A 57671-nucleotide genomic window follows, 5' to 3' on the forward strand; every position below is an offset into this window, starting at 1 on the left:
ATTTAAATAAACAGAAAATTGTTTTCCTTATTAATTAAGCAAGGCTACAGTTTGTTACTGTTCAAAACCGGGTTTTGGCTGGCATTTACCTGGTAGGTGAAAATTTGGTAGTTGTTGTCAATCTCCACTATGCGATAGCCTTTATAATCGGTCCCCCAGTCGCCGCCGATATGCGAATCGAAAAAATGCGGGAACTTATTGCCGGTGTACCTAACGCCATCAAGTGCATGGTCGTGCCCGTGGAAGGCGGCTTTTACATTAGGGTAGCTGTGTAGCAGTTCTACGGTTTCGGGGCAATCTAAAAAGCCCTCGTCCTTAACCCATTTTACCGGCGGGATGTGCAGCACCACGAAAACAATCTTTTTCGCTGCGAATTTATCCAGCGAGGCTTTGATAAACGTATTGTCGGGGCAAACGTATCCGCCTTTGGTATCAGCCGTATTAGCCAGCACAAAGGCTATATCGCCATGCTCAACGGTGTATTTATCTTCGTAGTTGAATGCATTTTTCCAGATGGCGGTATCGGCAAAATCGTGGTTGCCGGGGATGGTGTGATAGGATACATCCAACCTATCCAGGTATTTGGCCTTTATCTCGCGGAGCAAATCGGGCCGGTTATGCACCAAATCGCCGTTCACAATAACCATATCCAGGTGGTTTTTGGCATGGTCGGCATTGAGCCATTTGATGAGGTTCGCGGTGTTTTCGGCGTAAGGCGTACCCTGCTGGCCGTAATGTATATCAGATGCCAGCGCGAAGCGTAACATTGGCTTTGCCGTCGCGCCACTTTTATACCGGTTGCCCGGGATGGCAAAGCTATCAACCGCGGGTAACAAGGTAAGGCCTGCCAAAGCGGTTAACCCGGTGCCGATGAATTGCCTGCGGTTGCTCATTGTTTTTGATGTAAAAATAACGGTTGGGTATTAAATCGGCGTTAAGTAATGGCATTATTTTTATTGCTCCGCACTAAAAAAACAAAGCCTTCAGAAAAAATCCGAAGGCTTTGCGGCTGGCTGGTAATTGTGATTTTACTTAATAATAGTAATGTTGCCCGTGCGTATGCCCTGGTTATGCTTCAGATCGATGATGTAGTAATAAACATCGGGCGGCAGGGTGCGGCCGTTGAAGGTGCCGTCCCATGGAGTGCCGTACCCTACCGAATTGAACACTTGCTGCCCGCCACGGTTGAAAATCTTCACCGTGCAATCGGGATACAGGTTTATGTTAGGCAGCACCCAGGTATCATTTACACCATCGCCATTAGGCGTAAACACATTCGGCAGCGTGGTAGCAAACGAGGCGCGGGTTACCACAATGTTGTAACGTTTCACGGTTATGCCGTCTTCTGCAGTCACCACCACAAATATCTGGTTGGGTCCATCGGCCAGCACTATATCGCCCGATGAAGAGCCGCTAGCCACCGATACACCATTTACCTTTATTTTGGCATGCGGCTCGCTTACAACGGCCACCACATTGGTTTTGGTAACGCTGCTTTGTACCGTAGCTGTGTAGTTATAATTACTGCTGTTGAATGCCGGGCTCAGCTCTCCCTGGGTAAGGAACATCGAGGTAAGGCTGGCATCGGTAGATGGCGGTTTAACTTCGCGCGTTACCACTATCGAATACATATTTGTTGTACCATCTGCGGCGGTAACCACAACGTTTATCGTATTCGGCCCAACGGTCAAGGGGATATTCTGCGTTGCCGAGCCATTAGCTACCGGCGTACCGTTTACGGTGATAGAGGCGGTTACGTCGCCGGGTGTAGGCGTAATCTTTATAGCGTCGTCCTTGTAAGGTACAGTAGCCGTATAGTTGCCGGTTGAGGCCGAAAAAGCAGGCGATAAGGTACCCGCGCTTAGCTGCAGGCCGCCCAGGTCTGCATCGTTGGATAAGGCCCTGTTGATGGTAACCGTGTAGGTTTTTACGGTACCATCCATAGCGGTTACGGCCACGGCGATATCGTTATTGCCAAGCCCCAGTGACGTAGCTGCCGACTCGGTGCCGCTGGGCAATTGCTGGCCCAAAACATCGATGGTAGCGTTAGCATCGTTTACGCTTGCGGTAATAGTAGCCGAGGTGGTTGCATTGCTTACGTTCACCAAATAACTGATTACCCCTGCTGAAAATGCCGGGCTCAACGGCCCCGCGTTGGTAGAGAGCGCCGAGAGGTTGTTGTCAGAAGATTTTAGCCTGGTAACCACAACGGTATAATCTTTCTTGGTGCCGTTTTGGGCGGTAACGCTTACGGTAACGGTGTTTTGCCCTAATGCCAATGGCAACGAAGCCGATTGCGCCCCGCTGACAACTGCGGTGCCGTTAACCGTTACGGTTGCGGTAGCATCGGCAGTAAACGGCGTAAACTTAATGCCCGTAACCTGGTATATCACTACTGCCTGGTAGCTCTGCGTAGCCGGGTTGAACGTTGGCGATAGCGTACCGGTAGATTCGGGTATAAGGTTGGCTAAATCGGCATTGGCCGATGCTTCGCGGGTAGCTACGATGGTATAGGTTTGCTGCGTACCGTTTTGGGCCGTTACCACTATGGTGATGGTATTGGTGCCCACGATAAGCGGAACGGTGTTGGAAGCCGTGCCCGAAGCAACCGTAGTGCCGTTTACTTTAACGGTAGCGGTAGCATCGCTGGTGTTGGGCGTTATGGTAATACCGGCATCGGCATTGCTTATGGTAGTGGTATAATTAGTAGTGCCTGCAGCAAAAGCCGGGCTCAATGTGCCTGCGCTCAGAGTTACGCCCGCCAGGTCGGCATTGGCTGATGGCAGTCTGGAAAGCGAAACGGTATAGGTTTTGGTATTGCCGTCCTGGGCTTTTACTACTACCGGGATGCTGTTGGTGCCAACGTTCAGCGGGATATCGGGCGAGGCCGTGCCGCTGGCTACGGTTATGCCGTTAACCGTTACGGTAGCATTAGCATCGCTGGTGGTTGGGGTTATTTTTATAGTGCTCACTGTATTGGCAACCGTCGCGACTGTATAGGCCGTAGTGCCAGGGGCAAAAACCGGGTTTATTGGGCCGGCATTGGTGGTTAACCCGGCAAGGTCGGCATTAACGGAAGCAGCACGGGTAACGGTTACCGTGTAGGTATTGGTGACCCCGTTTTGGGCTGTAACAATGACGGTAATGGTATTGGTGCCACTGGTAAGGTTGATTGGCGCCGATGCCGCACCGCTCGCTACGGTTACGTTATTCACCGTAACCGTAGCCGTTACATCGGCAACGGTTGGCGTTACAGTAACGCTGGTAATGGCATTGCCCACTGCGTCGGTATAATCGTTTATGCCCGATTGGAAAGCCGGCGTAAGCGTGCCGTTACTTATCGTCAGATTGCTCAAGTCGTTTTCAGACGATAGTGCACGGTTTACGATAACGGTATAAGTTTTTATAGTTGTGCCGTCCTGCGCGGTAACTACCGTATTGATGAAGTTGTTGCCAACGACCAGGAAAATCGGCGAGGATGATGCTCCATTGGCAACCGCCGCGCCGTTTATCGTTATGGTTGCCGTATTATCGGCTAAAACCGGCGTAAGTTTTATACTGGTAACATTGTTGGTAACCAGCATGGTGTAGCCATATATGTTCGAGCCGAACGATGGGCTGTAGTTGCCTGTGCTTACTCCCAGCGCGTTAAGGAACGCGTTGGATGATGGCGCACGGGTAACCGTTACCGTATAAGTTTGGGTTGATGTGCCATCCTGCGCAGTTACCGTGGTTGTGATTACGTTTGGCCCAACCACAAGATTAATTGCGCTTGACGTGCTGCCGCTGGCAAGGGTTGTGCCGTTCACTTTAACGGTGGCGTTTTGTTCGTTCACCGTAGGCGTAAGCGTAACAGAAGTTACAGCATTGCCTACCGATGCTGTATAGCCCGTGGTTGCCGGGGCAAAAGTTGGCGTTAAGGTGCCAGCGCTTATGGCGATGTTGCTCAAAGTAGCATCTGGCGAGGGCGCGCGCGTTATTGTTACCGTATAGTTTTTGATGGTGCCATCCTGCGCGGTTACCGCAACGGTGATGCTGTTAGGGCCAACGATAAGCGGGATGCCGGCCGAGGCAGAACCGCTAACAAGGTCAACGCCGTTAACCTGTACAGTAGCATTTGGTTCTGCAACAGTTGGCGTAAGGGCAACACTGGTGATGAGGTTGCCTACAGATGCGTTGTATGTAACCGTACCCGCCGCAAATACAGGACTAAGCGTGCCGCTGCTCACGGCCAGATCCGCAAGGTCGGCATTTGGCGATTTGGCGCGGGTTACGGTTACCGTATAAGATTTCTGTGTTCCATCTTCGGCGGTTACAGTGGCTGTAATAACATTTGGCCCAACGGCTAAAGCAATAGCGCCCGATGCCGAGCCGCTGCTCACTGCATTACCGTTCACCTGCACTGTGGCCGTTGCATCGGCCACAGTTGGCGTTAAGGTGAGTGAGCTGACAGCATTGCTAACCGAAGCAACATAACTTACCGTGCCTTGCGCAAATACCGGGCTCAGCGTGCCGCCGCTCAGGGTAATATTGGCCAGGTTAGCGTTTGATGATGGCGCACGGGTAACCGTTACGGTGTATGTTTTAGGCGTACCATCCTGCGCCGTTACTACGGTGGTGACAGTATTAGCCCCCACTACCAGTGCAATATTGCCCGAAGCTGAGCCACTGGCAACCGTGGTACCGTTCACTTTTATGGTGGCGGTTGCATCGGCCACAGTTGGCGTTAATTTAATGGTGGTAATGGCATTGCCAACAGAAGCCGTGTAGCTTGTTGTACCTGCACCGAATACGGGGTTTAACGCGCCTGCGCTCAGCGTAATATCCGCCAAATCGGCATTTGACGATTGCGCCCGGGTTACCGTTACTTTATAAGTTTTGGTTGTCGCGCCATCCTGGGCGGTTACTACGGTGGTAATTACGTTCGCCCCTACCGTCAATGGGATATTGGCCGATGCTGCCCCGCTGGCAACCGTTATGCCGTTTACCTTAATGTTGGCGCCGGCATCCGCAGTAGTCGGCATAAGGTTGATTGCCGTAACCGCGTTGCCTACATTAGCCGTGTAGTTTATCGTACCCGCTGCAAATGATGTATTCAAAGAGCCTGCACTCAGTGTGATATCCGCTAAATCGGCATTGGCCGATGGCGCGCGTGTTACGTTTATGGTGTAAGTTTTGGTGCTGATGCCATTCTCCGCAGTAATCACTGTGGTAATGGTATTGCCTCCAACATTCAGGCTGATGGCGCCCGAAGGCGTGCCGCTGGCAACCGTGGTACCGTTTACGGTGATACTAGCGTGCGATTCACTGCTGGCTGCAGTAACCTGTATGCTGTTGGTAGCGTTACCAACAGCTACCGTATAGGATGAAGTAGCCTGCGCGAAAGCCGGCGTTAATGTACCCGTACTTACGGCCAACGATAGCAGGTTAGCATCGGTAGATGCCACCGGAACGGCTCTGGTAATGGTTACCGAGTAGTTTTTAACAGTTCCATCCTGCGCGGTTACCTGTATGGTAACCACATTTGGCCCCACCGCCAAAGGCATGGCCGATGAAGCCGAGCCGCCCGCAACGGTGTTGCCGTTCACTTTTATAATAGCGTTGGCATCACTGTTGGTTGGCGTTACGGTGATGGTGGAGGTAGCATTGCTCACCAGATCGGTATAGCTGGTAACCGCCGGGTTGAAGGTTGGCGATAACGAGCCGGTGCTTAACACCAGATCAGATAGATCGGCATTAGATGATTGCTGCCTGGTAACCGTTACGGTGTATGTTTGGGTGGTGCTGCCATCCTGTGCGGTTACTGCTGTAGTAATCACATTGGCACCCACAGTAAGCGCTATCGACCCCGATGTCGAGCCGCTGGCAACGGTATTGCCATTAACTTTTACGGTGGCATTTGGTTCGGTTACGGTAGGCGTTATGGTTATAGAATTGGTGGTATTGGCAACTGTGGCGGTATAACCTATTGCAGCCGAAGAAAAGCCTGGGTTTAAAGTACCAGCGCTTAGGGCCAGGTTGCTCAGCGTAGCATCTGCCGATGGGGCGCGGGTAACCGTTACTTTATAAGTTTTAGTACTGCCGTTTTGTGCAGTAACAACGGTATTGATTACGTTGGCACCTACGTTAAGCGCAATATTGCCCGATGCCGAGCCGCTTGCCACCGCAGTACCGTTTACGGTAATCGTTGCGGTGGCATCGCTTACCGTTGGTGTGAGTGTAATGGTGGTAATAGCATTCCCAACCGAAGCTGTATAGGTTATGGTGCCGCCGGCAAACGAAGGGTTCAAACTGCCGGTACTCAGCGTAAGGTTAGCCAAATCGACATTGGCAGATGCCGGGCGGCTTACATTTATGGTGTAGGTTTTGGTGCTGCCATCCTGCGCGGTTACCACAATGGTTATGGTATTGCCACCAACAACCAAAGGTATTGCCGTAGATGCCGAGCCGCTTGCAACCGTAGTGCCGTCTACCGTAATGGAGGCATTTGCTTCGTTTTGCGTGGGCGTTATAGTGATGGTGTTATCGGTATTGGCAACCGTAAGCGTGTATGCCCCGTTTGCGCTGGTAAAGCCCGGCGATAGTGTGCCTGCGCTTACCGTTAAGCCCACCAGCGTGGCATCCGAAGAAGCATCCCTGGTAATACTAACCGTATAGGTTTTGGTTGTACTGCCATCCTGGGCGGTAACAACAACGGCAATGCTGTTTGCCCCCACATTAAGGGCAATAGCGCCCGACTGCGTGCCGCTGGCAACAGCGGTGCCGTTTACAGTTACCGTGGCCGTTGCGTCGCTAAGCGTTGGTGTTATGGTAGTAGAAGCAGTGGCATTGCTTACGCTCGAGCTGTAGAACAATGTCCCTGCGCTAAACGCTGGCGATAATGCGCCGCTGCTTGCGGTAAGATTAGCCAGATTATCGTTTGCCGATGCCGCCCGCGTTACGGTTACCGTATAAGTGGTGATGGTAGTGCCGTCCTGCGCAGTAACTACTACGGCGATAGGGTTAGCACCCACTGCCAAAGGCACGGGTGCCGATGCTGCGCCGCTGGTTGTTGCAACGCCGTTAACGGTTACTGTTGCGTTAACATCGCTAAGTGTAAGCGTTAGGGTGATGGTTGTTGTAGCGTTGCCAACAGATGCCGTATAGCCTGTTGTTGCCGAAACAAAAGTAGGGCTTAAGGTGCCCGCGCTGATGGCCAGGTTTGCAAGGCTGGCATTTGCCGAAGCCGCGCGGGTAACAGTTAGCGTATATGTATTAACCGTTACGCCATCCTCCGCAGTAACCTTTACGGTAATAACATTTGCGCCCACGGTTAAGGGCTGTATCGCCGATAATACTCCGCTGGGCGTAGTAACGCCGTTGACGGTTATGGTTGATACCCCGCTGTTTGAGGTTGCCGTTATGCTAATGCCTGTGGTGGCGTTGCTTACAGATGCGGTGTATCCTGTAGTCGCAGGTGCAAATACAGGCGACAAGCTACCCGCACTGATGGTAAACCCGGATAGCGTTGCATCTGAGGATTGTGCCCTTGATACATTGATGGTGTACGTTTTAGTGGTTACGCCATCCGAAGCCGTGACAGTTGTGGTAATAGTGTTTGAACCTATCGCAAGAGGGATTGCGCCCGACACCGCACCACTGCCAACTACTGCACCGTTTACAGTTATAGTGGCAGTTGCATCAGATGCTGTTGGCGTTACTGTAATACTGGTGATGCTATTGTTCACCGACGTGCTATAAACCAAAATACCGGATCCAAAGGCGGGCGATAAAGTTCCCTGGCTTAACGCCAGTGCCGAAAGATCGGCGTTTGTACTTGCAGCCCTGGTAACCGTGAAATTGTAGGTTTTAACCGTAGTGCCATCCTGCGCCGTTACAACAGTTGTAATAACGTTTGCACCAATATTTAGCGGGATGGTAGCCGATGCTGCACCACTGGCAACGGTGACCCCGTTTACTTTTATAGTAGCGGTAATATCGGCAACAGTTGGCGTTACGGTGATACCGGTTATCGTATTGGCTACGGCAGCGGTATAAGTTAGGGTGGCAGCGTTAAACACAGGTGTTAAAGTACCATTACTCAACCCCATCGAAGCAAGATCGGCATTTGCCGATGCAGCCCTTGTTACTTGTATAGTGTAGGTGTTGTTATTACCATTCTCATCTGTTACTACGGTGGTGATGGTATTAAGCCCTACTGTTAAAGGGACAGCGGTTGAGGGTGTTCCGTTGGCAACAGTAGTGCCGTTTACCGTTATGGTGGCCAGGCCGTTAGGGCTGGTTGGTGTCACGGTAAAGGTGGTTGTAGAATTGCTTACAGCTGTTGCATAATTAACTGTACCTGCGGCAAATGCCGGGTTTAAGGTACCCGCACTTACGGTTAACCCCGATAGATCGGCATTTGGTGGTACCGGCACCCTGGTTACATTAAGGGTATATGTTTTTTGGGTAACACCATCAGTAGCAGTCACCACAATTGAAATGGCATTTGCACCAAGCGCCAGCGGCACCGGGGTGGAAGCTGCGCCGCTAACAACAGTTACGCCATTTATTTTGATGTTGGCCGCCGGTTCCAAGGCTGTTGGCGTAATAATGATGCTCGTTTTTGTAACACTGGCGCTATAAGTTGTAGTTGCCGAAGCGAATGCCGGCGATAAAGTGCCGGAATTAAGCGTAATGTTACTTAAACGCGCTTCGTTGGTTATGTTGAATACTCGTATAGTTATGTTAGAAACACTGCTGCCTCCAAGGTTGTAAGCAGTAATTGTATAACTGCGGCTCGGTGTTACAGTTGTTGGGGTGCCGCTTATAATACCGGTTTTATTATCAAATACGAGCCCGTCGGGTAAATAATTGTGGGGGTATATGCCATAGCCAACCGTTTCAATTTTACGCACCGCGTTGTTGCCATAGTCTGCCACAAAAAGGTGCCCGTTTTGGTCTGCAGCCACACCCAGGGGATAAGAGAAGCTTGACGACATGCCGTTACCGTTCAACAACCTATACTGTCCATCCCCGGCAAAAATGATTACTTCGCCGGAAGGTGTGATTCTGCGTATCTTACTGTTTGCTGCATCGGCTACATATATAGTACCTATTGGGTCAACAGCCACCGCGGCTGGCGAGTCAAATGCCGCCGCAGTTCCTACACCGTCAACTTCCCCGGCGGTTCCCCGGCCGGCAAAAGTTGTAACCAGCCCTGCGGGTGTTATTTTTCGTATCACCTGGCCAAGCAGATCGGCTACAAAAACATTCCCGCTAAAATCGCTGGCAATGCCAATTGGCACCGTGAAGGTTGCTGATGTACCCGGGCCATTTACCGATCCGGTTGCACCCGTTCCGGCAAGCCTGTCTACCTGCCCGTCGAGCGTCCTTTTGCGGATCACCTTATTATCCTGGTCGGCTATATACACATTTGATAACCCATCTACGGCCACTCCAGCGGGGTTAGCAAACTCCGCATCAGCATCGGGGCCATTTACATAACCATAATTACCGGCATAACCCGCAAGCGTGCTAACCGTTCCTGCGGGCGATATTATCCTGATCTTGTTGTTCCCGGCATCGGCAACATAAATATTCCCCTGTGCATCCGAGCCCAACCCTGTTACATTGTTTAAACCGGCGCCTGTACCGGTGAATAACGATACAGCGCCCGCCGGCGTTATTTTGCGTATTTGCCGGGTTTTATCAGCCACATAAACATTACCCGCGGCATCCGCGGTTATACCCCATGGTGCAGAAATCCCCGTTGCAAACGTAGTTACCTGCCCATAACTAATGGCAGGTACCGCGCCCCCCGTATTGGTAGGCGCCAAATTTGGTATAGCTACATTTACAGGAAAGTTATTAGTAGTATTATATGATATAACGGGGCCGGCAATGGCCGTCTTTGCCCTAACTACCGATAGCAGGTAGTTACCTATCGTTACACCATCTTCCGCAGTCACCTTTATGGTGATATCGTTATTTCCCAAGTTTAAGGGGATGGTATTGGATGCGGCTCCGCTTGCCAGGGATGTGCCATTAACCGTTAGCGACGCCTGAAGGTTATTTAAAGCCGGCGTAACCGTAGTACTTGATGTACCATTGGCAACATTAATAACATACCTTTTGCCTGTTGCCACAAAAGCAGGATTTATACTGCCAACACTTGCTGTTAAACTGCTAAGTGTTGCATCTGTAGACGGTAGCCTTACTGCTATGCTTACAGTTTTGCTGCTGCTTCCAGCATCATTATAGGCAAAAATGGTATAATTAGCTGCTGCGGTTACCGCAGTAGGCGTACCGCTGATAATGCCTGTTGTTGGGTCAAAAACCAGGCCGGCAGGCAAATCTTTATCAATAAAATAGCCCTTGGTAATTATTTTGCGTATACAATTGGTACCGTTATCAGCGGTGTACATATTGCCGCTCGGGTCGAAGGTGATACCTATAGGGAAACCAAAGTTTGCAGTACCGCCTACCCCATCTATCCTGTCGAAATAGCCACCTGCACCGGCAAGAGTAACTACATCGCCATTGGGGCTTATTTTGCGAATAACACTGTTATATGAATCGGTTACAAACACGTTCCCGATGGCGTCTACTGCAACATCGCCTGGCTTGTTGAACCGTGCTGCTGTTCTGTTTGCGTTGATATAACCAGCCGCTCCGTTGCCCGCCAGGGTAGTAACCGTACCGGTTGGCGTTACTTTACGTACAGCACTGTTATTAAAATCGGCCACGTAAACGTTGCCTGCCGCATCTACCGCCACCCCAAACGGGTTTTTGAACGATGCTATAGCAAAGCCGCCGTTAGCGAAACCGCTGGCCCCGCTGCCCGCTAAAACGCTTACAACGCCTCCGGCTATTTTACGGATCTGGTTGTTACCAAAATCTGCTACATAAACATTGCCTGCTGCATCTACAGCTACGTCCTGCGGATTGTTGAATTCGGCCGATAAGGCGGGTCCGTTGGCAGAGCCCTGGTTGCCGCTTCCCGCAATAACTGTTACCACACCTGCGGGTGTAGCCCTTTTTATCAACTGGTTACCGGTGTCGGCTATGTAAATGTTACCATCTGCACCAACCGCCACCCCACCCGGAGATGCCAAGCCTGTAGATATAAATGTGGTAACATCCCCCGTGGGGGTCACCTTACGGATAACATTATTGTCGTAATCGGCCACATAAATATTGCCTGCTGCATCGCTTGCTATGGCATAAGGCGCCCTGAAGCGCGCGGCTAAACCGTTAGCATCAACCAAACCGGCGGCATTATCGCCCGCCAGGGTTGTAACCTGGCTGTATACCGTATTAGGAACTGCACCGCCCGAATTTGTGGGCGCAAGATTTGTAATAGCTTTGCCAAGCACAAAAACCTGTGGGCTTGGGTAAGAAATGTTGGGAGCCTGCGCAAAACCTTCCCCAGCAATTATCAGTAAAAAAACAGAAAGTAAAAGTTTCTTCATATTGTCAAATCCATCGGTGCCGCCAAATTATTACTGCCATTTAAACTGGCGCATACATTTTAAATGTGTAAACGTCGGTTTTGCCTGCACTATTTAGAAAATAGCCCAATAAATATCACATTAAAATTTGTGCAGATCGCCCCGGGCAGAAAGCAGCCTGCCGGGTGATAATTTTACTGATATAGAAAGAGAGCAACCTCACGTATATCAGTAAAGAAATTTTAATAGTTATTAATTAGAGCTGTTAACTTAAAAATAATAATTTTCTTTTATTGGCTTAGCCCTTGCAATACAAGGCGGGGGTAATAAACTAATAATGAGAAATTTATAGGGGAAAAGTACGATTATTATTTTTATTATCAAAACTATAATATATTAGTGCTTTGTAAATGCTTCATTGTCAATATCATACTTTTAACTCATCGGGGTTATCATTTTGGCAATAAAAATCTATCTATCCAAAAGAATCTTTTTTTTTAATTTATTTTATGCCAATTGCCAAAAAATCGCATAAAAAACAATACGGCGCTTTTTTATAAACACCTAAAAATGCCATTTTATTAAAACATCATCATTTTTAAGATAAAAGCAACAATAAATTAACACATATATTGAATTATGTATAATTATTGTTACCTTACGTTTAAATTTCAAACTCTTTACCCCTATCCGAGCATTTATGAAGAAAAATCTACTCCTAATTTTGATGTTATTTTTAATAACAGGCACTGCCCTTGCCCAAAAGATAACAATTACCGGTACGGTTACCGGCTCTACCGACAATTTAAGCATGCCGGGCGTAACTGTAAGGGTTAGCGGGAGCACCATCGGTACCAGTACCAATAAAGACGGTTACTATTCTATTTCGGCCTCGCCAACTGCCGAACTGGTGTTCAGCTTCACAGGCTACAAAACGCAAACGGTTACCATAGCCGGCAAAACCACCATCAACATAACACTGGAAAGCGATATAGCGCAACTGAACGAGGTGGTGGCCATAGGTACACGCTCGGCAGGGCGCGTAAAGCTGGAAACCGCAGTACCTGTAGATGTGGTTAACGTGAGCAAAGCCGCAGCCTCTACCGGCCGGCTTGACCTGACCGACATACTAAACTACAGTGCGCCATCTTTCAACTACAACAAGCAATCCGGATCCGACGGTGCCGACCACGTAGAACTGGGTACGCTGCGGGGTTTGGGCCCCGACCAAACACTGGTGCTGATAAACGGCAAACGCCGCCATTCAACGGCCTTTGTTTCGGTATTCGGAACGCGCGGCCGCGGCAACTCGGGCGTTGACCTTAGCTCGATACCCACCGCCGCTATCGACAGGTTAGAAATCCTGCGCGATGGTGCTTCGGCGCAATACGGCTCTGATGCTATAGCAGGCGTTATTAACCTGGTGCTGAAGAAAAACACCAACGTATTTACCGCGAACGTAGGTTACTCTGGTTATTACGACCCTACTTTCAACAGCGGCAATAGTGTAGTTTCGGGCTATTATCCGCATGGTAAAACCATCGATGGGCAAGGCATCACTATTGATGCCAACTACGGTTTCGACCTGGGCAGCAATGGCGGTTTCTTTAATATCACCGGCGAGTATGCTAAAAACGGCAAAACGTACCGCCAAACGCAAGATACCACTACCAGCAACCCTGCTGCTTTGCCAATAAACCCCTATCGCCGCGCAAACGGCGATGGCAGCTCTACAAGCGGCACAGTATTCTTCAACAGCGAAATACCATTAGCAGGCACCCAAACCACTTTTTACAGCTTTGGCGGCTACAGCTACAAACCATCTGATGCTTACGCCTTTACCCGTAACTTATCGGGCAGGCCAGAGCGTTTCCCCGTAGATTACGGCAAATCTACCGATATCATCTTCACCACCCCTGATGGTGAAACTTACTACAACCCCATCATCCAAACTCATAATACCGACGTATCCTTCGCCGCAGGCTTTAAGGGTACCGTTGGTGATGGCTGGGACTGGGACCTGAGTAACAACACGGGCAACAACAAGTTCCATTTTTTTGGCGATAAAACTTTCAACGCTTCGCTAGGCGCGTACAAAACGCATTTCGACGATGGCGGCTCGGAGTTTTTGCAGAATACCAGCAATTTAAACATCAATAAACATTTCAGTAAAGTAGCATCGGGCCTAAACTTTGGTTTTGGCGGCGAGTTCCGCTACGAGCGTTATAAGATATTTGCCGGCGAAGATGCATCGTACCGCAACTACGACCCTACCGGCGCGCAGGCCGCAGGTTCGCAGGGTTTCCCGGGTTTCCAACCTGCCGATGAGGCCAATGCAAACCGCAAAGTGGTTGGTGTCTATGCCGATTTCGAGCTCGATGCAACCAAAAAATGGCTCATCGATTTCGCTAACCGTTACGAGCATTACAGCGATTTCGGTTCTACTTTCAACACTAAATTCGCTACCCGCTATAAAGTAACCGATAACTTCAACATCCGTGGTTCGGTAGGTACGGGTTTCCGCGCGCCATCGCTGCAGCAGATAAACTACAGCAATACCTTTACCAACGTACAAGGCGCCATCGTATCCGAAGTTAAGATTGCCCCCAACTACAGCCCTATTACCAAAGCGGCAGGCATCCCTAACTTAAAACAAGAAAAATCTAAGAACGCGGGCCTGGGCTTTACCTACAAACCTATCCCTGAGCTGAGTTTTACGGTTGATGGTTATATTATTAAAGTTACTGATCGCGTGGTGCTATCGGGCCAGTTCAGCGCGTCTGATGCCACGCTCGATCCATCGTTCACCAACGCCCTTAACAGCCTGAATGTAAGCGCAGCGCAGTTTTTTGCCAACGCTGTGAACACTACTAACCGTGGTTTGGATATCGTGATAGATTACAGCAAAACCGTTGGTGCTAACCGTTTCAAGGTGTTATTTGCAGGAAATTTCCAGAGCATGGATATAGACAAGGTAAACTACCCACCTATTTTGGGTACCACGCCTGCGCTTCAGGCTACCTTCCTTAGCGATCGCGAGAAGAAATTCATTCTGGCATCGGCACCGCCGCAAAAATTCACGCTGAACCCGGAGTATGGCCATAAGAGCTTTACCGTGGGCACCCGCTTTACCTACTTTGGCAAGATAGACCTGCTTGGCTACGGCGATGGCAGCACCCTTAGCCCAACCGTACCTACAGACGATGGCTCGGCACAACTACCCGATCAGTACATCTATAGCGGCAAGGTAACCAGCGACCTGTATTTTTCTTACAAGGCGAGCAAAACCACCCGTTTTTCTATCGGTGCTGATAACGTGTTCAACGTTCACCCCGACCTTGCTTACGTAAAAGGCGCAAAAGGCTGGGCTTACAACAACGAGCCATCAGGCCCCTTCGATGCGGTGCAAATGGGTAGCAACGGCCGCCGCTTCTTTGCACGCGTAGGCTTCACGTTCTAAACAAATATGACCCCTATATAACTAAGCCGCCCTGTAATGGGGCGGCTTTTTTGGTTACTATCAACTAAAAAAGCCGCATCCGGTTTCCCGGTGCGGCTTGCTTTTTAAGTTAATAGTTCTAAATCGATGGTGTTTTTAAACGCCCTTAATGGTGCTGTGGGTAGTGTATGCGTTCCAGTTTGCCGTTTGCGTTGATGGCGTACTCTGCATCGCTTGTGTCTGTATTTACTTTTAATTCAGTAACAGGTTTGGGTTTAGCTTTACGGGGTATCAAGGGTATTACTAATAAAGCCAATAGCAATGCCACCCCTAAAAATTCAATTAACATGTCGGTTTTTATTTAATATTCAAATCATTTGTACTTGCGCATCCAAAACAGTGCCGAAAATTTGCGCCCGGAAGTAAAACCATGTTTAAACAATTTAAACACCGATTTTTATTTTTCCGGCGAAATTCAACGCCAATGCCACCTTCCCGAATCGGGAAGATATTTTTCAAAATGAACTGTTTAACAAGCCATTAGGTTTAATAAGAGGGAATTGGTTAGCCTTGTTTTTGCTGTTCAAATTACTATGCATACATACGATTTATTTTATAATAAGTTGTATGTATTTTTTGAGATATTTTTTGCGGGGGCGGCACCAAGGATGGGATGGTATCTTTGCCCGCCGGGGTTAGCTAAATATTATTCTTTTACCACCCGGGCATTCCCTTAAATTTCTTTACAAATCGGAGGTATTTAGGGCTTTTCCTTTGGATACCTTAGTCGCCATAGCAACAAAGCAGCAAGCTTTTATTTACGTTGCACCCTTACCAACCCTTGCCTGGTGGTTAGATATAATACGCCCTTGTTATCGAAAGCCATATTGCTAACGTAAGATGTTGGTATAGCCGAGTTTTGGTTATGATAGTTTTCCCATCCGTTTTTAAGATCCCACCTCACAAGGCCTGCCTTGTCAGTCGCTATCCAAAGCACCTTTTCGGTCCTGTCGTATAACAGTGTAGAAGTACCGTTGAATGGCATCCCCGAGTTTGCGGTAGTGTACTGCTTAATACTGCCATCGGGGTGGTACACGGCTATGCCCTCGTCCCTGTTAACCTCTTTTTTATCCTTCGGGCCGTACTCATAAAGCCCGAGGTAAATATTGCCGTTCTCGTCCTCATCCATCGAGGTGATGCATTTGCCTTTTAACACGGTATTGGTTGTATTGAACGATGTTGCCTTTCCGTTTTCATCTATGATTACCGATCCACCAAAGGTGCCTACCCAAAGCCTTCCCTTAGCGTCTTTCTTTGCGAAGTACACCCTGTTAGACGGTAATTGGGCAACGTTTGCCTGGTTCAGCAAGCTCCAGTTGCCGGCCTTGAAAATGCCAAGGCCGCTGTCTGAACAGAAGTACACTTCGCCACTCGCTTTGTTATTGATGATTTTATAAGCGCCTTTGAACCCAATTTTTAACGTATCCATCAAAGCCCATCGCCCATTGCTATAACTGTATATGCCGCCTTTTGCATCAACCCATATCGTGTTATCATTATCGCATGCAACAGCACGGTAGCCAAAATATTTACCCTTAGGCGTAATGTCTTGCTCGTTAGGCATAAAGGTTGTGCCATTAAACTTTACCAGGCTTTGTTCAACGCTAATCCATATGGCGTTGTCTTTATCAACCGTTAAATAATCGATGAAGTTATTGGGCAGGTTCGAGTTTTTTGAGTTCCAAACCTGTATAGCGTAGTCTTTTAAGTGCTCGTTGCTATACTGGTAGTTTTTGTTGAATATATCGGGATCCATAGGGTGATCGAAAGATTGCCTAAAGGCTTTCATATCTACCCGTTGTACCTGTGCCGATAATATGCCGTCCTTAATTTCTACCAGCAGGCTAATTGATGTTCGGCCTTCGGTTTTATTTCCGGCTTTTGCGGGTATCCAGCTGGTAAAAGCGTTCAGCTGCGTTACGATCCCCTGCACCAGTTTACTGTTCGATTTGTCGGTATGGCTTAATACGCAGCCGTGCCCAACGGAATCTACCAATACCTGGAACAGTACCTTGCCGGCAACGCCGCTAAAGCCGCCGGCTTTGTTCAAATCGGCCACCAGCGTTTCGAACTCCGGTGATTTTACGCCGGCCTTCTGGTCGCCGCAATCGAGGCAAAAAGCACTGGTTTCGCAGTTACTAAGTTTATATGGATAGATATTTTGCGCTTTCGCGATATGCGATGCAGTAAGTACAAGCAGCATCAACATCAGCTTTTTCATGATAATCCGATTTAGTGAAGCAATGATAATTAAATCGGCAGAAGTATCCCGGAAAATATCAATTATTTACCGCGAAGCTGAGCTTATTTGCTGTACGACGATGCCGCAGTGCTGCTTGCCACTTTCATGTAAAAGCCTAATATGGCGTACATAGCCAATATAATACCACCTCTAAAAATTCAAATCATTTGTACTTGCGCATCCAAAACAGTGCCGAAAATTTGTGCCCGGAAGCAAAACCATATTTAAGCAATTTAAACACCGATTTTTATTTTCCGGCCAAATTCCTTAACGCTTTTTTATCTGAAGAAATAACTTACATGTACCAACGCCGCGAATTTTGTACCCGCCGTAAACGCTATACCGTTAACGGGCTGCTGGTTTTTCAAACGGGTGAGGGTTTCGAACTGGGTTTCTTTCCATTTTACGTTGAAGAGGTTATTGATGGTCAGCCCCACCTCGAATTTGGGTTTGGTATAGTTCAATACCAAATCGTTTACGAAGTAACCTTGCGCGGTGAGGCTATAATCTTCGTTAGCGGCGCGGTTGCCCAGGTAGCGGTAACGCAGGCTGCCGTTGAAACCATCTTTAAAAATATAGGTGACGCCACCCGTGCTGCTCCACACCGGGGCAAGGGGGATGTAATTCTGGCCGGCGGGGCCGTCTACAGAACGGCCATGGGCATAGTTTAAATCCGCATCGAAATAAAGGGATTTTATCGGCTGGTAACGGGCCGAGAGATCGAAGCCGATGCGGCGCGTACGACCGCTAAAATCTACCGTGCCGCCATCGCCGGCGTAAACGTATTCGTTTTGCAGGTAGCTATACCATACCGCAGCATTGAACAACAGGTTTTTGGCCGGCTTAAGCAGGGTGCCCAAATCGGTACCGTAAGCGGCAGGCAAGGTTTGCAGCCCGTTTTGCGCCACAACCATCCGCGCATCGTTAGAGTGGAAGCCCTTGCCCGTGAGCAGGTAAAGCTGCACCTTATTGGTAGCCTGGTAATAAAAACTAAGCTTGGGGCTGATGGTGTTATTGTTGGCTTTGTAAATGCCTGTGCCGTTGAGGGTACCATCGCCTGCCAGCTTGTTATCGTACCGGTAATAAAACTGATCGAAACGCAAGCCCGCATTAATGGTGAACCGTGGGCTAAGCTGCAGGGTTTCGTTGAGGTAAACGCCCGCGCTGGTTTCGGTAACATCGCCCAGTTTGATTGGATCAATCAGCGTAAAATTATTTACGGTGTGGCTTAGTTCGCTATTATCGGTTGCATCATGCCTGATATTGATACCCGCATCGGCAGTCAACTTCATATTGCCTATGTACCCTTCGTGCAGGTAGTTTCCGTTGTAGCCCAATAGGTTACGGGCCTCGCGCTGGCGTATTTCGTCGCCGTTTACGGTATCGGCCAAAAAGAAGGTAAAATTGGTATGCAGATCGAACTTATAGCGCGAATAATAAAGCTGGTTTTTGATGATATCGTGATTAATAAGCGTAGTCAATAATTGCGCATTAATGTTGCTGCGCGAGGTTACGCCTCCCTCGTTGGGGTCCAGCGCGCCGTAGAAGCCTACCAGGCCTTCCTCTACTGCGCTCTCGGGTATCTGGCCCGATGCCTTCCAACTGCTGTACATGGTAGATGCGGTAAGGCTGAGCCAGTTATTATCATTAAGCCTGCTGTGGTATTTGGTAAAAAAGTTGAAACGCTTAAAGTGCTGCGGATTTTCGAAATAGCTATCGCTGTAACGGTATTCTGATGCAGCATACCAGGATTGGCCATTGGCTTTGGCGTTCTCCCCCAATAAATTAACCATACCCAATACGCGATAAGTGTTGAACTGACCGGCATCTACTTTAATGATATTGCTGCTGATGGCGTCGGCGGTATGGAAATCTACAAAACCAGTAACGGCAAGGTCGCCTTTTTCGGCATCGTACATGCCCTTTTTATAGGTGGTGCTTTCGATGGTCTCGGGGATGATGAAGTGGCTATCGGCATAGCCTTGCCCGTGTGCGTGCGACAACATATTGATAGGCATACCGTCTACGCTCATGCTCAGGTCGGTGCCGTGGTCGTTATCGAAACCACGCAAAAATATCTGCTCGGCCTTACCCCCGCCCTGGTGCTGCCCTATAAACAAGCCCGGCACTATGCGAAGCACTTCCTGCGAGTTAGAAACGCCGCGCAGTTTGATATCCGTTTCGCTGATAGCTTTATAGGGGTTGGTGGTATTGGCCGTTATCACTACATCGGCCAGCTGGGTTTGCCGTGGCACCAAGCCGATGGCTTGCGCGTTCTCGAAATCGGCAAATAACAGCGTTTGCTTTTGATAGCCGATGGCCGAGACGATTATTTTTTTCGCCGATGCGGGCCCCTTATTAAAAAAGAAACGACCGTTTTCGTTTGTGATATCGGTTTGATTGCCTGGCGATAAAAGTACGGTAACACCGTTTATGGGCGCTTTGGTGGCGCTATCGATGACCGTACCTGTAATGTTTTTTTGCTGGGCGAAAACTGCCGGCATGCTTAGCAAAGCAATAGCAACCAATAACTGCCTTTTACCAGCCGGCCGCACCATGCCTTTGTTGGCGATAACCCTTTTTAAATATGAAAGTACTTGAATATACATAGGTTTTGTTTTGCCCGAGATAATAACAACCTCCGGATAAGACAAATTCGACCCACCCCGATTTTGATTAATGCAGGGCGAGGAATAAGCTGATAATAGGCGGGTGCATAAAATGCAGCGCCATGTTTGTATGAAAAAATAAGGGAATTTAAATTAAAACCGATACGGGAGTTACCGAGTGGAACTAACAAAACGGTGCAATAGCATACCGGTTTTAATTAAAACTTTAATTCGCGGAGGGTTATACTACCGGCGGCCGGTAATAAATATCAACATAAGAAAACGTGTAGTTGAACTTATAGGGATAATAGGGCCTTATGGTAAAATGGTAATCAACAAAGGTATAAGCCGTATTAAACAGCAGGTGTATAAATTCTTCAGAACCTGTTTTGCCGTTGGATGAGGACTTATCTTTTGACGATTGCTTCTCAGCATTTAAAATTTGGTAATGCACATGTGTTTTACCGTTCTCTTTGTGCACGGTAAGCAAATGCTCTTTTTCCCAAAAAGTATGCGCTACGGCATCCGTAAAAACGGGCGTTATCGAATTAAAAATAAACAACGAGTACGATAACAACAGCAGGTATCCTACATCTCTTGCCAGCTTCTTTTTCCACGGCCCCTCGCCTGCATATGGGGTATTACCCAACGGCTTATCAAGGTCGTAAATAAACAGGAACCAGTAGAGTTTTTTTAACAAGGTTATAAGCTATGAATTGTAAAACAAACTGCATTTACGTTTTTTTCAGGGTATTGGTTTTTTCATTTCATAGGGTTATTTCTAAAGCAAACGATATTATAGCTAAATGCCATTGGCCGTACAACCACAGGCTATAAATTACTTATTATCAAGCTATTCGTTAAAAAATAAATATCAAAATCTTAAAACCGCTATCAAATTTCCTGCGTAATTCCTCCAAACTTCTAATCTAATATTTAAAAACAAAACAATGAAAAAGAGCAAATTTTTAATCGCCGCAGCTGTAGCATTAACGCTTGGAGGCGGAATACTATGGGCATCTGACCATGCCGATGCACCTGGTGTGAAAACCAAAAAAACCGACATTACAGACCTCTACGTTTTCCAGGGAGCAAACACTGCTAACATGGTTTTTGTAGGCAATGTACAGGGGCTGTTAAGCCCAACGGCAACTTCGACAGCTTCGTTTGACGAGAACACCATGATTGAATTTAAAATAGACAACAATGGCGACAATGTTGAAGATTTGGTTATTCAATGCGTTTTTAAAGCTGGTGTAATGTATGTTTACGGCCCTGTTAAACCAGGCACAACCGGCTTATCAAGCACGGTAGTTGGCACGTACAACGTTTCTGTACCGGTTACCCCTTATGCTTCATCGGCGCCAGTTACTGCAACATCTGCAACGGGCATTACAGCTTTCGCCGGACCAAGAGATGATCCTTTCTTTTTTGACCTTGACCAATTCCACAAAATCACCGGCGGGACTGCAACTAGCTTCTTAGCCACTGGTGTTGATTCGTTTAAAGGCACCAATGTAATGAGCGTGGTAATTGAACTACCGAAAACATTGCTTAACAGCACAGGTAAACTTGGCGTTTGGTTACAAACAAAATCAAAATCGTAACTAATAAATATTATAAAATCAAAGAAAGTAAAATCATGAAAATTAAAATACATACCATTATAGCTGTTTGTGCATTAAGCGTTACGTTAAGTGCATGTAGCAAAAAAGAAACAGCTACACCAGCCGATCCGTTTACCGGCGTAACCTTTTCAGCCACCGGCGACCAGGTTGGCCGCCCGGGTATTGCAACCGTATTTGTATCAGCTGCCGATAAGGATAATTTTAACGCAACTATACCATCGTTAATGGGTGCAGCTTACCAGGCTAAATTCCAGGCACAGTTACAGGCTTATAACGGCGGCGCTTACTCAAGCAATATTTTAGGCTTAAATGCAGCTGCATTTACCGGTGTTTTAGCAACTGACGTTTTAGGCGTTTCAACAACAGGGAAAACCACATATTATGACGGGACAAATGTATTAACAGGTCGTGCCCTGGGTGATGACGTTATCGACGTAAGCCTGATACTAATATTTGGCGGAGCAACCGGCGCTTCAAACCCGGGCTTAACTTCTGACCACGTAAATGCGAACGATAAAGTATTCTTAACTGCTTTCCCTTACGAGGCAAGCCCCTGGTAGTAATCAGCAAAACTTATAAACAACAAAGCCGGGGAATTTTACCCGGCTTTGTTGTTTATTTAAAACGCCCGTTGTTTTATTGAATTTATTACTTACTTAGCCTTACCCAAATTATGGATAACCGGTTTGCACAATCGTTTCAGCATTATCGCCGTGTTACTGGTATAACATTGCTGTTACTGCTTTTTAGTGAACCATTGTGGGCACATGTTATAGTGGGCGAACTTGAAAAAATGTCGAAAACCGATGCGGCCATGGTTTATCTGGGCATTGGTTACACCCATATACTCCCTCTCGGGTTCGACCATATACTTTTTATACTCAGCCTTTTTTTATTAAGCCCCAAACTAAAGCCGGTTTTATGGCAGGCTACTGCTTTCACGGTAGCACATTCGGTAACGCTGGGCTTGGCCATGTATCATATAATTTCCCCGCCTGCAAAAATTGTAGAGCCGGTAATTGCCCTGTCTATAATGTACGTGGCTCTGGAAAATATCACATCGCCAAGGTTAAAAACATCGCGGATAGGTGTTGTATTTTTATTCGGTTTGGTGCATGGGATGGGGTTTGCAGGAGCGTTGGGCCATTTGGGCTTGCCTAAAAACGCCTATTTAACCTGTTTGGTAATGTTCAATATAGGGGTTGAATTAGGGCAGCTTACGGTTATATTATTAGCTTATTTTTTAGTAGCGCGCTGGTTTGGCGATAAACCTTACTATCGCAAATACATTGTTGTACCGCTATCTGCAATCATCGCGCTTATTGCCCTTTACTGGACCATTCAACGGCTATTCTTTTAATTACCGGCTTACCGGACCGATAGTTTGGCCGTCAAGAAAAAAATCAAGCCGCGTCATTTCCAATTTGAGTTCCTGATATCAGAATTCGACAGCTATCCTGTATTTCAGTATTTTAAAAACTAACAGCTGCTTGGATGCGGCATTTGGTAACGTTTGTATCGTTACTCGTCCAGGTTTTTTTTCAGGTCGTTTGCCATAGCGGGGCTAAGGTCGTACACGTTTTTGTTGGCGGCTTTAAAAAACTCCTGCGCATTATATCCCTTATCCAAGCCCTGCATCAATTTGCCCATATAATAAAGCTCCAGCCCTTCCAACGGCTTACCTGATACATGTTGCTGAAACACTTTATACGCCCGGTCTTTTTGGTTATCAACAAAAAGGGCGTAAGCATACCAGGCGTATGTTTGCGGTGTAGTACGGTTGTTCAGTTCGTCCGTAGCAAGGGCAAGTGCTTTGGCACGTTGGTTTAATACCCCAGTATAAATTTCAATTAAATATTTGTTATACATGCGGCCATAAATGGTATCGGTGGCTTTGGCTGCAAATTGCGCGGCATAACGTTTTTCAAGCGCGGCATCGCCCCTGCCCTGCGCCATTTGATATAATTTAAATAGCGGGTCGGGCAGTTTGTTTTTGCTTTCAACAAACTTAAATATCTTCTCGGCCAGGGTGTCATTTTTATCATTGATCAATGCAAGCCAGCCTAAGCCCATCATGCTGTGAAAATCAACCGGGTTTATCTTCATGCATTGCTTATAAAGTTCCCCGGCCTTTTGCAGGTCGCCGGCATGTATGTAGAGGTCCGCCGTGTTCGACAGCGCTACATCAAGCAAATAAGGCGATGTTTTGCCTTTGCCTGCAGCCTGTTGCATGGCGCTGATGGCACTATCAATAGTGCCGTTTAGGTGGTCGAATTTTGATCTTCTGAAGTAGTAGTTGTAATCGTTCGCGCCTTTCAACTGGCCTAAATACAGTTTTGCTGCCACATAATTGCCCAATTCAAAATTCACATCGAATGAAAGTGTTACAGCGGCAAACTTCTCTATCCCTGCTTTTTTTGCCTTTTGCAGCAGCGTATCTGCTCCCCTAAAATGATGCTGCAGCATTGCAGATGAGGCCAAAGCAGCAAACGGCGAACCCAATGAATTATTATACGTTCTATTTACCCCTTTTAAAATTGCCTCTGCCTGTTTTACATCGGCTATATCACCAAATTCATGGAAACGTGCTATTAAAGTAGCCGCATACCTCGATTCATCCACCTGCCCCGGATTCTTAGGATCTATCCTGTTTTTCCAGAATTGCATTTCTTTATCATTATCGGTAACCAACCTGGGCAACGTATAGTGGCTCATCAAGCTGTCTACATAGGCTTCCTCAACTATTTTTGTATTCTTTTTGCAGGACGAAAGAAGGAACGCGGCACAAATAGCAATCGTAAAATATCTCATGGGGTCTGTTTAAGATAAAATACGTAATCGTGGCGTTTTAAGTTTGATACCCGGCAACGTAGCGTGCATTAATACCGATGGGCGTTGCAAAAACGCCGGCTTTTACCTGTGTCGGTGCCAATCACTTACTGTACGACGATGCCGAAGTGCTGCTTGCCACTTTCATGTAAAAGCCTAATATGGCGTACATAGCCAATAACAACACCAGCCATGGGCCATAAACTGTTGCCGTCGCCATCGCAGAGGCTATGAAATTCGGTTGGTTACTTATCTGTTCTGCCATCCAGCCTGTCGCAGCTACAGCAGCCACCAAAGCACCTGCAACGCGCAAGCCTTTGTAATGATTAATACGGCTGAGGATAATAAGCCAGGGGCTGACTATGGCAATAATCAAGCCCAACATCAATTCGATGCCTAAGCTAAAGGCCACGATACCGAGAGCCAAATGCCCGGCATCAAAGTTGAGGTTTATCAGCGTTTCGGCAAAGGTCATGCCGTGTACAAGCCCAAAACCTGCCGCTATGTACGCCTCTTTACGGGCAAAAATAGGTTTATACGCATGAACTGCGACTAGCAAAATACCCAGGGCCATCAATATCCCGGTAATGCGGATGGGGAAGTGGATGATGCCCGTAGCAAAGATGAGCAGCGTGATGGTGTGACCTATGGCGAACGCCCCCGTTATCCTAACTATCCGCACCAGGCTGTACCCTACCCCACCAAAGCCGCTCCATTGCCCTTTGTTAGAAATAACCAGTACCGCAGGCAGTAGCAGCATAAACAAAAATAACAGCTGGTAGGTACCCTGCCTTATTTGCTGCAAACCCAGGGCCAGCATATTGCCGAAGCCCGCCCAGGTATTGCCTTGCGGGTTTGCCGCTATTAATAATAAGTTAGTGGTTTTTATTTGGAGCAAAGGCAGAAAAGCCGGCGCAATATGCGCATTTACCCTTAAGGTGCTAATAAGACCAACCAAAAGCGTGATTATAAACAGCCGACCGCGCTGCGCGGTACGGCTGCTTTTACTGGCCTGGATATGCATCTGGAACTTTAAAAGTTAAAGTCGTTGCCAAAATCGCGCGGGTGATTGCGGTTGATGCTATAATACTCAAAATTAACGGAATACGCAATAGCATCCCCGGAAACTTATCTCCAAACGCCCGCCAGGCCAATAAAGCCATAAACGCCGGCACCAGTGCCATCAGCAGCCTTTTTATTTGCACCATAGTCAAGATGTATCGGGTCAATGGAACCCATCTTCCGAAGATGCGCATTGCAATGGAGCGTATTGTGGTTGTATCGACAAACGGGGGCGATGTATCGGTAAACGGTTGTGCCTTAGCCTACATCCATCGCCTTTATCTGCGCCTTGTATGCCGGGGGGAGAATAGCTTCCTTCATCAAGCCATCGAGCTTAAAGCGGCGAGAGAGTTTATATAGCTGGATAACAGGCATTAAGTACGACAAACTATCTATCGGCAATAGCTTTTTGGCCTCCTGAGGCACGATGAGCAGCTGCACTTGCTTCAGCAACTGGTAGCGGATAGTGCCCAAATGCTTTTTATATTGCTTGAATAAATCGATGGTGAAATCGCTTTTAACCAAATGGGCATCAAGGTGTTCGCGACGGGCAATTACCCAACTTTTATAGTCAATCGGCATTTCTTTTAGCCCCATGCGCAGGGCCATTCGGTAAAACACTTCGAACACGGCTTCTTTTTCGTCGTCAGATAATTGCCTGTCTAACAGCTCATAAGAACGAATGGAGTAATCTATCAGCATGAAGATTACGTCGCGGTAGGCCCAATCGGGTATCTGTGCGCCACGGGCTTTTTCCACGCCGTGGTGTATAGCGTTTATTCTATCTATCGCCGCCAGCGCGCCATCATATTCGGAGAAGATGATCATGCGGCCGTATTCAACTGTAGAGAAAAGCCTGCCCAGCGGGTCGGCCGGGAGCTTGCCGGTAAAGTACAGCCAGTCTACCGCCTTGTTCAGGGCAAACTCCGCTGCCGAGCCAGCAAATATGAACAGGATGTTATCGGCCTTGCTCCAGATAGTGCGCACGATAGAGCCCTGCTCTACGAAATATTTCTTCGGATTATCCATTTTTCGTCGCTCCTCGTAAGGCATTATGCCTTGATAACCAATGCTCTATAATTACAACCAACAGCATCCCCAGCGTATAAGCCAGCATATCTTCCCAGCGGAATGTGGTGCCAAATATGTTGCGGGCCAGGCTCGAGTTTTCCCAGCCCAGGTGGTTAATAAGGTGGTAATACTGCGTAACTTCTACAACATACGAGAAAACAAGCACGCCAATGGCCGTTACCCATAAATCGCTTTTAATGAACGATTTAACCGTGCAATACACAAGTATCACCACCAAAAAATCGCCGCCGTAGGGGCGTATGAAAGCATCGTGCATAAAATCGGCTATCAATACCTCGACATTGAACAGCAGCACCGCCAGCGCGAAATAGTACTTATTGAATTTGAACATGTTACAATCCCCGGCGGTTAAAGTGCTCTATTTTTTTGATACTTACGTAAGCGATATACAAGGGGATGATACCCACGGCCCCGAAAGAGCAATCTACCAGCGTCCAGAACAACGGGATGCCCCTGATAGGCCCCATGATGAATGCCAGCGGGAATATCATTACGCAGGCAAACATACCGAATTTTATTACCCATATATTCCGTACCGGGTCCCGAAGCGGACCAACGAATAATACGGCCAGCATAATGTGCGCAAATGCCAGCCAATCAGTACCATAGCTTAAAAACGGGTAGGTCTGGTTGCTTGCTTTTACGGCTGCGTAAACGGTGTTCATCCAGCTGTGTATGTACTCCGGGGCAGCGCCGCTTAGGTTGGCCAGCAGGCGCAGTTCGGTTTCGATGGGGAAGGCAGTTATGCCGCTGAGGAACAGCCCGGCTATCATCACTTTCATGCAGGTTTTTATCCGCCGCATGGTGTGATTGTAGTTGATGGTGCGGGCCAGTTTGATCGGGTTTTTCACGTCGTCGATGTGGCGGTTGAGGTCGTTGCCGGCGTGATTGAAGTCGGCGGTTTGGAGTGTTTTCATGATTGTTTTGTTGCTAAAATTTCCGTGTTTTTATTAAAATAGATGAAAAAAGGGGTCGTTTTTCCCGTGTTTTTCTTTGATTTTCTGTGTTATTCTTTGCTTACCATGATTTTGTTATTGAAAATCTTTTGCCCCAGCATCTCCCCTATTTTTTGCCTCAGTTTTTGGGGCGAAGAAGCGTTAATGTTCACCAGGTAAAACTGCCCCTGATTTTTGGCGGCAGCCCAGCGCCAGGCAAACTGGTTAACGGTTTTCAGGCGGCCATCATCAAACCACCAGGCGGCGTAGATGCGGTCATGGTTTTTAACGAGGGTGGCGGTGTACATATCGTGCCCGTTCAGTGTCTCTACCCGGATGGTTTTGAAAACGTAGCCGCTGCCTGCCCAGCATATCATAGGGTCGTGCTCGGGCGCGTAGAAAGCGGTTGGCTTGAGGTAGATGAGCGCCTCCTTATTTTCGAATTTGAGGATGCCGCCATCCAGTTGCGTTTTGTGGTAACCGGGCAGGCTGATTGCGCTACTGCCTCTCACCAGGCTGTCGGATTTTACCAGCCGCACCGCCACCAACAACACAGCCGCCAGCAGGCAGGCATGCAAGAACGGGTACCTCATGGCCGGCCACGCCTTCGCGTTTCCGACTGTGGTTTTAACCCTGCCAAAACGGGCAAGCAAGGGTTTGATGCCCAGCAGCAAAGGCAGCAGCACGTACAGGCAAAGGCAGCCTATGCCCACCGCATCGTGGAAGAAAGTGCCGGGCATGATCTTGAACATCACCAGCAGCAATATCCGGAAGAAGTTGCACCCGATGTTGAGCGCAACCGTTATCACGCAAAGCAACGCCAGCCATTTAAAGCCCAGCACCTTGCCGCTTCGCTTTTGGTAAAACGCCAACACAAACAAGCACACCAGTACCGACATCACCAGCATATTCAACCCCGCGCAGGCCGGGTCTACCGAGAACTCGTAATTGCCCAGCATAATTTGGTTGCCCGCCGCGCTGGCCTGCTGCCCGCCCATGGCCAGCACGACGGCTACCTTATCGCTCAGCCAAAGCCGCACCGGGAACTCGCCCATGCGGGTGATATGTCCGAACACCGGCGAAATAAGCAAGAGCAGGAACAGCAATATATCGCTCAACTTGCCGAGGGTACACTCTATAAGCAACAGCACCGCAAACACCAGGGCCACAAAAAAAAGCGTATTTACAGGCAGCAGCAGGGCCAATACTGCGAATAACAACGCGGGCCACAAATAGCGCAGGCTGCGACGGCATTTATCCACCGTGCAGATGTAAGGTATCAGCAATGCCCCCATCGCCACATTGGCATCCCCCATAAAATAACCGGGGATGAACCATAGGGCCAGCACCAGGTACGCCAGCCCGAAGAACATTGCCGGCTGTGGTTTGATGAGGGTTTTTAGTTGGATGGTTAGCATGGTCTTGTTTTTAATTCTATTATGTCATTGCGAGCGATAGCGCGGCAACCTCATAGGACATGTTGCCAGTTTGCTAAACAACGTTGCCTTGCCTATGAGGTTGCCACGTCGCCCCTACGCTTGTTCCCCGAGCCGCTCCTCGCAATGACATAGTGGTTACAGAGCTGATGTGCGAAGCGGTTAGTTTGGCCCTACAGCTGCGGTACGGCCCTTCTCCCCCTATAAATAAATGTCCCAACGATACCTGCAGCCAGTATGATCAGTACCCACTCCTGTGGCTCGGGTACGGCGCCGGATGATTTCATGGAGGCGTTGTTTAAACTGTTCTTGTTTTCATCGATGCCGAAGCGTTCGTAATCCTGCTGGGTTTCCAGTACGATCATGCTCGATACCGGCGATACGATGTACGCCTGCTCTGCCTCGGCGATGGTTAGCGGTTGCACGTAATCGTGGCGGAAGTAATCGGCACCTACCTTTTTCATGATATCGTTATAGGCAAACAGGCGCAGCAGGTGGTCGGGCGCATCGGCGGTTTTAAGACCCTGCGCTTTTTGTATCACCAGCCCGGCATTATCTATCACCACAGTATTCTGGTTTTCCTGGTCGACGGTGAATTGGTGCTTATCCAGCAGGGTATCCAAGCCCTCCACTGTGCCATTTGCATAGCGAAAAACACGCAGCTCTTTCAGGGCCTTCAGGTACGGACTCAACTGGCTGCCCATATTATACAGGCGGATATGCCTTGGCACTTTAAGGTAGGCGGTAAGGTCATCGGCAAAACCGCTGCCCTCCAAATCGCTTAAATTGGGCGATGCATCGCTGCCTTTTGTAACAAGCAAGGCACCGTCGGGCGACTGTATCTCGTTCACCGGGAACAGGCTGAAACGCTGCCTGCTCAGCAAATCGAACAAGCCATCTTTGTTGTTATCGCTCAGTTTTACCAGCTTATCGTAGTAAATGTAAACCGGCAGGCCTTTGGCTTTATCGTATATATCGTCGAACTCGGCTTTGGTCCAGCTGTTGTTCACATCCAGGTAAAGGGCCGTTGGAACGAAATTCTCGTACTGCGCTTGATAATCGCTTACACGGTAAGCGGTATCGGCAAAGGCGAAAGCGGTTGTGGCCAGCTGGGGGGCATCGCAGCTGATATCCCAATCGGGGTCATAAGTCCTGTCGGCAGTGTACACATCTGCGCCGGTTTGCTTAAAAATACCGGGCAATTGCAGGTTGGCGGGTTTGTTGCTAAAGCTCAACTTCAGCGTTTCGAGCGCAGTGGTTGCAGTCGGCCCTTCAAAGGAGGCGTTCTCGTACACCAAACGTTTGCCATCTAAGTGCAGCGGACTGGTGATCCCTATCCTGAACTTGCGGTTTTCATCCGTAGTGCAGGGGAACACCCGCACGCTGATGGTGTTGCCCTCCTGCCAGTGCACAACGGATGGATCGTGTCGTTCTACCCCTACGATGGTTTTGTAGGTCGAATCGGCTTTGGCCTTGGTGGTCAGCCTCGATTTTGCTTCCTTACCATCAATCCATAACGAGAGCGAACTCACAACCGAGCCCTCGGGCAGTTGGAAAGTGTAGATAGCCTCCTGGTTGCTCCAGCTGTTATGCGCATTGTTGCGCACGGTAAGAGTTTTCTCGGTATAGGCCATGCGGTACTCGGGGTACAGCTTTACATTGCTGATCACGCTGATGGTCTCCAGCTTGTCGCCAGCCCACAGCCTATCCTGCGCCTGGTGGCGGCTGTTGTACATGGCTTTGAGGATGTTGATGCGCTCGGTTTCGTCGAGGTTGGGTTTCCCGAAGAACAGGCTGGCCAGCACCACCAGCGGGTCGTGCTGCTTGCGCTCGTCGAAAGAGCGGCTCGGCATCCCTCCGAAAAAGAAATTATCCATGGCCGAAACTTCGTGGTACACCAGTCCCCTTTTCATGATGCGCTCGGCAATGGGCGATTTGTCCAGCTGCCGGCTCACGGCAACCCAGTTGGGCAGTTTGCCCTCATTCAGGTTGTTTTGGTTGATGATGAGGTTTATTTGTTTATCGGTTTGGCCCCAGCAGAACAGGAACACGCCGGCTGCTATCAAAGGCAGCACGAAGCCGGCTGCTGTGGAGTACAGCAAACCCCTTTCCTGCCGACCGGCCCTTAGCAGTATTACCATGGTGATGATGCCCAGGCAAAGCGGCGCAAAAGTATGCAGGGCAATGCCCGCAGCCAGTATGCCTATTAAACTAAGCACGTACAGCGGCAGCAGGTAAAAGGCATAGTACATGAACAGCAGCAGGGCCGCGCCCAAAAAAAAGAAGGTAAAATACCGGGGGATGGTACCGAGCCATTGGTGGCGCATGGCCAGCAGCAGGGCTACAGATGACACTACTACCCATATGCTGAGCCAATCGGTACTATCATCAAACACGTTCAATTCGCGGTTGAGGGCGAATGCGCTGATGAAGCTGAGCACCAGCAGCACGGCGGTATGCTCGGCCTTACCACGCGAGTAGTGCCAGCCATGCTTTTGGATGGTATCAACAACCACCGCAATGCCGAAGCCTACGGATATCACGTAGTTCACCAAAAATGCCCCGAATGCCGAATCGGGCCGGCCATACAAGCCCGTGAGCCAAAACGATGCCGTGGAAATGAGGATAAGCACCAGGCCGATGGTGGTTACCTTGTCTTGCTTTAGGTAGTTGCTTATTGTTGTCATATTATTTATTTAAAAAGTACTTTGAAATTCAGAGTTTATGGGTAAAAAAATAGGCTTGTTAGCCTCAGCCTGCCTTCTCCAAAGAGAGGGTTATATTTATTTCCCGTTACCGCCGGGTCTCTCGATAGAGGACCCGGCGCCCGTAGGACAGGTAGCGAATATGCATCACGAAACGCATCGTGATACACGCCGGAATGTCCTGCTTCCGCAGGGTCCTCTATCGAGAGACCCTGCGGCGACAAAATCGCTTTGTCATTGCGAGCGATAGCGTTGCAACCTCATAGGGCGTATCGCCAATTTGCTAAACAACGTTGCCCGTCTATGAGGTTGCCACGTCGCCCCTACGCTCTTCCTCCCCCGCTGCTCCTCGCAATGACATGGTGGTAAGTTATTTCAATTATGTCATTGCGAGCGAAGCGCGGCAACCTCATAGGACATGTTGCCAATTTGCTAAACACGTCGGCCGTCCTATGAGGTTGCCACGTCGCGCCACCACGCTTCCTCCCCCGCTGCTCCTCGCAATGACATGGTGGTAAGTTATTTCAATTATGTCATTGCGAGCGAAGCGCGGCAACCTCATAGGACATGTTGCCAATTTGCTAAACACGTCGGCCTTCCTATGAGGTTGCCACGTCGCCCCAACGCTCTTCCTCCCCCGCCGCTCCTTATAATGACGTGGTGGTTAATTACATTCCACTTTGAAATTCAAAGCGTAAGCCCAAATTTTTTACTTCTTCTGCAGTTTTATCAAATTTTCCAGCTCCTGCAGGTGGCGTTTAAAAGCCTGTACGCCCAAATCCGAAGCGATGTACTTCGTGTTTGGCTTGCGGCCCAAAAAAGATTTGTTCACGGTGATGTACTCCTCCTTTTCCAGCGCCTTAAGGTGCGAGGCCAGGTTGCCGTCGGTAACGTCCAGCAGTTCTTTCAGCGAATTAAAGTCGTAGCTTTCGTTGGCCACCAGCACGCTCATGATCTGTAAGCGTATGCGGTTCTCGAAAGCCTTATCAAAATTAGTTAAGGTAACTTTCACCTGTCGTATTTAAAGTGCATAATGGTACCGTACAAAATGTGCAGCACGCCAAAGCCAAAGGCCCAAAAAAACAGGCCGTAGCCCGGGAAGATGGCAGCAAGCAAGCCCAGCCCAACATCAAGCAGGCCCAGCCATTTTACGTCGCCAAAGGTATATTTACTCGCAGCTATCAGCGCCAATCCGTAAAAAATTAATGTACAGGGCCCAATTACCACGTAGTACCCGCGCAATAGCATAATTACGCAGAAGATACCGCCGGTAACCAGTGGTACCGCGCCGTTCAATAACAACGATTGGCTGCTTTGGTTCCAAACGCTCTGGCCTTTTTTACCTGCTTTGCGCAGGGTAAGCAATACGCCGGTGAGCAGCGACAAAAAGAGCACTACAGCAGCCACTAAAATAAGCCGCTCTTCCAGCAACCGGTAATACCCCCGTTCAAGAAACGAATCGGTACGCAGGTATAACAGGTTATATGCTATGCCGGCACCAACCAGCGCATATATGCCGGCCAAGATGCCCGATAAGCCGCTCAACGAAATAAACTTGGTGCTCCTATCCATAATGGTGCGGATGGAGCTTATTTCGGCCAGTAAATCTTTTTCTTCCATTTAAAGTACTTTGTTATTCAAAGTAACGGAATGAAAACGAAACGTGCAAGAAGTTTTTCAAAATAATTTGGACGGGGGATGTGATGCGCGGGGTTGGGGGCTGCTGAAGTGATTGAAACTTTGTGAAGAAACGGTTTTAACGCTATTATGTCATTGCGAGCGATAGCGTGGCAACCTCATAGGACATTTAGCCACATTGCACAGTAGCGATGCTTGTCCTATAAGGTTGCCACGTCGCCCCTGCGCTTTCTCCCCGCCGCTCCTCGACATAGTCGTTTTCCCCTTGCCGGAGGGGCTCTCGATAGAAGCCCGGTGCCGTAACACAGGTAACGAAGATGCTTTACGGTTGATAAAACCTGATACCTCGGGAACTTCCAGCTTCCACAAGGTCGTCTATCGAAAGATCTTGGCGGCAAAAGATGGTAGGAGATCCTCTTTGAGACCTGTCCATTATGACATACAGTTAAAATTGAACCAAAAAATGACAGGGACGAATCGCCTGAAAAGAGCCGGTTCGTCGACACATAAGGCCTGTTAACCGACACATTACCGCCTTAGGCACCGCTTTTGCCCCACTGTATTTGAACCAAAATAATTTATTATGAAAAAGCTATTTTTATTTGCCGCGATCCTAAGCCTTACATTTTTTGCTTGTAAAAAGGACGCTACTAACTCCGCAGGCTCAACCTCGAACGTAACCGTGAAACTAACCGATGCGCCAGGTGCCTTCGATGCCGTTATTCTCAGCATAAAAAGTGTGGTAATTGTAACCGATAAGGGCGAACAAACCCTTGATGTTAATGGCGGGCCGATCGATATTCTGCGCTTCCGCGAAGGCAGAGATACTATACTTGCCAATAAGGATATCCCCGCAGGTACCATACAACAGATACGTTTGGTATTGAATGATACCGGCAACAAAGTAATTGTTGCCGGTGTATCGTTTGACCTTACCACCCCCAGTGGCCAAACTTCCGGTGTAAAACTTAATGTGCATGATAACCTCACCGCAGGGATTGCCTACACCATGCGCCTTGATTTTGATGCTGCGCAATCAATAGTATTAACTGGTAACGGTAAATACGTGTTAAAACCGGTTATCCGGGCCATTCCGCAAGCTGTTTCGGGCGCTTTAAGCGGCGTTGTTTCGCCTGCAGCTTCTTCACCAAAAGTTTATGCAATTATGGGAACCGACACCGTGGGAACCGTTAGCGACGCAACGGGTAAATTCTATTTTTCGGGTTTAAACGCCGGGACCTATAATGTTCTGTTTGTGCCCGTAAGCCCTTATACTGCAAAAACCGTTACCAATGTAACCGTTACCAACGGTGCAGTGCAGGATATGGGGACCGTAACCATTACGCAATAAACCTTTTAGAAATTCTAATCAGCGGCTACCTGCAAGGGTAGCCGCTTTTTTTATTTAACCTAATCCTCGTTTTTTAGCAAACGATAATTAGGGAAGCGTTTAAAAAAAGAGAGTTCGCGTTGATATACTTTTACAATAATGGCGACTGTATGATAAGAAGCTATATTGTATTACGCCACGTATAGCACCGGTTTCAGCATATCGCGCATATCAATCTCCATGGCATCGCAGAGCAATATAAACCTGTCCAGCGTAATGGCGGTAAAGCCAAGCTCCACTTTGCTGTAAGCATTTTGCGACATACCTAATTTATAAGCGATGTAATCCTGGGTATAATTTAGTTGCAGGCGCCTTTGGCGTATGGCTGCGGCAAGTGCTTTTCCGTTAAACATAGGTGCTCGGTTTATAATTGTCGCGTAGGGACAACAAACAAATTACGTCATTAAGAGCAGTGCGGTTTTGGTGCTGTGCATGTAATTATATTCCCTGGTTGCGTAAGCTTTCGGCGTAATTGCTCAGCAGTGCCTTCTCGCTTATCTCCAATGCATCGCACAAAACAATAAATTTGCCCAGGGTAATGCCGGTTTGCCCAAGCTCCAACTTGCTATAGGCGTTTTGCGACATCTCTAACCTACCTGCAACATATTCCTGCGAATAGTTCAATTCCAGCCTGCGCTGCCGTATAACCATCGCCAGCGCCTTTCCGTTGTACTTCATAAAAATATTTATCCGCACAAGGGGGCCGCTTGTACTATCGTGCTTTAAACCGGAGATATCCATCTATCCCCCTTAGCGATGATTTACGAAATTAATTTTAACGAAGTTTTTGTAGTTATAAATAAAAATTGACCTTGATTAAAGGATTTGAGGATTGAAGGATTTTAAAAATTTGTCTGAACTCGAATTTTTCGTGTTTAATTGATTTCAATGGCACTCAAGAAGGCTTCGCCGTTTTAAGGAATTTATGGAATGGGCAGAATTGATTAGTCCTTAATTCCATGAATTCCCCTAATTCCTTAAAATTCGAGTTCAGACAATTGAAAAGCAAGGTCTGTGGTGCTTCGGCTAGGTCCTGCCCCGCTATGCGCTCCAAGCCGCCGGTAGAAGCGGGCTTTTCGCTGCTATCGGGTTTAGGTTACGCGGGCCAGGGGGGATAATTATCCTTCCGGCTTCTGCTCTTCTCCCTCATCAGCCACCACCTCCTTCTTTCGTACGTATTTGCGTTTAGGCTTTGGCTTGGGCAGGTAAAAATACAGCACGCAACCTAACACCAGTCCGGCTGTTAAGCCGCCTATATGCGCAGCATTATCGGCATTGCCAAAAATACCCAGCAGCAAATTATAGCCGATGAATACTATGTTCAATATCAGCAGCCCCCGGTTGGCTTTCAAATCTGCGCGATTGGTAAGCAACAGTACGATAGATACGCCATAAAGCCCGAATATAGCCCCCGATGCACCCACCCCTACCGATGCCGGGTGCCACCATATACTGGCCAGGCTGGCTGCAATGCCGCAGATAACATAGGTGATGGCATAACGCAGTTTACCAAGTTTTGGCTCTAAAAACAAGGCCGCAAAAAACAGCCCGTACAAGTTGCCCGCCAAATGCATTAAGCCGCCATGCAAAAAAGTGCCGGTAAGTAAGCGCCACCATTGGCCATCTAAAACCGCAGGGCGGTAATTGGCTCCCCAGTTCATTAATTCATCGGCGGGGAAAGAAATAAACCCGAGCCCGGCGAACACCATGATGATAAACATCAACACATTGATAGCCGCTATAATAGCTGTAACGTACAGGTTGCTTTTGGTTAGCGATTGCAGCAAGCCGGTAAATGAGAACTGTTTACCAGGCGGGGGATTAAGGTACAGTTCATACGCCCTTTCGTCCATTTTGGGGATGCATATCATAATCAAAAATATGGCCGCGCCAATGCCGTAGCCCTTAAATATCCATCCTAATTTATCGCCTGTGCGTGTTTCAAAGGGTTGGTTTACCGCCTCTAAAATAACAGGCGGTTTGGCTGATACGGATATCTTGCCCACGGCCTTTAACAAGCCCCGGTGTTTGGTGCTTGCGCCTATCCTATCCAGGTAGGTAAAGTTTTCGAGGTTGGTATCTTTAAATGCTTTTTCGGTTTCCTGTGCAAACGCTTTGTAAGCACTTTCTTTTTCCCCATCGTTTAAGTTATTGCTTATCCGTTTTTCAAACTCTATACCCAGCCAGGCCTTTGGCGCAGTACGGTCGTCAAATACCTGCCCGTGCTGCGCGCCTTTGGTGGTGATGATAATAACCCCATTTTTAGCAGCTGCGCCGTAAATAGGCGAATAATCCACAGGCTTAACAATTGAAACATCGAGCACATCATCAGGATTGATCGTGTTTAGCGTCGAATTATCGATTGTCGCACCATCTACCATAATCAGCGCTTTTTTAGGATCTACGCTGCCCTTCAGCTGCGTAAGGGGCGCTCCGGTAAATACGGGCGCCGCCGGTGCTTTTGCCGTATCCAGTACCGGGCACACCACGTCGATGTAAAAAGTAAGCGTTTCGTTGTTCTTGCCGCTCGTTTCGGAGCGGTAGTGCACGCCGATGCGGGTTTTATCGATATAATGGTGCTTTAGCTTATAAAACTTGGTGAGCGGCTTGCTGCCGATGCCCGAAATACTTTGCAGGGTAGTCAATTTACCCGTGGCCAGGGGAATATATTGCTGCGCAATAATCGTTGGGATACATATGGAAGCAGCTATCGCCAGATAATACAACATCGGCAGGTCGGATTTTTTTGTTTTCAGCCTCAGCAGCTTCAACCGGGGCCTTAGCACCAGCAGTATAGGTATCCACACGAGCGAAAACGGCAGCCAGTAATTCACTACGTCATCATTTAGGGCCAGTAGCTCCAGCTTGATGATAAGCAGCCAGTTTAAAAAGGTATAGCCCGCAATAAAGCCTGCGCCGACAAGCAGGTAAGGCAGGTATATCAGTTTGATTTTGAGGAGAATTTTATTCATATTATACTATTGTGATTGCACCGATTTATGGGGATTGATTGCACCGATTATACTGCTACCCGCCTATTGTTCTCCCTTTTTCAGCACCTAAGGTTTATCGGAATAAATGTACGGCACAGAACGGGGATTTTTAACTCTTTAAATACTTTTTCAGTGGTGTTAAAGAGGGGTGCGCCGTTTCACCGATTTTGGTTTGATTTCACCGATTTTGATATGTTACGATTATCAAGCCGGCTCATCGTAAAATTTGTCTGAACTCGAATTTTTCGCTGTTGTTTATTTTAAAGGTGCTCAAGAGGGCTTCGCCGTTTCATGGAATTTATGGAATGGGCAAAATTATGTCGGTTCATACTGCTTATTCAAAATAAACGGCTTTTAATACCCTGATTTGGTTTAAAGAATAATTGTTATTTTTGAAAAACGAACGGAGTTTCATCCTTAATAATGCCGGTATGACAGTAGCAAACAAAAATATCATCGACACTTACGCCAAGTTGTTTGAGGGATTGGATGCAATTACGAAAATAGAACTCATCGAACGTTTGTCTAAATCGTTGAAAAAAGAAAAAAATTCAACGGAAAAAGCTTTTTTCAAATCATACGGTGCTTGGGGTTCAGATAAGCCTGCCGAAGAAATTGTGAATGAAATAAAAGCATCCAGGAAATTCCGGGAAAAAGATCTCAACTTCTAATGCAATACCTTCTTGATACCAGCATTTGTATATTCTTTTTGAGGGGCAAATTGGATTTAGCCACTATTATACGCGAAAAAGGGCGCACAAATTTTTTCATATCTGAGATAACAGTTGTTGAACTGCGATTTGGCGCAGAAAATAGTGGAGACCCCCTCAAAGCCCATAAGGCTGTAGATGATTTTATCAATGGACTTTCCATCATACCTATATTCGGTAGTATAAGGCGCTACGCAAAAGAGAAAGTGCGATTGAGAAAGATAGGCAAGCCTGTAAACGACGAGTTTGACCTTCTAATTGGGGTTACTGCTGTAGAAAATAGCCTCATATTAGTAACCGATAACGTTAAAGATTTTAACCGGATTGAGGGAATAACAATTGAAAATTGGTATACAAGAAATTAGTAACCTCAAATTCTGCCCATCCCAAAAATTCCTTAAAACGGCGAAGCCTTCTTAAGCACCTTCCTGGAGCAAAGAACTTTCGGGTTATGCCCAGCAATGGGCCAACCATTTGGCCATCACCAACACCTTGCCTTCGTTTACCCTTTGCGCGCATCCCCCTTATTGATACATTTGCAATATGGCGGTTTCGCAAAATATAAAAGTTGCTGTAGATGCTGTGGTATTTGGGTACACGTCTAAAGAAGGGCTGTCTGTATTGCTCATCAAGCGGAACATCCCCCCTTTTAAAGATGCCTGGGCATTACCCGGGGGCCTGGTGGGCGACCTCGAATCGCTGGAGGATGCCATCCACCGCGAACTGAAGGAAGAAACCGGCATCAGCATCAACTACCTTGAACAGCTTTATAGTTTTGGCCAGCCCAACCGCGACCCGCGAAACAGGGTGATCTCCATCACCTACTATGGCCTGGTAAAACCCGATGCCTTTGAGCTACATGCCGATACCGATGCCGCCGATGTGGCCTGGTTCAATATCAAAAACATCCCGCAACTGGCTTTCGACCATGCCGGCATCATCCAAACCGCCCACGAGCGTTTAAAAAACAAGATCCAATACCAACCGCTTGGCTTCGAACTGCTGGAAGAAAAATTCCCCTTTTCCGAACTGGAGAAGCTATACACCACCGTGCTCGATCGCCCTATCGACCGCCGCAACTTTAAAAAGAAGATCACCGGCTTCGGCTTTTTAGAAGAAACCAAAGAGAAGCAACAACTAAGCGGCGCGGGCCGCCCCGGCAACCTCTTCCGCTTTAACGAAGAAAAATACTTCCGCCTCAAAAAAGACGGCATCACCTTCGAGGTCTGATCTCCTTTACATTCAAAGCACACATCTTGTCGTGGTGAGCCTGTGAATTGTCATGGCGAGCCTGTCGAACCACCACCCTAAAAAATAATTGAAAAAATAATTTGCGTAATTAAAACACATATTTATATTTGCGTATAATTAACGCAAATTAGAAAATGAAAACCGCAGTTATTATCGCCCGATTCCAAACCCCATACCTGCACCAGGGGCATCAGCAGCTTATAAGCCAGGTGATGGAAAAGCATGATAAATTGATTATTATGCTGGGTGTTGGCCCCCTAACCGGCAGCCGCAAAAACCCTTACGATTACCACACCCGCGAAAAAATGATCAAAACCAGCTACCCTACAGTGGTTGTGCTGCCGGTAAGCGATCACCCGAGCGATACGGTATGGTCGGATAACCTGGATAACCTGCTCAAAGGCGTTTTCCCTAACGAGCAATTTTGCCTTTATGGCAGCCGCGATAGCTTTATACCCTACTACAGCGGCCGGTTTGAAACCGTAGAACTGCCCGAGCATGGCGACTATAATGCCACCGAGCTGCGCAAACAGTACGCCGATAAGGTTTTCGATTCTAACGACTTCCGCGCGGGCATCCTTTATGCATTGTACAATCAATACACCAAAGTTTACCCAACTGTTGATATCGCCATGTTTCGCCATAATAAAACCGAGATATTGCTGGGCAAAAAATCCATTAACAACAAATGGCGCTTTATAGGCGGTTTTGCCGACCCGGAGGATGCTGATTACGAAAGCGCCGCGAAACGGGAACTGACCGAAGAAGCGGGCGAAATGGAAAGCACCGCCATGCAGTACGAAACCTCGGCCAAAATAAACGATTGGCGCTACCGCAGCGAAGCCGATAAGATCATCACCCTGCTGTTTAGCTGCGAGCATATAAGCGGCGAGCCAAAGGCACAGGATGATATCATCGACCTCGGTTGGTTTAAACTGGCCGACCTGCCTCAAATGATCGCTGATGAGCTCATCAGTAACGAGCACATCGCCATGTTTACCTTCATCATAAATAAATACCTAAACAACAAATAGCCATGAAACGCGAAAATTTGATCCTACTGGCTGATGCCTACAAATACGCTCACCATAAATTATACATGCCCGGCACTACCAATATCTACAGCTACCTGGAAAGCCGTGGCGGCATGTTTAACCAAACGGTGTTTTTTGGGCTGCAATATTTTTTAAAGGAATACCTGCAAGGGCCGGCCTTCACCCAGCAGGACCTGGACGAAGCTGCCGACTTTTTACCACAGGTTTTCGGTCGCGATGATGTTTTTGATAAAAGTAAGTTCCAGTATATTTTAGATAAATACAATGGCCACCTGCCTGTTAAAATAAAAGCCGTTGCCGAGGGCACCGCCGTACCCACCGGCAACGCCCTCATGACCATTGAGAATACCGACCCGGAGTGTTACTGGCTCACCAACTTTTTAGAAACCCTGCTGATGCAGGTATGGTACCCCTGCACTGTAGCTACTTTAAGCAGCGAGGTACGCAAAGTAGTTACGCAATTTTATGCCGAAACTGCCACCGAAGGCAGCGAAGCCGGGATAGATTTTGTACTGAACGATTTTGGCTTTCGTGGCGTAAGCAGCGTAGAAAGCGCTAAGCTGGGCGGCGCGGCGCATTTACTCAGCTTTAGCGGCAGCGATAATTTGGCAGCATCTGTAATGGCAAAAAACTATTACGCTGCCCAAAAAGTTTACGGCCTCAGCATCCCCGCAACAGAGCATAGTATTTGTACGTTGCTGGGCCAGCAGGGCGAATTGGAGGTATTCAAACATGTGCTGAATACCTTCCCCACGGGCACCATTGCCTGCGTAAGCGATAGCTACAACATCTTCCGCGCCTGTGAAGAATACTGGGGAGAGGAATTGAAACAACAGATCCTGAACCGCGAAGGCACCCTCGTTATCCGCCCCGATAGCGGCGACCCGGTAATGACCCTGCTGCGCATTTTCGAGATCTTGTTCAACAAGTTTGGATATACCGTAAATGCTAAGGGTTATAAAGTGCTTCCACCGCAAATAAGGGTGATACAGGGCGATGGCGTAAACTACGAGGCTATTAAAGTGATGTACCAAAGTTTAAAAGCTAACAACATCAGCGCCGAGAACCTGGTGCTGGGCATGGGTGGTGCCCTGCTGCAAAAGGTAGACCGCGACACCCAAAAGTTTGCATTAAAATGCAGCAGCGCAGTGGTTGGCGGTAAGCAGATAGGCGTAGAAAAACACCCCACCGAACTGGATGCCAACGGCAACCTTACCCAAAGTTTTAAAAAGAGTAAAGCCGGCAGGCTTAAACTGGTAAAAATTAATGGCATCTTTAAAACCGTAAACCAGCAGGACAACCCCGGCCTGGCCGACGAGCTGCACACCGTGTTTGAGAACGGCGCATTAGTTAACGAGCTGAGTTTTGAGCAGGTAAAAGCCAATTTGAACCGATAAACCTAAACACTAATGTTGAAAAAAACATTGCTTATCATTTTATTATTTGCAAGCCCGGCCCTCAAAGCGCAACGGCTTGTTAAGCCCGATACTGTACACAAAATAAAAGAAGTAGCCGTTGTTTACCAGGCCGATAAATTAACCCCTGTTACTTTTCAAAATATAAGTGGCAAAGATTTAAAGGCCCGGTCAACCGGACAGGAACCTTCTTATTTACTTTCAGAAACGCCCTCCATTACCGTTTACTCTGATGCCGGCAGCACACAGGGATATTCCTATTTCAGGATGAGGGGGATAGATCAAACCCGTATAAATATATCACTGGATGGGGTGCCTTTAAACGAACCGGAAGACCAGGGCGCCTATTTTTCAAACTATCCGGACCTTATTAACTCGGTAAGCCGCCTGCAAATTCAGCGGGGCGTTGGCACAAGCAAAAATGGCGTAGCCAGTTATGGCGGCAGCGTTCAGCTGTTTTCGCCCAATCTTTATGATCCCGCTTACACCACTTTAGGTTTCGGTTACGGTTCTTTTAATAGTTACAGGGCGTTTGCCGAATTTAACAGCGGCCGGCAAAACAACAAAGCATTTTACGCCAGGGCATCGCAACTTTATGCTGATGGTTATAAGCATCACTCATCTAATCTTTCACAATCTGCCTTTTTAAGCGGAGAACTAATTTATGATAAAGCCATTTTTAAGATGAATGTATTAGCGGGCCATCAGCAAAACGAGCTGGCCTGGCTTGGTGTGCCTGAAGCATTGATACAGCAGGACAGGAGGACCAACGCAGATGAGAATGAACACGATAATTTTACGCAATGCCTGGTTCAACTGCAGGGTGCGTGGCATCCCAATAATTCTTCATCGCTTCAGTCGAGCGTTTATTATACTTATCTTAACGGCAATTACGATTTTAATTTAAATAGCTATTTAGGGGTGCCCGGTACCGGCGAGCTATATAATTATGCGTTCCGGTCAAACCTGGTGGGTATGTTCAGTAACTATACATTTTCTAAGGGCGGACTAAACTGGACCACCGGCGTACAAGGTAACGTTTACCAGCGCCGGCATACCGGCAGCGAAAAAACGCTGGGCAAGCTATACGTAAATACCGGCTACAAGCAAGAGTTTGGCGCTTTCAGCAAAATTGATTACACCATTAACCGGCTAACGCTTTTTGCCGATGTGCAGGCACGTTACGCAACGTTTAATTACCGGGGCGATGTACCGCTGGATAAATTATACTGGCATTTTTTAAACCCTAAAGCCGGCATAACCTGGCAGGTAAACAACCACATGGTTGCCTATTACAGTATAGGTAAAACCGGAAGAGAACCAACCCGGAACGATCTGTTTGGCGGAAATGATAATTTGATAACCGATAGTTTGGGGCAGCCGCTGGTTTCCATTAAAAACCCCGAACGTGTTGTTGACCACGAATTGGGTTTTAGGTACAAGTATGGCAAAGTGAGCTGGAACCTGAATTTTTATTATATGGATTTCAAAAACGAAATTGTACTCGACGGAAAGTTTGGCCCTAACGGGCTTGCGCTTACAAGCGACGTTGAACGCAGTTACAGGACCGGTGCCGAAGTTACTTTTGCATACCAGGTAAACAGCAACTTTAGTTTAATAAATAACTCATCGTTCAATTACAGCCGTATAACCGAGCAAAAGCAGGTAATTGCGCCCATATTAACGCCACCCGTTATCATTAACCAGGAAGTTGTTTACACCCGGAAAAAATTTCTGATCAGCTTGTCGGCACGTTTTCAGGGGCAGTCTTTTATTGATTATGCAAACACTGCCAAAATAAACGCTTATGCCATATTAAATAGCCGCATGCAGTTTAATATGGGCAAATTTGAGCTGGGTGTTTTTATCAACAATATAACCAACACTAAGTATTTTAATAACGGCTACGTAGATTTTGATGCCAGTAAAAAGTATTTTGTGCAGTCGCCCGCTAATTTTTACACTTCGGTAAAATATACTTTTTGATGCGTTTTTTCGATATAGGAAACATTGCCTTCAGCATTATAGGTTATCCCATCAGTTACGTAGAGATGGTGGGCACGCTATTTGGTTTAATTTCGGTTTATTACGCATCAAGGGCAAATATCCTTACCTGGGGTACAGGTATCATCAACGAGGTGTTTTTATTTATCCTGTTCTTCCAGGTTCAGCTTTATGCTGATATGTTTTTGCAGGCATATTTTTTTATCGTAACTATTTATGGCTGGTACAACTGGAACACAAGCAAAGCTAAAAGTCATATTACAGTAATAAGTACAAAAGCCCGCTGGGCGCTAACCGTTGTGGTAATTGCCGGGGCATTGCTGGCCGGTTTGCTTATCAGCAACATCCACATTTACCTGCCCGGTTACTTTAAAATTAGCGCAGCTTATCCCTTTACCGATTCTTTGGTGATGGTTTTAAGCATAGTGGCAACCATTTTATTAGCGAAAAAAAAATTGGAGAATTGGTATCTATGGATCCTGATAGATGCCATTTGCGTGGTCCTCTATTTAAAAAAGAGCGTTTATTTTCTCTCGCTCGAATATCTTATCTTTCTAGGGCTGGCAATTTACGGAGCCATTAACTGGAAAAAGCAATTGGTAAATGACTAAGGCATTCGTATTTGGCAAGTTTTTACCTTTCCATAAAGGGCACCAGGCCATGATAAGCTTCGCGCTTACCCGCTGCGATTTTTTATCGGTTTTGGTTTGTTGCGATGATGAGGAAACTATTCCGCCCGGCGTACGAAAGGCCTGGATAGAAGCCACCTTCGCCGATATTGAAAACATGGAGGTGAATGTTTTATGTTACAACAAAAGCGTATTGCCCAATACATCAGAAACATCTGTAAACGTGTCGCGTATATGGTCTGCCGAGTTTAAAAAGATATACCCGGGCCATCAAATCGTGATTACATCAGAGCCCTACGGCGAATTGGTTGCCGGCTTTATGGGCATACAGCACGTTGCCTTCGATATTTCAAAAACGCAGGTCCCCGTTTCGGCAACATTCATCCGTAACAACCTGTATGCCGGCTGGGCTTTTTTGCCCGATGCTGTAAAGCGCTATTTTGCCCTTAAAGTGGTTATACTGGGTACAGAATCTACCGGTAAAACCACTTTGGCGCAGCTACTTGCCGCCCATTATAATTGCAACCTGGTTTTAGAGGCAGGCCGAGACCTGATCCCCAACTCAAACAATATCACGATGGAGAGCCTGCAATTGGTAGCTACAGCGCATGCAAACAGGATAGTTAGAGCTATGGTTGGCAGCAGCCCTTTAACTATCATTGATACCGATATTAACATAACCCGGTCTTACTGCCGGTTTGTATTTAACCGGGAACTGCCCGTAAGTGATTACATTGATACCGCTAATAACGCCCAATTGTACCTTTACCTTAACCACAACGCGCCGTATCAGCAGGATGGCACGCGGTTAAGTAAACCCGGAAGAGACTTATTAGATGCCAGCCACCGGGAAACGCTGGCAAGCCGCAATATTGCATATACCGAACTAACAGGTAACTGGCAAGATCTCTTTAACCAGGCAACTATTCATATCGACAGGCTGATCAAATCAAAAACTATTAATTTATGATGAAAAAGATCCTTTTCCACATCAAAGCATACGAATACCTCGCCGAAAAAATGCTGGCCTGCAGCAATCTGGAACGCGGCGAAGTAGAGGTAAACACTTTTACAGATGGTGAACGCTACCAGCGCATCCTGAGCGAAGTGGAGAACCGCGACATCATTCTGCTGGGTGGCACCGTTAACGACGAAGCCACGCTGGAACTGTTCGACCTGGCATCATCGCTGGTTAGTTATGGTGCTAATTCCTTAACGCTTATCGTGCCTTATTTTGGTTATTCTACCATGGAAAGGGCGGTGTTATCGCAGGAGATCGTTACCGCCAAAACGCGGGCAAGGCTGTTTAGTGCTATCCCACGCAGCAACAAGGGTAACCGTATCTACCTGTTCGATCTTCACTCCGAAGGCATTCAATACTACTTTGAGCATGGGCTGTACCCTGTGCACGTTTATTGCAAGGATATAGTGATAGACGCGGCCCGGCAATACGGCGGCGATAACTTTGTAATGGCCAGCACCGATGCAGGCCGGGCCAAATGGGTTGAATCGCTGGCGAACGATATGGGGGTAAACGCTGCATTCATCCTCAAGCGCCGCCTCAAAGGCGACCAAACCGAGGTAAGCGCCATTAATGCTGATGTAGCCGGCAAAACCGTTATTATTTATGATGATATGATCCGGTCGGGAGGCAGCATTATCAACGCGGCGAAAACCTACAAAGATGCCGGCGCTGCCGATATTTATGTGATATGCACGCACGGGCTGTTCGTAAATGATGGACTACAAAAATTAAAAAACTGCGGGTATATCAAAAAACTCATCTGTACCGATTCGCACATCAATACCCAAAACCTGCAGGATGATTTTATAGAAATAAGAAGCATTGCCGGGCTTATTTGTAAGGCTATTAAGGCGTAGGGGCATTCGGCTCACATCCCTTGAATTCCTCACACCGCGTTGCCCTCCGGAGCACCTTTAAAGCAAACAACAGCGAAAAATTCGAGTTCAGGCAATTTCCAATTAAATTTTATTTCACCAGACATTAAACTATTCCGAAATGCCTATGTTTAAGCCATATAACCTTAAACAAGCCAATCATGACCAAATACTTTATCGCCTTCCTCCTGTTCATATCCGCTTACGCCCATGGGCAAACAACTAACGATGCAACCGGCTCTAAAATTTCGGTGGCCGATGCCCAAAAAGTACTCAACCACCATAACATGGCCCGGAAAGAAGTTGGCGTGCAGCCGCTTACCTGGAGCAAAGAACTTTCGGCCTTCGCCCAGCAATGGGCCGACCACCTGGCCGCTACCGGTACCTTTGCGCATCGCCCCAATAATAAATACGGCGAAAATATTTTCATGGGCACCAGTAACTACACCCCTTTAGATGCTTCGGAGGGCTGGTACAGCGAAAAGAAAGATTATACCTACCGTAAGCTCAGCAGCGGCGGGGGCACCGGCCATTACACCCAAATGATTTGGCAAAACACCACCCAGGTAGGCCTTGGGGTAGCCATTTCGGCCAGCGGCGATATCTACGTAGTGGCCAACTACGCGCCTGCGGGGAATTATCTTGGGGAGTATCCTTATCAAAAGCAATAGGAAGAGAGTTGGGTTCAGGTCATTCAAAATTGGCAGGCGTTTTCTGAAATGCGCGGTTTTAATTCTGAGTCAGACAATTTTGAAAAGCAATTGCAGTGGTACTTAGGTTGGGTTCTGCCCCGCTATTCGCTGCAAGCCGCAGGCAAAAGCGGCTTTACGCTGCTATCGGGTTTAGATAACGCGGGTACTGTTTGTTGTTGGGTAGACCAAAACTACGCAGCTCTCTCAACCTCGTCATTGCGAGGAACGAAGCAATCATCGGCAGGATAGGTATGCGGTTTGCAAAGCGGATTTGTGTGCCGGATTTGCTCAGCGGCTCTGCATGTGGGCCACAGGTGGGGCACTTGCGGAGGCGGCGACTCAAATACCCCTAAAGCAGCGGGAGAAGTTATCAATTCGGGCTATCTACAAAACTTACCGGTGCATATGCTTTTACAATATCCAGATGCAACTGGTTTGGCTTCCCCTCCTTCAGGAGTTTATATTGAATACCAAACCATTGCTTCAGCGCTTTTTTATAATCAGCCTTTGCCTTGATTGTGTTTTGGGAATAGTAACCGTGTTTTGTGTCTTTTAATGCATCCACTACAGACACAAATGTGTCGCTTTCCAGTGCAAAAGATACTCCATCGGTGGCTTTTCTTAGGGTTTTAATATCTTCTGCTGAAAACGGAACTAATTTACTTTGGATATAATTAAAAGTGTAATCGCTTTTTAGGGCCAATAGCTTTTTGATAAAGTTGATATAATAATCGCCAAACATCAGAAACCTTTGAAATTGGGGTTTCGCCAATATGCCCTCCGCCAGCTTTAAGGCCCGATTATCGTTCATGCTTAGCAACAGGTCCATAGCATGCGGGTAATAAGCACTGCCATCGCATTGTTCCAGCACGGTTTCAAGCCCGGCCATGGCGTGCTCGTAACTTCCTTTATCATTCTTCAACAAGAATAACGAAGTCCAAAGGTTTACCTCCAAATCTGTGGTGTCTTTATTCCATTGTTTAACTGTGCCCAGGTATCGCTCGTCGCCAAGTTCAAACATCGTTTGGGCAATAAGCCACTTATGCACCGGTGAATAAAACGCCTTAAAATCGTTGTATCTTCCTACGATAGCGGGCAACAATAGTTCATACTTTTCCTGCCTCGCGGTTGCAAGCACTTTTTGGAACTCGCTCCAATTATCGGTTGATTTTAATACCGCAATGGTTAATTCCTGTCGCGACGAAGACGCATTTTCCTCACACCATTTTCTTATCTCCTCCACTTCAACTTTTTTCTGCTCAAGGGATAGCGATGTAAAAAAATCATTTTTTAAAAAGTGCTTAGTGGTACATTCAAATATTAAACTCTCCACCACCCAGCTTAATTTATGCACGGTTCTTTCGGGCCTAAAATCCCTGAAATAGCTATAAGAAGGTATGTACGTTTCTTTAAGCAGGTAAGGCAGCAAGGGCTGTATTTCGCCGGGCGATAATTTCATTTCAACCAATTCTACATAAGGGTTAATAACCCTGTACCGAGTGCCATGCCCCCAGTAAGAAACTCCGTTCTTCGTCGCTTCGGGCATGGATACAGAAAACTGGTCCATACTATAACTTATGCCCCCGGGTTGGCCTGGCTGTATACAATTCAAAAGGCGCAGCCTTTCAGCAAGATACAACACCTGCTCCTTTTTGTTTAACTTTTTCTTTAAGGCCGCCCACTCCACAGAATCCGGTTGATGAAATGCTTTAAAATCTTCGCTATTATCCTTCAACTGGCGGGTTAAAGCAATAGCTTCTTGCTGATATTTGTAGCCTTTAAACGCCCTTCCTGAAAGATGCGCACCAAATACAATAGCTTGTGCGTAGTCCCTATCCATCGACATTGCAGATAACATATCATCATAATAAATAATCCCAAAATTATCCCTCAAAGTAGTATCAGCCGGTAAGGCATCCCCTTCGCGCAATAATTGCTGCGAGTAACCGGGTTTACTTTTTTTGTATAACCATAATACCAGCAAATAGTCCGCTCCGAATTTGTCCATGAAGTAAAACGGATCCTCTTTACGCGGCCTGGTAAAAATTGAGATAGTGGCATCATTTATAGGTAGCACTTTTACAGCCGTAATTCGCCACTTGTCAATTTTAAGCTCCCGGCCATCTGTACAAAGCAATATCATGTAGTCTTCAACGCTACGCGCCCAGCCATAATAATCCTGCTTGTAAGTATGGCCATACATGGTATCTACCGTAAATACATGTTTAAGCGTATCGTAGCCATCCATTTTGTAGAATGAGAGGCTATCCATCAGGCGCATTTTATGCTGAAAAGTTTTCCCATCCCTTTGTTGTGCATAAGTTTTGCAAAATATCAACAAGAGTATTATAGTCAATAATAAGCATCGGGAGATTCTATGAGCAGGCATCTGTAGGTGTTTAGGCGAAGTTTAAGATGCATTAAATATAGTAAAACAAAATATGTTTTAAATGAACTACTTGTGTTTTATGTCCAATCGGTTGCAGAATCGGCAGGCGTTTGTAGTTCAGTATATTTTTATTTAGTAAATTCCACTAAATAAAATCAATGCCTATATTTATCAGGAAAATAGCTACTTTGGCTACATCATTTATTACTCAGCTAATTATCTCACATCATCTCATGTTTAAGCCTAAAAACCTTTTTAGGGCATTGCCTGCTTTTTTATTGCTGGCGGTATGCGCCACAGCTACGTATGCACAATCGTCCAAGAAACCCGAGGATAACCGCTTTACCAAAGTAGTGCTGGCGCAGGGCGTAGAAGAACCCATGCAGTTCCAGATACTGAAGGACGGGCGCGTTATCTACGCCGAGCGCAAAGGCAAAATAAAGGTGTACGACCCTAAAACCAATAAAATCACTGTGATTGCCGACTTTGCCGTGAGCACCAAATACGTCAACAAAAAAGGCGAGGTAAGCGAGGGCGAAGACGGCATGCAGGGCATCATCCTGGATCCTGACTACGAAACCAACCATTGGATATACGTGTACTACGCCCCCGCCGGCGATGTGGCCAAAAACACGCTGGAACGCTACACCTGGCTGGGTAAAGACATCCTGCGTAATACCAAAAAAACCGTATTGGATGTACCCACCCAGCGCGAGGAATGCTGCCACGTAGGCGGCGGCATGCTCTTCGATAAAGACAAGAACCTGTACCTGAGCACGGGTGATAACACCTTCAGCAGGGCCAGCGATGGCTTTAGTCCGCTGGACGAGCGACCGGGCATGTCGCCCGAGGATTCGCAGAAATCATCTGGCAATACCAACGATTTGCGTGGCAAGATACTGCGCATACACCCAGAGGCTAATGGCACTTACACCATACCGCAGGGCAACCTGTTTGCCCCCGGCACGCCGCAAACCAAGCCCGAGATCTACACCATGGGCAACCGCAACCCATGGCGCTTAACTATCGACAGCAAAACCGGCTGGCTGTACTGGGGCGAGGTTGGTCCCGACGGCTCTAAAGACGATTTCGATAAGCGCGGCCCGCAATCGTACGATGAATTTAACCAGGCCAAAAAGCCGGGTAACTACGGCTGGCCCTACTTTGTGGGCGATAATAAAGCTTACCGCAAGTACGATTTCGCCACGCACCAGTCGGGCGATTTCTTCAATGCCGACAAGCCAGAAAACCACTCGCCGAATAGCAGCGGCATGATTATCCTGCCACCTGCAACGCCTGCTTTTATATGGTATGCCAAGGGCCTGAGCGATAAATTCCCGCTGATGGAAACCGGCGGCAACAGCGCGGTTGGCGGCCCCATTTTCCGTGCAGCCGATTTCAAAGGCGCCAAGCGCCCCTTCCCCGATTATTATGAAGGCAAATGGCTCATTACCGATTGGGTGCGCGGCTGGATAAATGTGGTAGAAATTGGCGAAGACGGCTCGTACAAATCTATGGAACGCTTCCTGCCCGATTTGCGCCTGCGTGGCCCTATCGATATGAAATTCGGCCCGGATGGCGACCTGTACGTGCTGGAATACGGCAACGGCTACTTCAAAAACAACCCCGAAGCGGAACTTATCCGCATAGAATTCAACGGCGGCAACCGCAAGCCGCAGGTGCAGGCCAAGGCCGATAAAAGCGCAGGTGCGCTGCCTTTGAAGGTGGCCCTGTCATCGGCAGGTACTAAAGATTTCGACGACGGCGATGCGCTTACCTACCAGTGGACGGTAACCAAAGGCGGCAAACCGTTCAAAACACTTAAGGACCAAAACCCATCGGTAACCTTTACCACGCCGGGCGTTTACAAAGCCACCCTCACCGTTACCGACCTTAAAGGCGCAAAAAACAGCACCTCGCTTACCATAAAAGCCGGCAACGAGCCGCCTGTGGTTGCCGTTACCCTAACCCAGGGCAACAGCAGCTTCTTCTTCCCCGGTAAAACCATCGCCTACAAAATAAACGTAAGCGATAAGGAAGACGGCAGCCTCAGCAACAGGCGCATCCCGGCTTCGCTGGTATCGGTGAGTGCCAATTACCTATCAGAAGGCTATAACATGACGGCTATTGCCCAAAGGCAGCAGGGCGTTGATGCCACCGCGAGGTATGCGGCGGGCATGGCACTTATTGCCAAAAGCGATTGCAAATCCTGCCACTCGGTAAAAGATAAGGTGCTTGGGCCATCCTTCATCGCGGTAGCCAAAAAATACAAGAACAACCCCTCGGCTGTTGCTACCCTGAGTAATAAGATAAAAACCGGTGGTTCGGGCACCTGGGGTCATGCGGAGATGCCTGCCCACCCCGCCCTAACCAACAACGAGTTGGGTAGCATCGTGCGCTACATCATGAGCCTTGGCACGGCGCAAAAGGCCCAAAAATCTATGCCGGTTACAGGCACTTACGTAACCGCGGTACCCAAAGGCGAAAACGATAACGGCAGCTACATCTTCCGCGCTGCCTATACCGATAAGGGTACCGCAACAGCTACAGCGTTAACTACGGAGAACCTGCTGGTACTGCGTGGTTCGCTGCTTTCCCCATCGCAAGCCAACGGCGCCAAGGATATGGATTACAACCGCGATAGCACCATCGTAGTAGTGAAGAAACCCGGCGCGTACCTCGAGTTCAACAAGATTGACCTGACAGATATCAAGAACATCGAACTGAAACTCCTCCCCCGCGGCCGCGGCACCGACCCTCCGGGTACGGTAGAGATTCGCCAGGGAAGTGCAGATGGAAAGATTGTAGGCAGCTTTACCGGCAGCTTTGTGGGCCTCAACAGCCTGAAAGTCCCCATCAGTGGCGCTGATGGCAAGCAGGACCTTTACTTCGTATTCGCCGGCACGCCGGTAAGGCTTAATGGGGTTAAGTTTAATATAGAGTAGAGATTGTCTGAACTCGAATTTTAAGGAATTTTTTAAATTGACAGAATTGCATTCTAATTCTAAAAATTCCTTTAATTCCATAAAATTCGAGTTCAGACATCTTTCTAAAACGACACCCCCACCTGTAGCCCGGTTCCTATTGATGCAGGCACTCCATTACCAAACCTTACCGGGATAGGTACCGAGAGGAACATGGCCGCATCCTTCCCTTTAATGATGCGCTGGTTAAACACGGGGGTAAAGCCGAAGCGCCCGCTGGTTTCGAAGGCCATACGGCCTATAAACGTAAAGCCATGCTGAAAGCGGAACATGGCCCCGGGATGGAACAGCACACTGTTTACCTTGGATACATTTTTTTCGGTACGGATGCTGGGCGCTACCTCGAAGCTGATACCGAATTTATCGCTTTTTAAAATATTGACGCCGAATGGAAAGCCGATGGTGTAAGCCCCCGAGAAATTACTGGTAAAGCCGTCTTTGTTCCAACTGCCAATGGGTTGCACTACGCTGAAGTAGCCCGCCACACGGGGGTATGCAGGTGTTTGCTGGGCATTGCTTTTTAAGGCGAAGCAGGTAAGCATAACTAACAAAAAGGCAATTTTGGTAGGCGTAAAAAGTTTGTTCATATGTTTTTATATGGATTTTATGATGAGCCCGATAACAGCAGCCGCAGCTATGATATAAGGCTCCTGCATTTTTTTGATGTAAATTAGGGCCAGCACGGCGGCAGCAGCTATCAGCGCGGTAGGTATATCAATAACCGACCGCCGACCGATAATGATAACCGAACCCACCAATGCGCCTATCACCGCTGCGGTAATGCCATCTACAAAAGCCTTGATACTGGCATTTTTTGCTATTTTTTTGAAGGAGGGCGCAAGCGCAACCGTAAATAAATAACAAGGCAAAAAAGTGGCCAGTGCCGCAACGCAAGCTCCGGGGAAACCTGCTACTAAATAACCTATAAAACCAACGGTAATAACAACCGGCCCGGGGGTTATCATGGCTACGGCTACGGAATCTACAAACTTGTGTTCGTTTAGCCAGCCAAATTCGGTAACTACACCGGCGTGCAAAAAGGGCACAATGGCCAGTCCGCTGCCGAATACAAAGGTGCCGGCTTTGGCAAAAAACCAGGCTATTTGCTGTAGGGTGCTGCTATCGTACTTCCAAAAACCAGTGCTTATCAATATCCCGGCAGGTAAAACGGCAGGTTTTTTAAGCCACTTGGGCGGTGCTTTCAAAAGCATGTACAACAAGCCGCAAGCCACAAACAAGGCAATTTCTTCGCGCTGGGTAATTACGGTAACTGCAATACCCACAGCATAAAACAGCCACAAAAGCCATTTATCCTTTATGGCTGCCGGCTGAAACTTGCTGATAGATTTTATAGTGAGTTTATAAGCGCTCATGGCAATGATACCTATTACGGCTGCGCCAACGCCATAAAAAACCGCCTGCATCCAGGTGAGCCCGCCATAAAGCTTATAGGCCATACCCAACAGCACCACCATTATAAAAGATGGAATAACGAAAGCCAGCCCCGTAAGCGTGGCACCAATAAGCCCGTAATGTACAAAGCCAATGTATATACCCAGCTGCGCGGCCAAAGGGCCGGGGGCCAGTTGCGCCAGGGCCAGCCCTTCTTTATATTCTTCTTCGGTAAGCCAGCCTTTGGCCTCTACCAGGTCGCGCTGCATATAGCCAACCAATGCCACCGGGCCGCCGAAGCCCCAGGTGCCCAACTTTAAAAAGTATTTGGTAATATCGGCTAAAGAATAGGCCGGTTTTGTTTTGAGGGGCTGCGCATCCATCAGTTAATCTTTTGCATCAGGTAATTTCTGTCAGGAAGCAATATTACTGCGATACAGGCATGCAAAATTGTACGTTTTTAACTACTTGTATCCTTTTTACTTTTTTGTAGGCTTTTTTTATAGGCCGATGGCGTTTGCCCTGTTTGTTTTTTAAAGATGCGGTTAAAATGGCTCTGGTCAGAAAAGCCGGTGAGGTAAGCGATTTCGGTAAGTGGGTAGGCGGTTGTCGCCATCAGCTGCATGGCTTTATCTATCCGCAGTTTACGCACATACTCACCGAAGGACATGTTCTCGAAGTATTTAGAAAACTCGCGGGAGAGGTACGACGGATTGATCTCCAACTCATCTGATGCCTGCTGCAAACTGAACGACATATTGGTATCCAGTTGGTCTTGTATCAGTTCTTTTAGTTCGGTGGCCCATTCGGGTGCTTTTTTGGCATTGCTTTTTTGCAGGTATTTATGGTAAACGTCCAGCAGCAGGTGCTCGGCGGGGGTTTGGATATGCTTTTGCTGGTGCAGGTCACGGGCCCAGGTATATAAGCCATCGTAAATGGTCATACCCAGGCCGAGCAGTTCTTGATCGTCTGTAATGTTTTGGGATAGGCCCAGGAACAAGGCCGATAAGCCTGCGGCTTGCGGCGCAAAGTCGAACCTATCAGTATCCGCGCCGCGCACAATTGCCGCTATGCGGTGCAGGGCAATATCTTTAAGGTTATGTTTCTTCAGGAAATAATCAAAAGTGCAGCGGTCGTCGTAATGGCTGTACTCTATCCCCGGCAAATCGAAAGGAATGGCGTTCAACTCTTCGGCTTTCGCCAGTACTTCATCAACGGGGACATAAATAATCTCCGCCCCGGGGTTGATGAACCGTTTTATCAGCCATGGGCAGGCTATCCTGTCAATCTTGGGCCGGCTGCGGGTTATCCATTTGCTTGTATCCACAGCGTAAAGGTAAGCGGCAACACGTGCAGGTGCAAGCGGAAGCCTTGCCAATACGCCACAAAACAAAGAAAGCCCCGGTCAGCTAAACCGGGGGCCTTCGCCCTTGTTAACACATCACATCAAAACAATATTATTTTTTTGCTTTTTTCTCTAAAAAGAAGCAGTGGGCAGCGCAGGCGTGTTGCTTGTAATTTTTATGTACGGTGCCATAGCTATGGCCCTTAGGGTCTAAAATGGCGCACTTTTCAGCATCAAGGTCTTTAAGGGTGAGTATGGTTTCACCGGCTACGCTATAGTACACCCCGTTTTTGCCGGCTTTGCCCAGGTTTTTGCCGTTGGCATCAACAATATTGCCATTTTTATCGATAGCATAAATTCTGTTGCCGGCATTGTTGCGGGCCACATTGTCTTTATCGATATAACCCAGTTTGGTGCCGTCGTGGCTGTAGATGCCGCCTTTGCCGTCAATCATAATTTGCTGCGGCGCCATTTGGTGTTGCTGGCCCCGGGCAGTAATTGCCATGGAGGCAAGTATTAGGATAGAATAGATTACTGATTTTAGCTGGTTCATCGTCTTGTTTTTTTATTCAAAAGTAGATGATGAACAGGTGATTATTAATGATTTAGGGCACTACAGGAAATGATGCGCGTCACCCTGAACGGGCAGTTTACGGGTGGCTCAGCGTTTTTTAGCCTTTAGTGATTTTTTAACCAGCTTTTTTACAAAAGGGTTGCTGTAAACAGAGGGATTACCTGGGGCGGCACCAACAGCGGGGACCGGCTGCTCTTTATAGGCTTCGGGCACCCATTCTAATCGTATTTTTGGCTGGCAATCCATATTGTTGATGCTATACCCAAAGTTAAGCAATGGCGCACAAAAATGGCCAATGATTATGTCTACCACAAACCGGGATGATCGCGGTAATGGGTAATATTATCGATAAGCTGTTGTATGTTTGTCGACGTGAGCGGCTGCCCGCCGTCGACAGAGTAGGTAAACAGTTTACCGGGCGATTCAAATGTAATGAAACCCATATAATCAGGGCTCGTTTTTTTGGTCAGCAGCAGCTCACTTTCTTTTTTATCTATAGAGCCGGCATCCTCCAATCCCATATTACGGTAAACATTGTAGGTACGTGTAATTACTTCATGCCCATCTAAATGCGCCACGGAATCCGGAATAATCATCACCTGTAGGTTTTCTCCTACAGTAAAAAAGATGGGCTTCATGGCATATGAGGGTATGCTTGCACAACAACGGTTAAGCCAAATAGTTTCGGCTATCGTTATATGGCAATGCACACGTTTTTTTTGTATTTTCAAAGCATCAAAAACATCCATTTATGTTGAAGCTACAACTATCCGGCAACGTTTGGCTATCGGTGCAGCCATCCGATAAAAAGTTACGCCTCGTTATAAGCGATGGCGCTACCGAACTCGCCTGCCGTAAAGAAACCCCGGGTGCCCTCAAACGATTCCTGGCATCGGCAGAAACGCACTTGTTTAAAGGTCGGCTGCAACTGCGGAAGGATAAAGAAGTTGTGATATTGGTTTTGAAGGGTGAGGATATTGGAGCAATTGCAGTGGAGGAATTGAAGAGGGCGCTATCTTCGTAGCGATGGGTTTCAAACCCATTGCTATGTTGCTGCGATTCGCCTCCGCAACTTCCCAAAATCAACACGCGTGAGGTACACACCGCCCAATATGATGAGCAGGCAGCCTATTTGCCCAAGAGTAATGGTTTCGCCGTAGTACGAGCCCCAGCCGAAAGCTACGAATGGCACGCCATAACTTGCTGTAGAAGTGAACAACACGCTGGTGCGTTGCACCAGGGCGTAAAACAGCATCCATGCCAGGGCGGTGCCCAGCATGCCCAGGGTGCAAACCGCCAGGCAAGCTTTTATATACTTATACTCGTGCAGCGGTAAACCAAAGAAACCCGTTTGCCACAATATAACCAACGAAGGCAGGCCCACGGCAATAAGGCTAAAAGAGGTGATAACAACAGGGCTAACGCCACCGAGGTGCCGTTTCACCATAATAATATTCAAAGCGTAAAACACCGTGGCCAATATCACCAGCCCGGCATAGCTTATTTGCCCATAGCCCGTATGCTTTTGCACCACGTATAACAGCACGATACCCCCGAAACCGATGATGATGCCCAGCACCTGGCTCATGGGAATTTTATTGCCGAAAAACAAGAACCCGAAGATGATGGCGAAAATTGGCGTGAGCGAATTGAGCGTGCCCGCCAGTGCACTATCGATCTTGGTTTCGGCGATGCAGAACAAAAAGGCAGGCAAAAAACTACCGAAAAAGCCCGAGAACAGCAGCCAGCCGGAAAGCTTGAAGGGTATCTTGCTGCGGTGCCTTATCAATACCGGCGTAAGTACTATCCCAGCACTGATGAGGCGGATAGCAGCTACCTGGG

The 57671-nt window shown here is 47.7% G+C and carries 45 protein-coding genes (1 of these 45 only partly in view); 18 read left to right on the plus strand and 27 right to left on the minus strand.

From position 1 onward, the window contains the following. Positions 1-44: 44 nt before the first annotated feature. The gene (locus AC1DXC_RS15475) at positions 45-893 is read right to left on the minus strand and encodes a metallophosphoesterase family protein (RefSeq protein ID WP_477460061.1); all 849 of its coding nucleotides are present in this window, start codon (positions 891-893) and stop codon (positions 45-47) included. Positions 894-1028: 135 nt separating this feature from the next. Further along, a complete protein-coding gene (locus tag AC1DXC_RS15480; protein WP_477460062.1) occupies positions 1029-11453 on the minus strand; it encodes a cadherin-like beta sandwich domain-containing protein in 10425 nt (3474 codons plus the stop codon). 706 nt (positions 11454-12159) lie between these two features. On the opposite strand from AC1DXC_RS15480, the gene AC1DXC_RS15485 reads away from it, so the two are divergent. After that, complete coding sequence (locus tag AC1DXC_RS15485) at positions 12160-14892, plus strand: TonB-dependent receptor (protein WP_477460063.1); 2733 nt, start codon at positions 12160-12162, stop codon at positions 14890-14892. A 145-nt stretch (positions 14893-15037) separates the two neighbouring features. On the opposite strand, the gene AC1DXC_RS15490 is transcribed toward AC1DXC_RS15485, so the two are convergent. The 4 genes from AC1DXC_RS15490 to AC1DXC_RS15505 all read right to left on the minus strand — a co-directional run bounded on the left by AC1DXC_RS15490 (position 15038) and on the right by AC1DXC_RS15505 (position 20482). Continuing rightward, on the minus strand, positions 15038-15220 hold the full coding sequence (locus AC1DXC_RS15490) for a hypothetical protein (protein ID WP_477460064.1): 183 nt from the start codon (positions 15218-15220) through the stop codon (positions 15038-15040). Positions 15221-15685: 465 nt separating this feature from the next. Continuing rightward, a complete protein-coding gene (locus tag AC1DXC_RS15495; protein WP_477460065.1) occupies positions 15686-17152 on the minus strand; it encodes a ligand-binding sensor domain-containing protein in 1467 nt (488 codons plus the stop codon). Positions 17153-17451: 299 nt separating this feature from the next. Further along, the gene (locus AC1DXC_RS15500; RefSeq protein WP_477460066.1) at positions 17452-19782 is read right to left on the minus strand and encodes a TonB-dependent receptor; all 2331 of its coding nucleotides are present in this window, start codon (positions 19780-19782) and stop codon (positions 17452-17454) included. A gap of 241 nt (positions 19783-20023) precedes the next feature. Continuing rightward, positions 20024-20482: a hypothetical protein gene (locus AC1DXC_RS15505; RefSeq protein ID WP_477460067.1), complete on the minus strand. Its 459-nt coding sequence runs from the start codon at positions 20480-20482 to the stop codon at positions 20024-20026. 250 nt (positions 20483-20732) lie between these two features. On the opposite strand from AC1DXC_RS15505, the gene AC1DXC_RS15510 reads away from it, so the two are divergent. The 3 genes from AC1DXC_RS15510 to AC1DXC_RS15520 all read left to right on the plus strand — a co-directional run bounded on the left by AC1DXC_RS15510 (position 20733) and on the right by AC1DXC_RS15520 (position 22770). Beyond that, positions 20733-21389 carry a DUF4331 family protein gene (locus AC1DXC_RS15510; protein WP_477460068.1) on the plus strand — a complete coding sequence of 219 codons (657 nt, stop codon included), beginning with the start codon at positions 20733-20735 and terminating at the stop codon, positions 21387-21389. A 35-nt stretch (positions 21390-21424) separates the two neighbouring features. Beyond that, positions 21425-21970, plus strand: coding sequence for a DUF4331 family protein (locus tag AC1DXC_RS15515; RefSeq protein ID WP_477460069.1), 546 nt, complete (start codon positions 21425-21427; stop codon positions 21968-21970). Positions 21971-22083: 113 nt separating this feature from the next. Further along, entirely contained in the window at positions 22084-22770 is a 687-nt protein-coding gene (locus AC1DXC_RS15520) for a HupE/UreJ family protein (protein ID WP_477460070.1), read from the plus strand. 161 nt (positions 22771-22931) lie between these two features. On the opposite strand, the gene AC1DXC_RS15525 is transcribed toward AC1DXC_RS15520, so the two are convergent. From AC1DXC_RS15525 to AC1DXC_RS15570, 10 genes are all read right to left on the minus strand, one after another. After that, positions 22932-24221: a tetratricopeptide repeat protein gene (locus AC1DXC_RS15525; protein ID WP_477460071.1), complete on the minus strand. Its 1290-nt coding sequence runs from the start codon at positions 24219-24221 to the stop codon at positions 22932-22934. A 121-nt stretch (positions 24222-24342) separates the two neighbouring features. Continuing rightward, on the minus strand, positions 24343-25263 hold the full coding sequence (locus tag AC1DXC_RS15530) for a HupE/UreJ family protein (RefSeq protein WP_477460072.1): 921 nt from the start codon (positions 25261-25263) through the stop codon (positions 24343-24345). Beyond that, positions 25244-25447: a hypothetical protein gene (locus AC1DXC_RS15535; RefSeq protein WP_477460073.1), complete on the minus strand. Its 204-nt coding sequence runs from the start codon at positions 25445-25447 to the stop codon at positions 25244-25246. The genes AC1DXC_RS15530 and AC1DXC_RS15535 overlap by 20 nt, the downstream gene beginning before the upstream one ends. A gap of 112 nt (positions 25448-25559) precedes the next feature. Continuing rightward, a complete protein-coding gene (locus AC1DXC_RS15540) occupies positions 25560-26354 on the minus strand; it encodes an oxygenase MpaB family protein (RefSeq protein ID WP_477460074.1) in 795 nt (264 codons plus the stop codon). Further along, positions 26323-26724, minus strand: coding sequence for a ribosomal maturation YjgA family protein (locus tag AC1DXC_RS15545; RefSeq protein ID WP_477460075.1), 402 nt, complete (start codon positions 26722-26724; stop codon positions 26323-26325). The genes AC1DXC_RS15540 and AC1DXC_RS15545 overlap by 32 nt, the downstream gene beginning before the upstream one ends. Before the next feature lies 1 nt (position 26725). Next, positions 26726-27310, minus strand: a complete 585-nt coding sequence (locus AC1DXC_RS15550; protein ID WP_477460076.1) for a hypothetical protein — start codon at positions 27308-27310, stop codon at positions 26726-26728. An 89-nt stretch (positions 27311-27399) separates the two neighbouring features. Beyond that, positions 27400-28746, minus strand: coding sequence for an exosortase N (gene xrtN / locus AC1DXC_RS15555; protein ID WP_477460077.1), 1347 nt, complete (start codon positions 28744-28746; stop codon positions 27400-27402). 191 nt (positions 28747-28937) lie between these two features. Further along, positions 28938-31451, minus strand: coding sequence for an XrtN system VIT domain-containing protein (locus AC1DXC_RS15560; RefSeq protein WP_477460078.1), 2514 nt, complete (start codon positions 31449-31451; stop codon positions 28938-28940). 727 nt (positions 31452-32178) lie between these two features. Continuing rightward, positions 32179-32481, minus strand: a complete 303-nt coding sequence (locus AC1DXC_RS15565) for a winged helix-turn-helix domain-containing protein (protein WP_477460079.1) — start codon at positions 32479-32481, stop codon at positions 32179-32181. Continuing rightward, complete coding sequence (locus AC1DXC_RS15570; protein ID WP_477460080.1) at positions 32478-33089, minus strand: hypothetical protein; 612 nt, start codon at positions 33087-33089, stop codon at positions 32478-32480. The genes AC1DXC_RS15565 and AC1DXC_RS15570 overlap by 4 nt, the downstream gene beginning before the upstream one ends. Positions 33090-33690: 601 nt before the next feature. On the opposite strand from AC1DXC_RS15570, the gene AC1DXC_RS15575 reads away from it, so the two are divergent. Further along, entirely contained in the window at positions 33691-34458 is a 768-nt protein-coding gene (locus AC1DXC_RS15575; protein ID WP_477460081.1) for a DUF4382 domain-containing protein, read from the plus strand. 170 nt (positions 34459-34628) lie between these two features. Here AC1DXC_RS15575 and AC1DXC_RS15580 read toward each other — a convergent pair whose 3' ends face one another. The 3 genes from AC1DXC_RS15580 to AC1DXC_RS15590 form a co-directional block, all read right to left on the minus strand. Continuing rightward, positions 34629-34850 (minus strand): helix-turn-helix domain-containing protein, encoded by a 222-nt coding sequence (locus tag AC1DXC_RS15580; RefSeq protein ID WP_477460082.1) that lies wholly within the window; start codon positions 34848-34850, stop codon positions 34629-34631. Positions 34851-34935: 85 nt separating this feature from the next. Further along, entirely contained in the window at positions 34936-35175 is a 240-nt protein-coding gene (locus AC1DXC_RS15585; protein ID WP_477460083.1) for a helix-turn-helix domain-containing protein, read from the minus strand. Positions 35176-35615: 440 nt separating this feature from the next. Beyond that, positions 35616-37469: a rhomboid family intramembrane serine protease gene (locus tag AC1DXC_RS15590; protein ID WP_477460084.1), complete on the minus strand. Its 1854-nt coding sequence runs from the start codon at positions 37467-37469 to the stop codon at positions 35616-35618. Positions 37470-37882: 413 nt separating this feature from the next. On the opposite strand from AC1DXC_RS15590, the gene AC1DXC_RS15595 reads away from it, so the two are divergent. The 11 genes from AC1DXC_RS15595 (at position 37883) to AC1DXC_RS15645 (ending at position 47394) form a co-directional block, all read left to right on the plus strand. After that, positions 37883-38161 (plus strand): hypothetical protein, encoded by a 279-nt coding sequence (locus AC1DXC_RS15595; protein ID WP_477460085.1) that lies wholly within the window; start codon positions 37883-37885, stop codon positions 38159-38161. Continuing rightward, positions 38161-38565: a PIN domain-containing protein gene (locus AC1DXC_RS15600; protein WP_477460086.1), complete on the plus strand. Its 405-nt coding sequence runs from the start codon at positions 38161-38163 to the stop codon at positions 38563-38565. Before AC1DXC_RS15595 ends, AC1DXC_RS15600 begins: the two co-directional genes overlap by 1 nt. Positions 38566-38743: 178 nt before the next feature. Further along, complete coding sequence (locus tag AC1DXC_RS15605) at positions 38744-39430, plus strand: NUDIX hydrolase (protein WP_477460087.1); 687 nt, start codon at positions 38744-38746, stop codon at positions 39428-39430. Between the two features lie 155 nt (positions 39431-39585). Next, positions 39586-40485: an NUDIX domain-containing protein gene (locus AC1DXC_RS15610; RefSeq protein ID WP_477460088.1), complete on the plus strand. Its 900-nt coding sequence runs from the start codon at positions 39586-39588 to the stop codon at positions 40483-40485. A gap of 2 nt (positions 40486-40487) precedes the next feature. After that, positions 40488-41903, plus strand: a complete 1416-nt coding sequence (locus AC1DXC_RS15615; RefSeq protein ID WP_477460089.1) for a nicotinate phosphoribosyltransferase — start codon at positions 40488-40490, stop codon at positions 41901-41903. Positions 41904-41915: 12 nt separating this feature from the next. After that, positions 41916-43907 (plus strand): TonB-dependent receptor, encoded by a 1992-nt coding sequence (locus tag AC1DXC_RS15620; protein ID WP_477460090.1) that lies wholly within the window; start codon positions 41916-41918, stop codon positions 43905-43907. Beyond that, positions 43907-44536, plus strand: coding sequence for a nicotinamide riboside transporter PnuC (gene pnuC, locus AC1DXC_RS15625; protein ID WP_477460091.1), 630 nt, complete (start codon positions 43907-43909; stop codon positions 44534-44536). Before AC1DXC_RS15620 ends, pnuC begins: the two co-directional genes overlap by 1 nt. Next, positions 44529-45524 carry an AAA family ATPase gene (locus tag AC1DXC_RS15630; RefSeq protein ID WP_477460092.1) on the plus strand — a complete coding sequence of 332 codons (996 nt, stop codon included), beginning with the start codon at positions 44529-44531 and terminating at the stop codon, positions 45522-45524. The genes pnuC and AC1DXC_RS15630 overlap by 8 nt, the downstream gene beginning before the upstream one ends. Then, entirely contained in the window at positions 45521-46435 is a 915-nt protein-coding gene (locus tag AC1DXC_RS15635) for a ribose-phosphate diphosphokinase (protein WP_477460093.1), read from the plus strand. The genes AC1DXC_RS15630 and AC1DXC_RS15635 overlap by 4 nt, the downstream gene beginning before the upstream one ends. 179 nt (positions 46436-46614) lie before the next feature. Next, on the plus strand, positions 46615-47124 hold the full coding sequence (locus AC1DXC_RS15640) for a CAP family protein (protein WP_477460094.1): 510 nt from the start codon (positions 46615-46617) through the stop codon (positions 47122-47124). A gap of 90 nt (positions 47125-47214) precedes the next feature. Continuing rightward, positions 47215-47394: a hypothetical protein gene (locus AC1DXC_RS15645; protein ID WP_477460095.1), complete on the plus strand. Its 180-nt coding sequence runs from the start codon at positions 47215-47217 to the stop codon at positions 47392-47394. A 121-nt stretch (positions 47395-47515) separates the two neighbouring features. Here the strand turns inward: AC1DXC_RS15645 and AC1DXC_RS15650 are convergent, their stop codons facing one another. Then, the gene (locus AC1DXC_RS15650) at positions 47516-49417 is read right to left on the minus strand and encodes a hypothetical protein (protein ID WP_477460096.1); all 1902 of its coding nucleotides are present in this window, start codon (positions 49415-49417) and stop codon (positions 47516-47518) included. A gap of 350 nt (positions 49418-49767) precedes the next feature. Between AC1DXC_RS15650 and AC1DXC_RS15655 the strand changes: the two genes are divergently transcribed. Next, positions 49768-52479 carry a PQQ-dependent sugar dehydrogenase gene (locus AC1DXC_RS15655; RefSeq protein ID WP_477460097.1) on the plus strand — a complete coding sequence of 904 codons (2712 nt, stop codon included), beginning with the start codon at positions 49768-49770 and terminating at the stop codon, positions 52477-52479. A 104-nt stretch (positions 52480-52583) separates the two neighbouring features. On the opposite strand, the gene AC1DXC_RS15660 is transcribed toward AC1DXC_RS15655, so the two are convergent. The 6 genes from AC1DXC_RS15660 to AC1DXC_RS15685 all read right to left on the minus strand — a co-directional run bounded on the left by AC1DXC_RS15660 (position 52584) and on the right by AC1DXC_RS15685 (position 56467). After that, the gene (locus AC1DXC_RS15660; RefSeq protein ID WP_477460098.1) at positions 52584-53105 is read right to left on the minus strand and encodes a hypothetical protein; all 522 of its coding nucleotides are present in this window, start codon (positions 53103-53105) and stop codon (positions 52584-52586) included. A gap of 6 nt (positions 53106-53111) precedes the next feature. Beyond that, entirely contained in the window at positions 53112-54293 is a 1182-nt protein-coding gene (locus AC1DXC_RS15665; protein WP_477460099.1) for a chromate transporter, read from the minus strand. Between the two features lie 77 nt (positions 54294-54370). Beyond that, entirely contained in the window at positions 54371-55237 is an 867-nt protein-coding gene (locus AC1DXC_RS15670) for a chromate resistance protein ChrB domain-containing protein (RefSeq protein WP_477460100.1), read from the minus strand. 130 nt (positions 55238-55367) lie between these two features. Further along, the gene (locus AC1DXC_RS15675; protein ID WP_477460101.1) at positions 55368-55808 is read right to left on the minus strand and encodes a 5-fold beta-flower protein; all 441 of its coding nucleotides are present in this window, start codon (positions 55806-55808) and stop codon (positions 55368-55370) included. A gap of 108 nt (positions 55809-55916) precedes the next feature. After that, entirely contained in the window at positions 55917-56141 is a 225-nt protein-coding gene (locus tag AC1DXC_RS15680) for a hypothetical protein (RefSeq protein WP_477460102.1), read from the minus strand. Further along, positions 56135-56467, minus strand: a complete 333-nt coding sequence (locus AC1DXC_RS15685; protein WP_477460103.1) for a hypothetical protein — start codon at positions 56465-56467, stop codon at positions 56135-56137. Before AC1DXC_RS15685 ends, AC1DXC_RS15680 begins: the two co-directional genes overlap by 7 nt. A 113-nt stretch (positions 56468-56580) precedes the next feature. Here AC1DXC_RS15685 and AC1DXC_RS15690 point away from each other — a divergent pair, with 113 nt between their 5' ends. Further along, positions 56581-56853 (plus strand): hypothetical protein, encoded by a 273-nt coding sequence (locus tag AC1DXC_RS15690; RefSeq protein ID WP_477460104.1) that lies wholly within the window; start codon positions 56581-56583, stop codon positions 56851-56853. A 21-nt stretch (positions 56854-56874) separates the two neighbouring features. On the opposite strand, the gene AC1DXC_RS15695 is transcribed toward AC1DXC_RS15690, so the two are convergent. After that, positions 56875-57671, minus strand: the 3' portion of a protein-coding gene (locus tag AC1DXC_RS15695; RefSeq protein WP_477460105.1) for a DMT family transporter. 94 nt of this gene lie beyond the right edge of the window; 797 of the gene's 891 nt are visible here — the last part of the coding sequence; the start codon falls outside the window, past its right edge; its stop codon occupies positions 56875-56877.

The organism is Mucilaginibacter sp. P2_D11 (assembly GCF_056404435.1).

What these genes read in the sequence shown, in the direction of transcription:
- AC1DXC_RS15475 (WP_477460061.1), bottom strand. Translation starts at nt 893, where the DNA reads ATGAGCAACCGCAGGCAATTCATCGGCACCGGGTTAACCGCTTTGGCA.
- AC1DXC_RS15480 (WP_477460062.1), bottom strand. Translation starts at nt 11,453, where the DNA reads ATGAAGAAACTTTTACTTTCTGTTTTTTTACTGATAATTGCTGGGGAA.
- AC1DXC_RS15485 (WP_477460063.1), top strand. Translation starts at nt 12,160, where the DNA reads ATGTTATTTTTAATAACAGGCACTGCCCTTGCCCAAAAGATAACAATT.
- AC1DXC_RS15490 (WP_477460064.1), bottom strand. Translation starts at nt 15,220, where the DNA reads ATGTTAATTGAATTTTTAGGGGTGGCATTGCTATTGGCTTTATTAGTA.
- AC1DXC_RS15495 (WP_477460065.1), bottom strand. Translation starts at nt 17,152, where the DNA reads ATGAAAAAGCTGATGTTGATGCTGCTTGTACTTACTGCATCGCATATC.
- AC1DXC_RS15500 (WP_477460066.1), bottom strand. Translation starts at nt 19,782, where the DNA reads ATGTATATTCAAGTACTTTCATATTTAAAAAGGGTTATCGCCAACAAA.
- AC1DXC_RS15510 (WP_477460068.1), top strand. Translation starts at nt 20,733, where the DNA reads ATGAAAAAGAGCAAATTTTTAATCGCCGCAGCTGTAGCATTAACGCTT.
- AC1DXC_RS15515 (WP_477460069.1), top strand. Translation starts at nt 21,425, where the DNA reads ATGAAAATTAAAATACATACCATTATAGCTGTTTGTGCATTAAGCGTT.
- AC1DXC_RS15520 (WP_477460070.1), top strand. Translation starts at nt 22,084, where the DNA reads ATGGATAACCGGTTTGCACAATCGTTTCAGCATTATCGCCGTGTTACT.
- AC1DXC_RS15525 (WP_477460071.1), bottom strand. Translation starts at nt 24,221, where the DNA reads ATGAGATATTTTACGATTGCTATTTGTGCCGCGTTCCTTCTTTCGTCC.
- AC1DXC_RS15530 (WP_477460072.1), bottom strand. Translation starts at nt 25,263, where the DNA reads ATGCATATCCAGGCCAGTAAAAGCAGCCGTACCGCGCAGCGCGGTCGG.
- AC1DXC_RS15535 (WP_477460073.1), bottom strand. Translation starts at nt 25,447, where the DNA reads ATGGTGCAAATAAAAAGGCTGCTGATGGCACTGGTGCCGGCGTTTATG.
- AC1DXC_RS15540 (WP_477460074.1), bottom strand. Translation starts at nt 26,354, where the DNA reads ATGCCTTACGAGGAGCGACGAAAAATGGATAATCCGAAGAAATATTTC.
- AC1DXC_RS15545 (WP_477460075.1), bottom strand. Translation starts at nt 26,724, where the DNA reads ATGTTCAAATTCAATAAGTACTATTTCGCGCTGGCGGTGCTGCTGTTC.
- AC1DXC_RS15550 (WP_477460076.1), bottom strand. Translation starts at nt 27,310, where the DNA reads ATGAAAACACTCCAAACCGCCGACTTCAATCACGCCGGCAACGACCTC.
- xrtN (WP_477460077.1), bottom strand. Translation starts at nt 28,746, where the DNA reads ATGCTAACCATCCAACTAAAAACCCTCATCAAACCACAGCCGGCAATG.
- AC1DXC_RS15560 (WP_477460078.1), bottom strand. Translation starts at nt 31,451, where the DNA reads ATGACAACAATAAGCAACTACCTAAAGCAAGACAAGGTAACCACCATC.
- AC1DXC_RS15570 (WP_477460080.1), bottom strand. Translation starts at nt 33,089, where the DNA reads ATGGAAGAAAAAGATTTACTGGCCGAAATAAGCTCCATCCGCACCATT.
- AC1DXC_RS15575 (WP_477460081.1), top strand. Translation starts at nt 33,691, where the DNA reads ATGAAAAAGCTATTTTTATTTGCCGCGATCCTAAGCCTTACATTTTTT.
- AC1DXC_RS15580 (WP_477460082.1), bottom strand. Translation starts at nt 34,850, where the DNA reads ATGTTTAACGGAAAAGCACTTGCCGCAGCCATACGCCAAAGGCGCCTG.
- AC1DXC_RS15585 (WP_477460083.1), bottom strand. Translation starts at nt 35,175, where the DNA reads ATGAAGTACAACGGAAAGGCGCTGGCGATGGTTATACGGCAGCGCAGG.
- AC1DXC_RS15590 (WP_477460084.1), bottom strand. Translation starts at nt 37,469, where the DNA reads ATGAATAAAATTCTCCTCAAAATCAAACTGATATACCTGCCTTACCTG.
- AC1DXC_RS15600 (WP_477460086.1), top strand. Translation starts at nt 38,161, where the DNA reads ATGCAATACCTTCTTGATACCAGCATTTGTATATTCTTTTTGAGGGGC.
- AC1DXC_RS15605 (WP_477460087.1), top strand. Translation starts at nt 38,744, where the DNA reads ATGGCGGTTTCGCAAAATATAAAAGTTGCTGTAGATGCTGTGGTATTT.
- AC1DXC_RS15610 (WP_477460088.1), top strand. Translation starts at nt 39,586, where the DNA reads ATGAAAACCGCAGTTATTATCGCCCGATTCCAAACCCCATACCTGCAC.
- AC1DXC_RS15615 (WP_477460089.1), top strand. Translation starts at nt 40,488, where the DNA reads ATGAAACGCGAAAATTTGATCCTACTGGCTGATGCCTACAAATACGCT.
- AC1DXC_RS15620 (WP_477460090.1), top strand. Translation starts at nt 41,916, where the DNA reads ATGTTGAAAAAAACATTGCTTATCATTTTATTATTTGCAAGCCCGGCC.
- pnuC (WP_477460091.1), top strand. Translation starts at nt 43,907, where the DNA reads ATGCGTTTTTTCGATATAGGAAACATTGCCTTCAGCATTATAGGTTAT.
- AC1DXC_RS15630 (WP_477460092.1), top strand. Translation starts at nt 44,529, where the DNA reads ATGACTAAGGCATTCGTATTTGGCAAGTTTTTACCTTTCCATAAAGGG.
- AC1DXC_RS15635 (WP_477460093.1), top strand. Translation starts at nt 45,521, where the DNA reads ATGATGAAAAAGATCCTTTTCCACATCAAAGCATACGAATACCTCGCC.
- AC1DXC_RS15640 (WP_477460094.1), top strand. Translation starts at nt 46,615, where the DNA reads ATGACCAAATACTTTATCGCCTTCCTCCTGTTCATATCCGCTTACGCC.
- AC1DXC_RS15650 (WP_477460096.1), bottom strand. Translation starts at nt 49,417, where the DNA reads ATGGATAGCCTCTCATTCTACAAAATGGATGGCTACGATACGCTTAAA.
- AC1DXC_RS15655 (WP_477460097.1), top strand. Translation starts at nt 49,768, where the DNA reads ATGTTTAAGCCTAAAAACCTTTTTAGGGCATTGCCTGCTTTTTTATTG.
- AC1DXC_RS15660 (WP_477460098.1), bottom strand. Translation starts at nt 53,105, where the DNA reads ATGAACAAACTTTTTACGCCTACCAAAATTGCCTTTTTGTTAGTTATG.
- AC1DXC_RS15665 (WP_477460099.1), bottom strand. Translation starts at nt 54,293, where the DNA reads ATGGATGCGCAGCCCCTCAAAACAAAACCGGCCTATTCTTTAGCCGAT.
- AC1DXC_RS15675 (WP_477460101.1), bottom strand. Translation starts at nt 55,808, where the DNA reads ATGAACCAGCTAAAATCAGTAATCTATTCTATCCTAATACTTGCCTCC.
- AC1DXC_RS15685 (WP_477460103.1), bottom strand. Translation starts at nt 56,467, where the DNA reads ATGAAGCCCATCTTTTTTACTGTAGGAGAAAACCTACAGGTGATGATT.
- AC1DXC_RS15690 (WP_477460104.1), top strand. Translation starts at nt 56,581, where the DNA reads ATGTTGAAGCTACAACTATCCGGCAACGTTTGGCTATCGGTGCAGCCA.